Raw genomic sequence first — 41,846 nt, forward strand, 5'->3', positions numbered from 1 at the left:
GCATAGTGCTGGGCGGCAGTGATCCGCTCGGTCGATTGCAGCAGCAGATAGCCCTTGAGCCGATCCAGCCAGGGGGTCAGCGAGCGATTCTCCCGTTGAAACAGCAGGTCTTCACAGAGGGCGGTAGCCAGTTGCCACTCCCGCAGCAGAATGGGGGCGGCCAGCGTGCGGGTCAGGTTGCTTAACTTCACCAACTGGCCGAGCACCGCGGTGAGCTGCTGGGTCATGAAGGGGAGGGGCAGATAGAGTGAGAAGTAGAGATCCGAGGGGAGAAACTCCTGCTCGCTCTGATCAGCATCGAGCAGCAGCAATACACAACCGGGTTGCAGCAGGCTGAGATAGTGCGCTTCGTGCAGCAGCCGGGCTCCGTCAAGATCCTGCTGCTTGTCCTGCTGACAGATGATGGCATCGAAGGCGTGCTGTTGCAGCAGGGCCAGCAGGCCACTGCGCTCGTGGTTTGGATGGCTGTGGTAGTGGATCCGGTCGGCGGGTACCCCCTGTTCGGTCAGTTCCCGGGTGATGGCGCTACGGAGCAGGGGATCCTCTTCGAGCAGCAGTATCGTCATGCAGGTACTTCCTGTGAGCAAACCATTAGGTTGATTATGGTAGACCCAAGAGGAACATAGGCACAGCACTCGCTGAGTGAAAAGCTGACAGTAGCCAGCAGGGTGCTGGAAGGCGCACTATGGGCTGTTATTTCAATCGGTTATGCCACCTCTCAGGGCGGCAACCTGTTATTGCAGAGGGCGGACCTGCGTCCCGAAGGGGCAGTCGCTCTGGCGGATCAGCCGCGACCCCTTGCCCTGTTCCCCCAGCCAGCTCAATTCCAGTTTGCCGAGGCGGCCCAGATGGCGCAGCTCGAACTCGTAGCGCTGGCAGAGGTTGTCCTGGGGCAGGCTCGCCATCCCCGCTGGCAGTCGGTATTGATAGCGCAGGATTGGCCCATCCTCCAGTTTGCTGGCCACCGGCACCAGCCCCTCTGGGGTGGGCTGCGGCGCCCCGAGTGCGCGGCGCAAACTGAGCGGTGCATCGATCGCCTTTTGATAGTGCAGGCCGTTCATCGCCGCCAGCTCCTCTTCCAGTCGTTGCAACTCCCCTTCCAATCCATTGAGCGCGGCCCCCAGCTGCTGGTGGGTCGTTGACGAGGCGCAGCCACCCAACAACAGGGTGGCAAGCAGCAGGGCGGCTCTGATGGGGGGCACGGCATCTCCTTGGCAATGACGATGAAGCGTGAAGGTCAGGTCGGCTGGCCCTGACTATAGCAGGGGATTGCTGGGGGGCGTCCCCTGCAGCAGTTGGGCCAGACGGGCCAGCCCCTCGCCGACCCGGGCGTCGGTGGCGGGTTGACTCAGGCTCAGGCGCACCCCCTGCGGAGCGGCAAACTGACCGGCGGCGAAGTGTTCCCCGCTCGCCACGCCAACGTCAAGGGCATCGGCGGCGGCAGCAAACTGCTGGCTGCGCCAGGGTTCAGGCAGCGGCAGCCAGGCGTGCATGCTGCCCGGCTGCCAGCGGGCGGCGGGCAGCAGGTGGCGCAGCAGTTCGCCACGGCGCTTGAGGATCTCCCGCTGCTGCTCGACCAGCGGCATGATCTGGCGCTGACTGACCATTTTGCAGGCGAGCTCGATCAGCAGCGGGCTCACCATCCAGCTCGACAGTCGCATGGTCTGGGCGAAGGCGCTGCGCAGGGTGGAGGGCGTGAGTACGAAGCCGACCCGCAGGCCGCCGCAGGCGATCTTGGCCAGACTGCCCAGATAGATGACCCGCTCCGGCGCCAGATTGACCAGAGGGATCACCGGTTGCTGGGGCAGCAGGCCGTTGACGTCATCCTCGATGATCAGCAGATCGTGGCGACGGGCGATGGCGACGATGGCCTCCCGCCGCGCCAGACTCATGATGGCGGTGGTGGGGTTTTGCAGGGTTGGCGTGAGGTAGAGCAGCTTGGCCCGGCGGGTGCGGCAGGCGGCGTCCAGCGCTTCGGGCAGCAGCCCCTCCTCGTCCATCGCCAGTCCCACCACCTGATTCTTCAGTTGGCGAGCGTTGCCCAGCATGCCGGGGTAGCTCAGCCCTTCGCACAGGATGGTTTCCCCCACGCAATTGGTAGCCAGCAGCGCCAGCATGATGCCGTGCTGGGCGCCGTGGCTGAACAGCAGGCGATCCTCACCGCAGGCCACCCCTTGCTCCGCCAGCCAATTGACGAACTGCTGGCGCTGATCCGGTCGTCCCGCCTCCTTGTCGTAGCCGAGCAGGGCGTTGAGATCCCCGTCCGCCACTTCCCCCAGCATGGGGCGAATGATGGCCGCCCGATCCAGCTGTACCGGCAGGTTCTGCCACAGCTCGATGCGATGCCCCTCCTCCTGGCGGATCACCCACTCATTGGCGGGATCCGTGTTCGCTCCCTTGACCCAGGTGCCGTGGCCCACCCGGGCGGCAAGCAGGCCGCGCCGCTCCGCCTCGCTGTAGGCGCGGGTGACGGTGCCGACGGTGACACCCAGACGATCCGCCAGGGATCGGTGGGTGGGCAATCGGGTCTGCGGTGGCAGCTCGCCATTCACGATCCCTTGTTCGATCGCTTTGACCAGCTTGAGGTAGAGGGGGCCATCGAAGGCCGCAAGGTCGGGTGTCCAGATTGTCATGGTGACAATAAATCCATTGATCAAAAATTGTTGTCAATATAGCGTGAATTTCAACCTGACAACAACCAAATAGCACACATTGTATCGATACAATGTGGCGAGTAAGGAGTCACAATATGACGATGGAGTGGTATGTCACCCTGTTCGGTTTTGCCGTACTCACCTGCGGTACGCCGGGGCCCAACAACCTGATGTTGACGGCCTCCGGCGCCAACTTCGGGGTGCGTCGCACTCTGCCACATCTGCTCGGGGTGGGGCTGGGGCAGCCGGTGTTGCAACTGGTGCTGGCGCTGGGGCTTTATCCGCTGTTCGAGCGCTGGCCCCTGCTACGGCTCGGTTTGCAGATCTTCGGCAGCCTCTATCTGCTTTGGCTGGCGTGGCGTATCGCGGTGGCTGGGGCGCCGGGGGATCCGGCCCGGCGCGCCCGTCCGCTGACCATGCTGGAGGGGCTGGGCTTTCAGTTCCTCAACCCCAAGGCGTGGATGATGGGGATCTCCGCCATCAGTCTGTTCAGCCTGCCCGGCGCCAGTTACTGGTCGAGTCAGCTGGCGGTGATGGTCATGTTTGTGCTGGTGGCCCTGCCGGTCTGCTTTGTCTGGGTACTGTTCGGCCATCAGCTGAGCAACTGGATCAGCTCGGGTCGGGGCTGGCGGCGACTCAACGGTTTTCTCGGTCTGCTGACGGCGCTCTGCGTGGTGATGCTCTGGTATTGAGCCGTGTTGCGCTGATGGGGGAGGTGGCCGAGAAAGAGGCATTTCTGACTTGTCGCCAAGGGGTTGGCTCTGCATATTAGAAGGCTTTCCCCATAACGGGGGCGTTGTATCGACAAGAGGTTGAGATGGATCTGAGCTGGTTACTGCCCCTGGCGGGGTTTGCTCTGGTTACCTGCGGCACGCCGGGGCCCAACAATATGTTGCTCACCAGCGCCGGCGCGGCGCAGGGGTTTCGCCGCACGATTCCCCTGCTGGTGGGGGTGGTGGGGGGGATCAATCTGATGATCCTCGCTACCGCGCTGGGACTTGGCGTGGTGTTCGAGAAGGTGCCGCTGCTGCACGATGGCCTCAAGCTTATCGGCTCGGCTTATCTGCTCTGGCTGGCGTGGAAGGTGGCGACCGCCAGCGGCCCGGCCGAGGGCAACCGGCCGCTCATTCCCGCTCATCAGGGGGCCATGCTGCAACTGCTCAACCCCAAGGCATGGATGATGGCGCTCTCCGCCATCAGCGGTTTCACCCTGGCGGGGGAGGCTTACTGGCCCTCCGCGCTCTGGGTATTGGTGATCTTCTTTATTACCGGCCTCTACACCGGGGCGTTCTGGGTGCTTTTTGGTGCCCAGGTGCGGCAAATCATTCGCACCGCCCGGGGTTGGCGGCGTTTCAATCTGGGCATGGGGCTGGCGACGGCCGCCTGTGTCGGGATGATCTGGATTTAGTCCGGGGTTGACCCGTGCCTTTACCGGCTGTCTTGTTGGCCCTGCGGGGCCTTTTTTATCTCGCCCGCGTGACCTTGCCTGCAAGGTAGCGTGGTTCTGCCCTCCCTTGGGATTAAAGGAGTTCCTATGAAATGTATCGGTCTGCTGGGTGGCATGAGCTGGGAGTCCACCGTCAGTTACTATCAGGCGCTCAACCGTGGGGTGCGCGCACAGCTAGGTGGTTTGCACTCGGCGCGGGTGCTGCTCAACAGTGTCGACTTTGCCGCTATCGAGCGGCTGCAGCATGCCGGTGACTGGCCCGCTACCGCCCGCCTGTTGGCGGCGGAGGCGCGCAAGTTGCAGGATGGCGGCGCCGATTTCTTGCTGATCGGCACCAACACCATGCACAAGGTGGCCCCCGAGATAGAGGCGGCCATCGATATCCCGCTGCTCCATATCGCCGATGCCACCGCGGCCAAATTGCGGGCGGACGGGATAACCCGGGTCGGCCTGCTCGGCACTCGCTTCACCATGGAGCAGGATTTTTACAAGGGGCGCTTGCAGGAGCGCTTCGGGTTGGCGGTGCTGGTACCTGATGAGGCCGGGCGGGAGCGGGTACACAGGATCATTTATGACGAGCTCTGTCTGGGGGAGATCCGTGAATCATCGCGGGCCGAGTATCTGGCTATTATCGAGGGGCTGGCGGCCGCTGGCGCCGAGGCGGTGATCCTCGGCTGTACCGAGATTGCCCTGCTGGTGGGCGATGCCCGGGCGGCGGTGCCGCTCTACGACACCACTGCCATCCATGCCGAAGCGGCGGTCGCGCTGGCACTGGCAGCTGATTAATAAACTGGTCAGATCTCACTATTCATGCTTGTCTCATACCCCTTGCCATAAAAGCGTGTAAAATTGCGCCCTGAATTTTCCCCGGCCAACGCGGGTTGGCTGCGGTTTCCTAGCATGCAAGGCTGACATTGTGACTGAAGTAGATAGATTCGCGGACATTCGCCCCTACCGCGATGAAGAAGTGCCGGCAGCCATCGAACGGCTGATCCAGGATGATGAATTTATCGGCGCCATCGCCAAGTATCGTTTCGGTTCCCTGATGAGCTGGCTGGGTTGGGCCATCCGCCCGATGATCCGCCTGTTCCTGCGCCGCAAATGGTCAAAAGTGACCACTGTGCATCAGGTCCAGATGGGGGTCACCCGGTACATGTCCCGCATGATCGCCACCTCCACCAAGGGGGTGACCTTCTCCGGGATCGAGCATCTGAAGAAAGAGCAGGGCTATCTGTTTGTCTCCAACCACAGAGACATCGCCATGGATCCGGCGTTCGTCAACTGGGGGCTGCACACCCACGGTTTCGATACCGTGCGCATCGCCATTGGTGACAACCTGCTGCGCAAACCCTGCGCCACCGAGCTGATGAAGCTCAACAAGAGCTTTATCGTCAAACGCTCCGCCAAGGGGCCGCGGGAGATGATGAAGGCGCTCGGCGAGCTGTCTGCCTATATTGGCAACTCGGTCCACGAAGGTCACTCCATCTGGATTGCCCAGAAGGAAGGGCGCGCCAAGAATGGCGATGACAAGACCGATCCCGCCATCCTCAAGATGTTCTACGTCGACGGCAAGAAGCAGAAGATCGACTTCGTCGACTACATGCGCAGCCTCAATATCGTGCCGGTCAGCATCAGCTACGAGCTGGACCCGACCGACAAGGCGAAGGCGCGCGAGCTCTACGAGAAGTCGGTCAACGGCAGCTATGAGAAGGGCGAGTTCGAGGATATCGAGAGTATCGTCGCCGGTATCGTCGGCATGAAGGGGCGGGTACATGTCTCCTTCGGCGCGCCGATCACCGAGGGCTTCAGCGATCCGGACGAACTGGCCGCGCTGATCGACAAGGCGATCTGGAGCAGCTACCACCTCTTCCCCAGCAACTATCTGGCGGCAGATGTCTCCGGCAAGGCCAATACCATCGAGCAGGCGGCCTTCCTGACCCGTCAGTCAGAGGTGCCGGAAGAGCACAAGGCGATCTGGCGGGCCATGTACGCCAAACCGGTGGAAAATGCCCAAAAGGCTTGAATGAAACCGGTTGTTAAACGGTTTTGCGAAAAAAACGGGCGCTGATGCGCCCGTTTTTGCGTCTGGTCAAAGTCGAGGGGGAAAGGGTGGTGAATAATATGGTTTCAGCTGGTACGATCACTATGAAAATGGGATTATGTCTCTTGGCAAGGTGCTGACGAGTGTGTAACAGTGCCCATATAGCTGAACATGAGCAAAAGCTCTAAACCGGTTTGCACGGATTGCAGACGGCATTATCGAAGGACCTGTCACAGGTCCTTTTTCATTGGCTGGCAAAGATGCCGCCCAGATATACCTAACAGGAAACAGACGCCATGATCACCGGTAGCCTGAACACCCTGCAGCGGACGCCGCTGCCCGCCCCGCTGGCCCGCATTATGGCCGAGGTGCTGAAGAGCGTGGCGCACTGGGGTGACGCTCCGCTCGGCAAGACCGAGATCGATGGCATCAACCTGTTCTGTTTGGTGAGCGAGGATCTGACCGAGCCAGCCGCGGATCGCCGTGGCGAATTCCATGAGCAGTATCTCGATATCCAGTTGCTGCTGCGCGGTGAAGAGTGGATAGGTGTGGGCCCCCACGACTACGTGAGCGACGGCGCCGACCATCCCCATCCCGACCTCTGGTTTGTCGATGACGAGCAGACCACTTATCTGGCGCTGCAACCGGGCGATTTCGTCATCTTCTGGCCGGGCGAGCTGCACCGCCCGCTCTGTACCTTCAACCAGCCCGCCAAGGTGAAGAAGCTGGTGGTCAAGGTACACAAGGATCTGCTGGCTATCGCCTGAGCACTCCCATTGAGGCGAGCCCTGCGCAGCTGATGCGTTGAGGCTCGCAAGCATTGAAACCAGTGATACGCACCACAGGTTGCGATGACTCTTTCAAGAGCAAGAATTGAAACCAGTGATACGCACCACAGGTTGCGATGACTCTTTCAAGAGCAAGAATTGAAAAATTGGACGCACCCTCCTGCGACCATAAGCCCCCGGCAGGGGAATCCCATCCTCTTTTGGATGACACGACACTGTCGGCATAAAGCCGAAGCACAGGAAGATGTAGAAAATGAGCAAGTTGGTATTGATCCTTAACTGCGGTAGCTCTTCCCTGAAATTTGCCGTAATGGACGCCGAAACAGGTGAGGACATGCTGTCCGGCCTGGCCGAATGCTTCAATCTGGATGATGCACGTATCAAATGGAAACTCCACGGGGTCAAGGGCGAAGCCATGCTGGGAGCGGGTGCCGCTCACCAGGAGGCCCTCGACCATATCGTGGGTCACATCCTGCCGCAGGATCCGACTCTTGCCGAGCAACTGGTGGCCATCGGTCACCGAATCGTACACGGTGGCGAGCAGTTCTCCCGCTCCGTGCGCATTGATGACGGCGTGATCGCCGGTATCGAAGCCGCCATTCCGTTCGCCCCGCTGCACAACCCGGCCCACCTCATCGGTATTCGCGCCGCGCTGAAAGTGTTCCCGCAGCTGTCCGAGAAGAACGTGGCCGTGTTCGACACCGCCTTCCACCAGACTCTGCCGCAAGAGGCATACCTCTATGCGCTGCCGCACAAGCTCTACCGCGAACACGGCATCCGTCGTTACGGTGCCCACGGTACTTCTCACCGCTACATCGCGGAAGAAGCCGCAAAAGAGCTGGGCAAGCCGTTGAATGAACTGAACATCATCAACTGCCACCTGGGTAACGGTGCCTCTGTCTGCGCCATCAAGAACGGCGAATCCGTTGACACCTCCATGGGTCTGACTCCTCTGGAAGGTCTGGCGATGGGTACCCGCTCCGGTGATATCGATCCGGCCGTGGTCTTCTTCATGCACGACCAGCTCGGTTACAGCGTTGAGCAGATCAACCACACCCTGACCCGTGAGTCCGGTCTGTTGGGGATGACCGAAGCGAGCAGCGATTGCCGCTACGTCACCACCAACTACGCCACCGACGCCGGTGCCAAGCGTGCGCTGGATGTCTTCACCTACCGTGTGGCCAAGTATGTCGGCGCCTACGCCGCTGCGATGGACGGTCGTCTGGACGCCGTGGTCTTTACCGGCGGTATCGGTGAGAACGCCGCCATGGTGCGCGAGATGGTGCTGAACCGTCTCGCCCTGTTCGGCTTCAAGGTGGACAAAGAGGCCAACAACGCCGCAGTACTGGGTGGCGAAGGTCGCATCACCACCGCCGACAGCCGTTGCGCCATGGTGATCCCGACCAACGAAGAGCTGGTCATCGCCCGCGATGCCCTGAGCCTGGTCTGCTAAGTCAGCCTCGCTTTGAAACAACGCCCGGCCTGTGCCGGGCGTTGTCATTTCTGGCGTACGCCGATTTGACATGGGGGAGGGGAGCGGTACCCTGACCACCACTGTTTTTGCAGCCAGCGGGCTGCCCGGTTCGGGAGAGAGCAATGAAAGAGGCGTTTTTTAACTGGTTGTCTGGCCTTGGGGTGGAAGTGACCAACCTGATGGCGCTGGTGATCGCGCTGGGTTTTATCGTCATCACCTCGTTGCTGCTGCACATGGCGCTGCACCGGGTGTTGCTGGTCCGGCTGGTGGGGATCCTCGGCAAGGCCAAGCAGGTGTGGCTGCCGCCCCAGCTGCAACAGCGCCTCTTCAACCGGCTCGCTTTCGTGTTGCAGGGGGCCGTGCTGCTCGGTCAGGCGGAGATCTGGCTGCCCCGCCAATCGGATAGCCTCAAGCTTATCGAGATGGTGGCCCAGCTCTGGATTTTGCTGTTCCTGCTGTTGGCCTTCTTCGCCCTGCTCGACTGTCTGTTGTCGGTGAGCCGTTACACCCGCCTTGGTCGGGATTTGCCCCTGCGCGGCATCTTCCAGGGGGCCAAGCTGGTAGGCAGCATTCTGGTGGGCATCCTGATGATCGCCCTGCTGCTCGGCAAGTCGCCGCTGTTCCTGTTCAGCGGTCTGGGTGCCATGACCGCAGTGCTGATGCTGGTGTTCAAGGACCCTATCCTCGGGCTGGTGGCGGGGATCCAGCTCTCCGCCAACCGGATGCTGAGCGTCGGTGACTGGCTGCAGATGGACAAGTACGGCGCCGATGGTGAGGTGACCGACATCGGCCTTACTACGGTCAAGGTGTCGAACTGGGACAAGACCATTACCACCATTCCCACCTATGCCCTGATCTCCGACTCTTTCAAGAACTGGCAGGGGATGACCGAGTCGGGCGGCCGCCGCATCAAGCGCAGCGTCAATATCGACATGACCAGCGTGCGTTTTCTGACGGCCGAGGAGCAGTTGCAGCTCAAGCAGGCCCAACTGCTGGCACCCTATCTGAGCCGCAAGGAGCAGGAGCTGAGTGCCTACAATCAGCAGCTGAGCGATGCCCTGAGCTGCCCCATCAACGGCCGTCACCTCACCAACCTCGGCACCCTGCGCGCCTATCTGGATGCTTACCTGCGTGCCCACCCCGGCATTCGCAAAGACATGACCCTGATGGTGCGCCAGCTGGCACCCACGTCAGACGGTTTGCCGCTGGAAATTTACTGCTTTACCGCGACCACCGCATGGGCCGATTACGAAGGGATCCAGGCCGATATTTTCGACCATATCTTCGCCATCATTGAGCAATTTCATCTGCGGTTGCATCAATCTCCCACAGGTTACGATATGCGTGCCTGGCAACGGGGATAAACAGGGAAACCGGGCGGGTCGGGGACGCGGAAAAAACCGCATATTAATCATCGACCCGTCGCCACTTGTCAGTTGAAATTTGCCGTGCAGAGGAGAAAAATGGCGGCCTTCTCTTCGCGCCCCTGATCCCCTCTTGATCAGCTGCCAGCCCAGAGACGTCACTTCAAGTCATCATCATGGGAAAGTTATGAAGCTCCTTCGCAATAGTGTGGCAACACTCTGCTACAGCCTGCTGCTGACCGCTGCGCCGGTTTTCGCTGTTGAATATGCTCTGCCTGCGGCCAACAGCCGTCTGGTAGGGGAAAATCTGGAATACGTGGTTCCGGCCGAAGAGAACGGCCAGCCGCTGGAGGCCATTGCGGCCAAATTCCAGCTGGGGCTCACCAACATGACCGAAGCCAACCCCGATGCGGATCCCCTGCTGGTACAGACCGGCGAGAAGCTGGTGATCCCCCAGCAACTGATCCTGCCGGATGCACCCCGTGAAGGGATCGTGCTGAACGTGGCCGAGATGCGCCTCTACTACTACCCCAAGGGTAAAAAAGTGGTGGAAGTGCTGCCCATCGGCATCGGCCAGCTCGGCACCGATACTCCGGAAAACTGGGTGACCAGCGTGCAGCGCAAGAAAGCGGGCCCGACCTGGACCCCGACCGCCAAGATGCATGCCGAATATGCCGCCCGTGGCGAGAGCCTGCCTGCGGTATGGCCGGCCGGCCCTGACAACCCCATGGGTCTGTTTGCCCTCTACATCGGCAAGATGTATGCCATCCACGGTACCAACGCCAACTTCGGCATCGGCCTGCGGGTGAGCCACGGCTGTGTGCGCCTGCGCAACGATGACATCGCCTATCTGTTCAAGCAGGTACCGGTCGGTACCCGCGTCCAGTTCGTCAACCAGCCGATCAAGGCCTCTCTCGAGCCCAACGGCGTCCGCTATCTGGAAGTGCACCAGCCGCTGTCGCGCAGCGAAGAGGAGTTCAACTCCAAGCTGCCGGCACCGCTGCCGATGACCCCGGCGGTGACCCGCTTCATTGCCCACGCCGACAGCGACTCCCAACTGGTGAAGCAGGCGCTGGAGCAGCGCAACGGCATGCCGATGGCGATCAACCGCTAACGGCAAATTCCCGTCACGACAAAGGGCGAACAGCATGCTGTTCGCCCTTTGTGTTTCTGCTGCGCTGACTCAGCTTCGCAGCAGATTTGCCTGCAGCTCGCTGCCGAGCTGATCGAGCAGCTGATAGCGCGCCTTGTAGCTGGCCCGCTTGCGTGAGGGGATCTCCTCCAGCGTCTTGCGGGGCACTTCCAGCGGCAGGCTCATCCAGAGTTCATCTTGCACGCAGCCCTGATGCTCCTGCCACAAGCCGTCGAGGTCGAACTTGACCCGATCGGCGGTGCGCTTGCTGCTCTGGTAGACGTGGCTTTGGGTACGGATCCCGAGTAGGCTCTTGCACGCCAACCCCCGGGCCAGCTCGGCGGCCATATAGACCAGCAGGGACATGGGGCGCAGCCCGCCGCACGCCTTGGTGACCTGCTTGATCTCCTCGCTCTGCCCCTTGCCGCCCTGCAGCGAACAGATCTCGAGGGTCGGGTTCGGCGCGGGGCGCAGATTGAGAGCCATGTAATAGAGCGCCGCGTCACCCAGCTTGAGGGTAAGGCTCATCTCCCCCTCTTTGCCCATGTGGGTTTGGTAATCCAGTTGCAGGGTGAGGGGGGCCGTCAGCTTGTCGCTCTGCCACTGGGCCAGCAGCAGGCCGCGCCCGCTGTAGATTGCCAGTTGTTGCGCCTTGGGCAGCTGACGTGCCAGCTGCTGGTAGTGGCCGCTGATAAGCCCGGCTCGCAGGCGCTTGCGGAGCCCCTTGTGGCGATAGGGGTGGATCGGCTTTTCCAGAATATCGGGGAAGCGGCTGATCGCCTGCGCCAGCAGCGGTTGCTCCTGCTGCTGGCGATAGAGGGCGCGGGCGCCAGGATTGAGCCAGAGACGCCCCACATACTTGGCCCGTCGGATGAGATGACCCGACTCCTCCACCGGATGAAGGCGGCGGGCGAGGGTTCGCAGGTGTGACAGATGAGATGACATGGTGCCGACCTCTGACTGGTGTGATGAGACAGGGCGGGGAGTGTAGGAGCGGGGCGCTGGCTTGTAAAAAAATGGATAGTAACAAAATGTGAAAACATAACGCTCAGTAGCGGCTGGCGCTGCGAGATGACCGTCACGGCCACGGCAGGAAATCTGGCGCCATCCTCTTGATGCGGCAGATGATTTGATGCGCAAAGGTTTTTATTGTGTTTTGTGTTTGTTAAAAGTGGTTGAGCTGGCGCGAACGGCTGATTAAGCTAGGCCGGTTTTTTAGGGATGAGCCCGTCACCAGAGCGGGCAGAAAATGACACAAAACGGAGTTTTGCATGACAGCTAGCACCCCCATGTTAATCACCTTCCTGGTGTATATCCTCGGAATGGTGTTGATCGGCTTCGTCGCCTATCGCGCCACCCGCAACTTTGATGACTACATTCTGGGCGGCCGCCGAATGGGGAGCTGGGTGACCGCTCTCTCTGCCGGCGCCTCCGACATGAGCGGCTGGCTGCTGATGGGCCTGCCCGGCGCCGTCTTCGTCAGCGGCATCTCCGAGAGCTGGATCGCCATCGGTCTGGTCATCGGCGCCTACCTCAACTGGCGCTGGGTAGCGGGTCGCCTGCGGGTGCATACCGAGAAGAACCGCAACGCCCTGACCCTGCCGGACTATTTCACCTATCGCTTTGAAGATCACAGCAAGGTGCTGCGCATCCTCTCGGCGCTGGTGATCCTGCTCTTCTTCACCATCTATTGCGCCTCCGGCGTGGTGGCCGGTGCCCGTCTGTTCGAGAGCACCTTCGGCATGGATTACAACACCGCCCTCTGGGTCGGTGCCGCCGCCACCATTACCTACACCTTCTTCGGCGGCTTCCTCGCGGTGAGTTGGACCGACACTGTGCAGGCAACCCTGATGATCTTCGCCCTGATCCTGACCCCGGTCTTCGTCATCATCGCCGTCGGCGGGGTGGACAGCGCCATGATCGAGGTGGCCGCCAAGAGCGCTACCAACCTCGACATGTTCAAAAATCTGGATGTGATCGCCATTGTCTCGCTGATGGCCTGGGGCCTTGGTTACTTCGGTCAGCCCCACATTCTGGCCCGTTTCATGGCGGCGGATTCCCACCACTCCATGGCCAATGCCCGCCGTATCAGCATGACCTGGATGGTGTTCTGCCTCGCTGGTGCGGTGGCCATCGGCTTCTTCGGTCTGGCCTACTTCGCCCGCTTCCCGGAAGTGGCGGCTGGGGTGACCGGCAACCCGGAACGGGTCTTTATCGAGCTTTCCAAAATCCTGTTCAACCCCTGGATCGCCGGTGTGCTGCTCTCCGCCATTCTGGCGGCGGTGATGAGCACTCTAAGTTGTCAATTACTGGTCTGCTCCAGCGCCATCACAGAGGATCTCTACAAACCCTTCCTGCGCAAGAACGCTTCCCAGCGTGAGCTGGTGTGGGTGGGTCGCCTGATGGTGCTGCTGATCGCGGTGATTGCCATCGCCGTTGCCATGAATCCGGAAAACCGGGTGCTGGGGCTGGTGAGCTACGCCTGGGCCGGTTTCGGTGCCGCCTTTGGTCCCGTGGTGCTGCTCTCGGTGCTGTGGCCGCGGATGACCCGCAACGGCGCGCTGGCCGGCATGCTGGTCGGTGCTATCACCGTCATCGTCTGGAAGCAGTTCGGCTGGCTGGGGCTGTATGAGATCATTCCGGGCTTCCTGTTCGCACTGCTGGCCATTGTGGTGGGCAGTCTGCTGGGCGAGGCGCCCTCAAAAGCGATGCTGGAGCGTTTCCGCGATGCCGAGGAGGAGTACAACACTCCGGCCGAGAGCGCGGGAGAGCCGGTCGCGGTGAACTGATCCCCCTTACCGCTTTCTGCTTGAGAGCCCCGCCCCCGGACAAGGAGCGCCCTGGTTGGCTATCCTTGCACCGGTTTGGCGGGGCTTTGTGCTATCTGATTCACTCTTGGGCACTTTTTTATGTTCGGCCAGTGGCTCCCGGGTGCTCGCTTTCTTTTGTCTTGGCACCGAATATGGGACACTAGGCCGCCTGAAGGAGACCTAGTGCATGCGGCTATTCACCCTGATCCTGATCCTCCTGCTGGGGGGACTGCAATATGACCTCTGGCTGGGGAAGAACGGGCTATCCGATTACCAGAACCTGTCGGAGGCCATCTCGCAACAACAGCGGGACAACCAGACTCTCAAGGATCGTAACGACCTCATTTACCGCGAGATAGATGATCTCACCTCTGGCCTCGAGGCCATCGAGGAGTTGTCGCGCAACGATCTGGGTTACATCAAGCAGGGGGAGACCTTCTACCGGATCATCCCCAAAGAGAAAGACAAAGAGACAGCGCCGGACGATGAGCCCTACGATGACTGATGCCAGCCGGGTATCCGGCCTGACGGCGATCGTCCCTGCCGCCGGTATCGGCAGCCGAATGGGGGCCGATTGCCCCAAGCAGTACCTGCAACTGGCGGGTAAAACCATTCTCGAACATACCCTGGAGCGGCTGCTCTCCCACCCGGCCATCGCCCAGGTGATCGTGGCGCTGGCGCCCCATGACCGCTGGTTCGAGGCCCTGTCCGTTGCGGCCGACCCGCGCATTGTGCGGGTCGAGGGAGGCGCCGAGCGCGCCTTTTCCGTCCTCAATGGCCTCCATGTGGCGCAAGGGGAGTGGGTGCTGGTGCACGATGCGGCCCGTCCCTGCCTGACTCACGGCGATCTCGATGCGCTGATTGTCGCGGCCATGGGCTGTGGCGGCGCCATTCTCGGCAGTCGGGTGCGCGATACCATGAAGCGCTCCGATGGGGAGGGCAATATCATCGCCACCGTCGAGCGCGAGCAGCTCTGGCATGCCCTGACGCCGCAGATGTTCCCGACCCGTGCCCTGAAGCGGGCGCTGGAAGAGGGGCTGCTGCTGGGCGCCACCATCACCGACGAGGCCTCCGCCATGGAGCGGGCCGGATTCACGGTGCGGATGGTGGAGGGGCGCGCCGACAATATCAAAGTGACCCGGCCGGAAGACTTGTCGCTGGCGGGGCTGTTTTTAAGCCAGCAGGCATAAGCCCCTCAGTCAGAACAGACCGTTCAGAGCAGAGTGTCTCGAACAAACAGGCCCGAACAAGGAGTTAGCATGATCCGGATTGGACATGGTGTGGACGTACACAAAATTGATGGGGTTGGTTTCAGCATGTTGGGAGGTTGCCGCTGATGATGCGCATTGGTCATGGTTTTGATGTTCATAAATTTGGTGGTGTTGGCCCCTGCATGCTGGGTGGCGTGCCGGTTCCCTACGAGCAGGGGCTGGTTGCCCACTCTGACGGCGATGTGGTGCTGCACGCGGTGAGCGATGCCCTGCTGGGGGCCATCGGTGCCGGTGACATCGGTCGCCACTTCCCCGATACCGCTGCCGAGTTCAAGGGGATCGACAGTCGCATCCTGCTGCGGGATGTCTTTGCCCGGGTACAGAAGGCGGGTTATGCCATCGGCAACCTGGATGTGACCATCATCGCCCAAGCCCCCAAAATGGCGCCCCATATCGACGCCATGTGCGCCGTGCTGGCCGCCGATCTGCAATGTGATTTGAACCGGGTGAACGTCAAGGCGACCACCACCGAACAGCTTGGGTTTACGGGGCGCAAGGAAGGAATCGCCACCGAAGCCGTCGTCCTACTGGTGAAACAATAATGCTGGAACAACTTGCCTATCTGCACGGGGCGCCCACTGCCCGCGGTATCCTCAAGGCCGAGGCCGCCGACTTCGTGGTCAATGAAGATCTCGGGTTTGAGCCTTGCGGTGAAGGGGAGCACATCTTCGTCCGGGTGCGCAAAACCGGCGAAAACACCGCCTGGGTAGCGGGTCTGCTGGCCGATGCGGCCGGAGTCAACCGCAATGCGGTGACCTGGGCGGGCCTGAAAGATCGTCACGCGGTGACCGAGCAGTGGTTCGGCATTCACCTGCCGGGCAAGGCCGAGCCGGACTTGTCGGTCATCGAGAGCGACAGCATCCAGCTCCTGCAAGCCAGGCGTCACAACCGCAAATTGCGGGTCGGCTACCTCAAGGGCAACCATTTCACCCTGCGTCTCACCGGTCTGGAACAGGCCGACGGGCTGGAAGCGCGCCTGCAGGCCATCGCCACTCAGGGCGTACCCAATTACTATGGTGAGCAGCGTTTTGGCCGCGATGGCAACAACCTGGAAGCGGCCAAGGCGATGTTTGCCGGCAAGCGGATCAAGGATCGCAACAAGCGCTCTCTCTACCTCTCTGCCGCCCGCAGCATGCTGTTCAACGCCATTGTCAGCGCTCGTATCGAGCAGGGGCTGGCCCATCAGCTGCTGGCCGGTGATTGCGTGATGCTCAAGGGCAGCCACTCCATCTTCAGTGAAGAGGTGCTGACCCCCGAGCTGGAAGCGCGTCTCGCCTCCGGCGATGTGCAGCTCACCGCGCCCCAGTGGGGCCGTGGCCGTCTGGCCAGTCAGGGTGCCGCTGCCGAGTTCGAACAGGGCGTGCTGGCCCCTTACAGCGATTGGTGTGACGGGCTGGAGAAAGCCGGGCTGGATCAGGACAGGCGTCCCCTGCTGCTCAAGCCGGAGCAGATGAGCTGGCAGCTGGACGGCGAGGCGCTGACCCTCTCCTTCTTCCTGCCGGCGGGCGCGTTTGCCACCAGCGTGGTGCGCGAATTAATGCAGGCCGAAGAGGCCGATCACGGTTTCAGGAATCAGACCGATGCGAATTCTGGTCAGTAATGATGATGGTGTGCATGCCGAGGGCATTCGTGCCCTCAGCGAGGCGCTGCGTGCCTGCGGCGAGGTCATTGTGGTGGCGCCGGATCGCAACCGCAGCGGCGCGAGTCACTCCCTGACGCTGGAAGTACCGCTGCGGGTTACCCGCATTGCAGAAAACGGCTTTAATGGGTGCGAGAGCTATGCGGTGAAGGGGACGCCGACCGACTGCGTGCATCTGGCGGTCAACGAGCTGGTGCGTCCTGAACCCGACATGGTGGTGGCCGGCATCAACCACGGCGCCAACCTGGGGGATGATGTCATCTACTCGGGGACGGTCGCCGCGGCCACCGAGGGGCGCCATCTTGGCTACCCCTCCATCGCCATCTCGCTGGTAGGCAAGACCCACTTCGCCACGGCGGCCCACTATGCGGCCCTGCTGGTGAAGGGGCTGATGAAACACCCCCTGCCTGCCGATCAGATCCTCAACGTCAACGTGCCGGACTTGCCCCTCGAGCAGATCAAGGGGATCAAGACCACCCGCCTTGGCAACCGCCACCGGGCGGAGTCGGTGATCTGCACCGAGGATCCCCGTGGCCAGCCCATCTACTGGATCGGCCCCCCCGGTAGCCAGCAGGATGCCGGTGACGGTACCGATTTTGCTGCCATCGAGCAGGGCTATGTCTCGATTACCCCCCTGACCATCGATATGACTGCCTATGACAGTCTCGCCGGTCTGGGGGCTTGGTTAGATCTGCAGGGATGAGGGTGGTGTGATAGTACAGCGCCTGTTAAATCAGCTCATTGCGCAGGATATTCGCGATTTTCGCGTGCTGGCGACCATCGCGAAAGTGCCGCGCCAGCTGTTCGTGGACGAGGCCATGGCGCACAAGGCGTGGGACAACACCGCCCTGCCCATTGGCCACGGCCAGACCATTTCGCAGCCCTATATGGTGGCGCGAATGACCGAGTTGCTGATGCAAAACAATCCGGCCCATGTGCTGGAGATTGGCACTGGCTCGGGCTACCAGACGGCGATCCTCGCCCATCTGGTGGAGCATGTTTATACCGTGGAGCGGATCAAGTCGCTGCAGTTCCAGGCCAGACGCCGACTACGCCAGCTCGATCTGCACAATGTCTCGGCCAAGCACGGCAACGGCTGGCTGGGGTGGCCCAACAAGGGGCCTTATGACGCCATTCTGGTGACGGCCGCGGCGAGCGAGATCCCGACGGCACTGACCGATCAGCTGGCCGAAGGGGGCCGACTGGTGTTGCCCGTGGGTGATAGCCAGCAAACCCTGCAACTGATCGAACGATCCGGATCCCAGCTGACCAGCCGTATTCTGGAGCCGGTACGTTTTGTTCCCCTGATTGACGGAGATGTTGAGTGAAGTTGTTTTCCCGTTTGTACGTACTGGTGATGCAGTGGGCTCGCCACAAGCATGCGCCCTGGTATCTCTCCATCACCGCTTTCATCGAGTCGGTATTCTGGCCGATCCCGGTGGATGTGATGCTGGCGCCGATGGCGCTCGCCAAGCCCCACAAGGCGTGGCACTACGCCACGCTGGCTACCGTCTTCTCTGTGCTGGGTGCCCTGTTTGGCTATGCCCTTGGCTATGCCCTGTGGGATCCGGTCGTGCTGCCACTGGTGGAGTCTGTGGGCTATCAGGACAAGATCGAAATCGCTCGCAACTGGTTTGAGCAGTGGGGGATCTGGGTCATTTTCATTGCCAGCTTCACCCCTATCCCCTACAAGGTGTTTACCGTGACGGCAGGGTTGTTGCAAATGGCTCTGCTGCCCTTCATCATCACCTCCCTCATCGGTCGTGGCATGCGCTTTTTCCTGGTTGCGGGCCTGATGCGCTGGGGTGGCGAGAAGATGGAACGCAAACTGATGCACTACGTAGATGTGCTCGGTTGGCTCTGTATTGGTCTGGCCGTGGTGGCCTATTTCTGGTTTAGTCGTTAAGGATCCATTATGCGTTCGCGTATTTGGCAAGGAAGCAGTGTCGTGGTGTTGTCATGGCTGCTGCTTGCCTGCTCCTCCAGTAAAAATACAGCTCCGGTAGATGGTGTTGATGAGGGGCAGTTTGTCTCGACCATTCCGGCTCGCCAAAGCGGTGCCCAGGTCAGCGCCCCCATTCAGGGCGGCAGCTATGTGGTGAAACGGGGCGATACTCTCTACTCCATCGCCTTCAACTCCGGCAACGACGTGCCGTCGCTGGCCAGCCTCAACAACATCAGCCCGCCCTACAACATCTATCCGGGGCAGCGACTGCGGCTCGATGGTTCCAGCGCCAGTGTTGGCAGCAGCCGCAGTGCCGGTACCTATGAGGTGCGCCGCGGCGATACCCTGAGCAGCATCGGCCGCCAGTTCGGCATGACGCCGCAGGCGCTGGCCCAGAGCAACAACCTGAGCGCCCCCTATGCGCTGCAACCGGGTCAGGTGCTCAATGTCCAGACCGCAGGCGGCGGTTCGACCCAGATGGTGGCTGCGACTCGTCCGGCAACCGTGACGCCGGTGGCCGTGAGCCGTCCGAGCAGCGGTCCGCGTCCGTTGGCCGAGCCGAGTGGATCTGGTCAGACCACGCCGTTCATCTCTCAGAAATCCGTTGCTCCGGCAGCACCGAAGGAATACGCTCAATCCAAAGAACAAAAAACAAACAACTCCCAGTCGAGACTTGCTTGGCACTGGCCCGCAAAAGGCCGGATTGTCGAGGGGTTCTCTGTTGCAGAACAGGGTAACAAGGGGATCGACATAGCCGGCCAGAAGGGGCAACCCGTCTACGCCGCCAGCAGCGGTAAAGTGGTATACGCTGGCAGTGCTTTAAGGGGGTACGGCAAGCTGATTATCCTCAAGCATGATGATGACTATCTCTCCGCTTACGCACACAACGACGAGTTGCGGGTGAAGGAAGGTGACAGCGTCAAGGGGGGCTCGGTCATTGCCAACATGGGTAGCACGGACGCGCCGGATGTGCGATTGCATTTCGAGATCCGGTACAGAGGCAAGTCGATCAATCCGATGAGCTATTTGCCAAAGCGTTAACCCCAGAGAGACCGTCTTACTCTGGTAACGTCAGGGAGACACACCATGAGCCAAGAACAACTGGTAATGCAGGATGCAGAGTTAGAGTTTGACGCTGAACCCGAATCTCACGAGGTAGAAGAGTTGCAGGAGGTAGCCGCCGAGGCGGACGAGACTATCTCCGATGAGTTGCTGGCACCTGAGCTGAACAAGGTGATGGATGCCACGCAACTCTATCTGGGGGAGATTGGCTTCTCCCCGCTGCTCACTGCCGAAGAGGAAGTCTACTACGCCCGTCGTGCCTTGCGGGGTGACAAAGCCGCCCGCAAGCGCATGATCGAGTCCAACCTGCGACTGGTGGTGAAAATCGCCCGCCGTTACAACAACCGTGGCCTGGTGCTGCTGGATCTCATCGAAGAGGGCAACCTCGGTCTTATCCGCGCGGTCGAGAAGTTCGACCCCGAGCGCGGCTTCCGTTTCTCTACCTATGCCACCTGGTGGATCCGCCAGACCATCGAGCGGGCCATCATGAACCAGACCCGTACCATCCGTCTGCCCATTCATGTGGTCAAGGAGTTAAACGTTTACCTGCGCACCGCGCGCGAACTCTCTCACCGTCTCGATCATGAACCGACCGCCGAGGATATCGCCTTCGCGCTGGATCGTTCGGTGGACGATGTGAATCGCATGCTCAAGCTCAACGAGAAGATCACCTCGGTGGACACCCCCATTGGTGGCGATCGCGACAAGGCGTTGCTGGATGTGCTCTCCGACGAGCGCGGCATGGGGCCTGAGCTGGAGTCACAGGAAGATGATATGCGTAGCAGCATTGTCCACTGGCTGGAGGAGCTCAATCCCAAGCAGCGGGAAGTGCTGGCCCGTCGTTTCGGTCTGCTGGGCTACGAGCCCGCTACCCTCGAGGATGTGGGGGCCGAGATTGGCCTGACCCGCGAGCGGGTACGCCAGATCCAGGTGGAGGGGCTGCGCCGTCTGCGGGAGATCCTGCTGAGCCAGGGGCTCTCCATCGAGGCGCTATTTCGTACCAATTAAGCATCCGCACCAATTAAGTCCGCACCGACGGAATACGGCATCAGCCAGATAGCACGAGGGGAGCAACAGCTCCCCTCGTTTTTTATTGCCTGTGGTCTGGCGATACCGATGCGGTTAGACCAGCTCGGCCAGCATGGTGTCGGTGTAGGGCACCAGCGCTTCACCCTTCTTCACCTTGGCGAGATAGTCCGGGTTGGCGATAAGGGGGCGGCCGATGGCCACCAGATCGAAGCGGTTAGCCTCGATGGCCGCAGCGGCGCGCTCGGCGTCGTAGTTGCCTACCCCGACCAGATTGCCATTGTAGTGGGCGCGCAGATAGTCGGAGGCGCGGCCACCCAGATAATCGAAGGTGAGGTTGTCATCGAAGATGCCGAGGTGGATATAGGCCAGCGGGCGATCGTTGAGCTTGCCCAGCAGATAGTCGAACACGGCGCGATCTTCCGGGCTGCCCGCCAGATGGACATAGGCACCCGGGGAGAGGCGAATACCAACCCGATCACCACCGATACGTGCGCTGATGGCATCGACCACTTCCAGCGCGAAGCGGCTCATCTTTTCCGGGCTGCCACCGTAGTTGTCGCTGCGCAGGTTGGTGGAGTGGTGCAGGAACTGGTCGATCAGGTAGCCGTTGGCACCGTGGATCTCTACCCCGTCAAAGCCCGCCTCGATGGCGTTGGCACCGGCTTGGGCGTAATCCTGCACCAGCTGGGCGATTTCCGCCTCGGTCAGGGCGCGCGGCACCTGATAGGTCAGCTCGCGCATGCGGGGCACAGTGCCCTCGTGCGCCACGGCAGAAGGGGCCAGCACTTCAGCCTGATGGAAGAAGGGGTGGGAGAGGCGGCCGACGTGCCACAGTTGGGCGAAGATCTTGCCGCCTTTGGCGTGCACGGCGCTGGTCACTTTTTTCCAGCCATCGATCTGCGCCTGGGTGAAGAGGCCCGGGGTATTGGGGTAGCCCTGCGCGTCGGGGCGGATGATGACGGCCTCGGAAACAATCAGGCCGATGTCGGCGCGGCGGCCGTAATAGGCAGCCATCTGCTCGGTCGGCACCAGATCTGGGCCTGCCATGCAGCGGGTGAGCGGGGCCATCATGAAACGGTTGGCCAGGGTCAGAGTGTCATTGAGTCGATACGGCTGAAACAGGGTATTCATGATAGGTTGTCCTGAACGGGTTATTCTTGAACGTGCATTCAAGACGTTTTTTGCGTCTGGTGCAAGCTTTTTTTGAATGCGCGTTCAAGAAGGTTGGCCCGAGCGGGCGGCTGGGGTAAACTTGCCGCCTTTTCCAGCCACTCTTTATCGGCGGGCCCTGTTGCCCCTTGCCGGTGAACCATTTCCCACGGGAGGAACCATGCGCATAGCCGAGTTTGATCGGGACGAGGTACTGCGAAATGCCATGGAAGCGTTTCGCACCAAGGGATATGCCAAGACCACCATGCAGGAGCTGGTGGCCGCCACCGGCCTCCATCCGGGCAGCATCTACGGCGCTTTTGGCAACAAGCGCGGCCTGCTGCTGGCGGCGGTGGATCACTATGTCGAGGGTAAACGCACCCTGCGCCGCTCATTGCTCGACAACCCGAGCCCGCTGGCGGGCCTTGCTGCCTATCTCGACCGGATTGTGGGGGAGGCGCTCTGCGGCTCCTGTCTGGTGACCCGCACCATGATGGAGCTGAGCGAGCAGGATGAGGAGCTGACCCAGCGGGTCAAGGGGATCTATGGCGAGCTGGAGCAGGATCTGGCCGAGTTGCTGACACAGGCGCAGGCCAAGGGTGAACTGGCCCCGGATAGCAATATCCACACCCTCACTGCCCTGCTGCTGATCAACCTGCAAGGGCTGGTCACTTTCGCCCAGTGCCGCCCCGATCGCCCCCTGCTCGACGACGTAGTCGCCCAGCTGATGCGGGCCTTGCGGGCGTAACGCGATACTGCAGAAACAACAGTGGCGCCCTCGGGAGCCACTGTTGTTTCTGGTCTCAGCCCTTGCCGGGCTTTTCCATCAACCTTTGTTGCCAGACGCTGCGGCCTCACCTCGGCCCTACCAGCTCCTTCATCAAATCTTTTAGCCATACCAGCGCCGGTTGCTGCGCGTGCACGGGGTGCCAGACGCAGTTGAGATGATAATCCGGTACGTCTTCGGGCAGCGGCAGGCTTTTCAGCGGCCAATGGGTGGCGAGCAGCTCGGCCACCATGCTGGGCAGCACCAAAAGGTGATCGCTCTGGCTGACGATGGCGGCGGCGGACATGTAACTCTGGCTGTTGACCGAGATGGTGCGGCTAAAGCCCTGACTCTTCAGATAGCGGTCTAGGCTCGCCTCCGAGGTGCCAAGGGGCGAGTGGAACACATGGGGCATGGCTATGAGCTGCGGCAGGGTGATGCGCTCCTGCCACTGGGAGGGGTCATCCTCGGCGCCGGCGGGGGCCGATTTGGCAATCGGCAGATCGGCACGCACCAGCCCGGCCAGCGGCTCGGTGAGCCAGGTCTCTTTGCCCAGATACCCCGGCACCTGCATGTACTCGTCAAAGCCCAGCACCAGATCGATCTCGCCGCTCGCCAGCTCGGCTTCGGGCAGAGTGTCGCGCAGGATGCGGATCTCGATGGTGACCCCGGGCGCCAGCCGTCTGAGCCGCTTGATCAGCGGCGGGATCAGCACGCACTCTACGTAATCTGTGGTGCAGAGCACGAAGCGCCGCTTCGACTGGCTCGGCTCGAACTCTTCTTCCTCGGTGAGCTGCTGCTCCAGCAGCCGCAGCGCCTGCTGCACCCCGAGATGCAGCCGCTGGGCGCGCGGGGTCGGCAGCATCCCCTGCGGGGTGCGCACCAAAAGCGGGTCGCCGAGAAAGGTGCGCAGCCGGTTAAGGGAGTGGCTCATGGCGGGCTGGCTGATAAAGAGCGCTTCGGCGGCGCGGGTGACGCTGCCTTGCGTCATCAGGGCGTCAAAAGCGAGCAGCAGATTGAGGTCGAGCTGATGCAATTTCATGGGGGGGATTATTCGCCGTGTTTATGGGACAATCCATCCTATTCATTTGATGGATGGGGGCGCAACGTCTTAATCTGCGACCCACTCTTATTTTTCCGGGTTCCCGCGCCGCATCGGGCGTAAACGGGGGCCTCAATCCATGCAAGGAGCCTTGCGATGAGCATCAAGACCATTAACTCCACGCCGGCCGCCGACGGCTTCACCATGCCCGCCGAGTGGGCACACCAGCAGGCCGTCTGGATGATCTGGCCGTTTCGCCCGGACAACTGGCGCGTAGCCGGTCGCTTCGCGCAAGAGACCTTCGCCAAGGTGGCCGATGCCATCGGTGGCGCCACCCCGGTCTTTATGGGGGTGCCAGCCCGGTTTATGGAGCAGGCCCGCGCCATCATGCCCGCCCACGTAACTCTGGTCGAGATGAACAGCGATGACTGCTGGGCTCGCGATACCGGCCCGACCATCGTCACCAACGCTGCCGGCGAGTGCCGTGGGGTGGACTGGGGCTTCAACGCCTGGGGCGGTCACAAGGGCGGTCTCTACTACCCGTGGAATCAGGATGAAGAGGTCGCTGCCCAGATGCTGGCCCAGCACGGCATGGCTCGCTACGACGCGCCGCTGATTCTGGAAGGGGGCTCCATCCATGTCGATGGCGAAGGCACCTGCCTGACCACCGCCGAGTGCCTGCTCAACGAAAACCGCAACCCGCACCTGACCAAAGCGCAGATCGAAGCTCACCTGCGCGACTATCTCGGCGTCACCAGCTTTATCTGGCTGGACGAAGGCGTCTATATGGACGAAACCGACGGCCACATCGACAACATGTGCTGCTTCGTGCGTCCGGGTGAAGTTGCGCTGCACTGGACTGATGATCAGAACGATCCCCAGTACGCCCGCTCCGTGGCCGCCCTCAAGGTGCTGGAAGCGGCAGTCGATGCCAAGGGGCGCAAGCTGAAAGTGTGGAAGCTGCCCCAGCCGGGCCCGCTGTTCTGCACCGAAGAGGAGTCTGCCGGTGTCGAGAGTGGTACCGGTGTGCCGCGCGAGGCAGAAGGCCGTCTGGCCGGTTCCTATGTGAACTTCCTCATCACCAACGATCGCATCGTCTATCCGCTGCTGGATGCCGCCACCGATGGCGAAGCCCAGCGCATTCTGGAAGAGATCTTCCCCGATCACACCGTGGTCGGCGTGCCGGCTCGCGAGATCCTGCTGGGCGGTGGCAATATTCACTGCATTACCCAGCAGATCCCTTCCGGCAAATAAGAACCGGTTCCGGTGAGTATTCAAAACCCCACTCAGTGGGGTTTTATCTCTTGATGGTGTGATGGTCGCAGGCGCTGATGCGGCGATCATCATGACAAACAGTCACCCTTTTACAGGAGATCCTAAATGATCGAAGTGACCGAGGTTTCCATTGCCGAGCTGCGTGCCGCGCTCGAATCAGGCCGCACTACTGCGGTCGAACTGGTCAAGGCCTATCTGGCCCGTATCGAGGCCTATAACGGCCCCGAGACTGCCACCAAACTCAATGCCGTGGTGGTCGCCAATCCCGATGCGCTGAAAGAAGCCGAGGCTTCCGATGCCCGCCGTGCCCGTGGCGAGACCCTGAGCCCGCTCGACGGCATCCCCTACACCGCCAAAGACAGCTATCTGGTCAAGGGGCTGACCGCCGCTTCCGGCAGCCCGGCCTTCAAGGATCTGGTGGCCCAGCGCGATGCCTTTACCGTTGAGCGGCTGCGCGCCGCCGGTGCCATCTGCCTTGGCAAAACCAATATGCCGCCGATGGCCAATGGCGGCATGCAGCGCGGCGTCTATGGCCGTGCCGAGAGCCCCTACAACGCCGACTACCTGACCGCGCCGTTTGCCTCCGGCTCCTCCAACGGTGCCGGTACTGCCACCGCTGCCAGCTTCTCCGCCTTTGGTTTGGCCGAAGAGACCTGGTCGAGCGGCCGTGGCCCGGCTTCCAACAACGGCCTGTGTGCCTACACCCCGTCCCGTGGCGTCATCTCGGTGCGCGGCAACTGGCCGCTGACTCCGACCATGGATGTGGTGGTGCCTTATGCCCGCACCATGAACGATCTGCTGGAAGTGCTCGATGTAGTGGTCGCCGACGATGCCGACACCCGTGGCGATCTGTGGCGTCTGCAGCCCTGGGTACAGCTGCCCAAGGCCTCCGAGGTGCGTCCGGCCTCCTATCTGGATCTGGCTTCCAAGGCCGATGCCCTCAAGGGCAAGCGCCTCGGCGTGCCGCGCATGTTTATCAACAAGGATGAACTGGCCGGCACCAGCGAAAATCCCGGTATCGGCGGCCCGACCGGTCAGCGCATCCATACCCGCGAGACCGTGATTGCGCTGTGGGAGCAGGCCCGTCAGGCGCTGGAGGCCGCTGGCGCCGAAGTCATCGAAGTGGACTTCCCGCTGGTATCCAACTGCGAAGGGGATCGACCCGGCGCGCCGACCGTGTTCAATCGCGGCATCGTGAGCCCGGAGTTTCTCAACGACGAGCTGTGGGAGCTCTCCGGCTGGGCGTTCGACGACTTCCTGCGCGCCAACGGTGATCCCAAGCTCAACAAGCTGGCCGATGTCGATGGGCCGAAGATCTTCCCCCACGATCCGGGCACCCTGCCGAATCGCGAGGGCGATCTGGCGGCGGGCATGGACGAGTACGTCAATATGGCCAAGCGCGGCATCAAGCGCTTTGACGAGATCCCCACAGTGCCGGACGGCCTGCGCGGTCTGGAGAAGACTCGCAAGCTGGACCTGGAGGACTGGATGGACGGGCTTAAGCTCGACGCCGTGCTGTTCCCGACCGTTGCCGACGTCGCCCCGGCTGATGCGGATGTGAATCCGGCCTCCGCCGATATCGCCTGGAGCAACGGCATCTGGGTTGCCAACGGCAACCTCGCCATTCGCCACCTCGGCGTGCCGACCGTCACCGTCCCCATGGGTGTGATGGCCGATATCGGTATGCCGGTGGGCCTGACCTTCGCCGGTCGCGCCTATGACGATAACAACCTGCTGCGCTTTGCCTCGGCCTTCGAGTCCACCGGCAGCAAGCGTATGGTGCCGCCACGCACGCCACCGTTGGCTTGATCGCTACAGCTGGCCTGATTGTTGTTAGGTCAGGCCCAAAGAGAGAGGGAGGCATCATGCCCCCCTCTTTTTTTCGTCCATGTTCCGGCTTTGGCCATCACACCCGGATGTTCTGGCCCGCACCCATTTCGCTTTTTGTCACAGGCGGGGTCTGCTCATCCTGGGACAAGCTGGCCTCCCACTCGTGCGCCTTCTCCAGCAGATCGGCGAGGCTCTCCCTGATCTGCTGCGGACGATAGCTCCCCAGCGCTATCCGGGAGAAAAACGATACCCGCTCGGTGCCGGGATAGATGCCGACTCCGTAGCCATGACGCAAGGGGGCGAGGGCATGCTCGCCAAAACGCAGGAACAATTCGCGAGACAGGCGCTCGGGAAGATCGCTCGCCGTGGTCACCGAGAGCACCAGCGCCATTTCGTCGGGCTGAGCCACGATATTGACCACAAAGGGGGCGCTCGCTTCCTCTGCTGTTCGCTGGATCTCGAACGTGCAGACGCCGTTTTCATCGAAGGCCAGCGGTTCGACCGACAGCTCGGCCACGATTTTCTGATAGATATCCAACACAACACTCCAGTCCGGTTGCCCTGTCGTCTTCGAAGGGGCAGGGCAAGATCATAAAGAGACGGCCCGCCACCGAGCGGGCCGGGCCGTCATCCATATTTATGGCAAGGGTTACACCTTGATATTGAGTGCTCGGCCCTCTTCCAGCTCGAACATCCGGACATCGCTCACCGGATTGTCGTTAAAGCGCACGCTTTTCTTCATCTTGGCGGCGACGTTCTCCCCGTCCGATGAGCCAGTGCGCTCTTCGACCAGCGGTGAGGTCTTGTTGGCGCGGGTGTTTGCCTTGGTCAGGGCGTCCAGCTCGGCGTTGGCTCTTTGCTCAAACAGCTGGACGAAGCTGCGATTGAATTCGGCATTGACCTTGGCGTTGAACGCCTCCGATTCATGGCCCAGCGTATTCAACGCCGAACTGAGTGCCTCACCCGAGAGTGACTCGTGCAGGGCGAACGTCCGCTCGATCACCCGACTGCTCAGCATGCTGAAGATGGCATCTTTACCGTTGATAAAGCTGGAGAAGTGCTGCTGGACAAAGCTCAGGGAGTCCTTATCCAGCGTCTCCAGACCGAGGCGCTTCTTGTTGGCATCTGTGATATCGGCCATGGTCGCTGTCTTGGGGTCGCTACCCGGCTTCAGATATTGGGCCTCGTTCTTGAACTCGCTGACGGGCTGATTAAAGGCTTGCTGCACAATCTTCTTGGTTTGGCCAAGTTCGGTCAGCTGCCGCTGCACCTCGGACTGAATTTGAGTGGCCCGGGTGGTGAGCGCACTCTCCCCCTTGGTGGTGGCGCGGCTAAAGAAATCGACCACCGCATTTTTGATGCGGCCCAGCGTGCTTAAATGGGCCAGGTCCCGTTGTACGGAGACATCCCCACTCTTGCCGATATGAATGGTGTACTCCTTGCCTTCACCCAGATGAAGGGCAAGCTTCTGATTGCTGCCGGGATTGACGCTGGCGGCTGCAGGCTGTCGATAGCCTTCAACATCACCGGGGTAGCTCCATGAATAGCCATGACCTTGGTTCCTTATCTCACTAACAAGCGATACATCTGGCCTGCATCATACCCGTCAGTGAAAACGCAGTTTATTAGCCATGGTTGCACTATTTTAGTTTGGGGTTGGCCTGCACTGGCGTGTGTGAGAGGAGTTCGGCGTTGAGTCCACCGGCAGCAAGCGTATGGTGCCGCCACAGACGCCGCCGTTGGGGTGATTGGTTACTGAGGCTAAATAACCCATGTGTCTAGTGATAATAAAAAAACCACTCGCAATGCGGGTGGTTTTTATTTTAGATATTAGATTCAATTAATCGAATGCCTACATGGAAGTTAAAGCTATATTTGGTCAGTTATGCTCACTGCAACTATCTAAAAGACCATCAATAATCTGTTTATCTATATCGACAACAAACTCGTAAATGACGCCTATCAAATTGGTGATATCCTCTTGTGAGATATATACATTATCGCCATGTCGACTTTTCCCATTGCGATGAACAATATCATGTCTAGTTTGGGAGTAAGACCCAATAGTTTTAGCTTGTCATCAGGTATTTTGCAGTCAAGGACTTTCTCAAAAAGGTGTTTTATGTTTTTTATATCATGGAAAGATATTTGACGGTCAAGATAAAAAAGTATCTTTCTGTCTAGTTCGTCAAGGTACTTGAAAATGTCATTTCCTTTTATCTCAAGGTTTTTAAATGAGTGATAAGATTCAACAAATCTACGTTTTATTGCATGTCTGTTTAGAACATGGCGTTTCATTGTATCAGTAAGATATGCCTCCATAGCTGTTATCACACTAGAGAAAATCATTCTTTGTAATACAGGTGTAGCTTTGTTAAGTTCAATAGATTGAATTTCATCTATTGATTTTTTAAAAATTTTAAAAAATGTCGTCTCACCAGACTGTACTTGTTCTATATCATCAAAATCATCGACCCACCCACCATTTACTATGTCGGTTATATCCAGTTCACACAAATCATCGTCTTTACACATATCAAGTAAAAGGATTGCATAAGATTCCATTTGCATGCATGGGAATATTGCCCCTGAAAATCCATGATGATAGTGATTAGGAATGCCATGCAGCGGTGAAAGCATGAAAGATAGCAATGGTTTATTGGGAATGTTCACATCAACTTCATCGTCAAAATTATCAAATGATAAATCAGTTTTATCTAAGGCTTCTGGGAAATGTTTAATCCATTGTTCAAGAGTCGTACTTCGTAATACTTCTATTTTTTTAGGTATGACACTGGCCATATGTACATCATATTGTTCATTATGAATTGCTGCTACCTAGCTGTAATAATCTAAACTTTCTTTCATCTCCTTTATCCAAAGCTCACGAGTTTCATTGAAATCGTGTTCAAGGGATTTTCGGTCATATCCAGCAAGTTGAAGACGTCGTCGAATTGTTGATACAGGAGCTCGATATCCAATAAAGTCACGTTCTTCATCAGCTTGCGCTATTTCCCGAGCTCGATCTGATTTAGTGAAATACCATTCGTCATAAGTATTCTTCCATTCAACTAGAATATGTCCATTTATTTTAATGTCTGCATAACTACCCATGCTATAGCCCTTTATCAAAATTTGATAATTACTCTACAAACTCGTAGAGTATGTTTTCCCTAACTTTAAATAATGATATGGTAAATTTGTACCTATTTCATTAGATGTTTAGGTTCGAATAGGGCCGTAGGTTCGAATAGCGAAGCGTATTCGGACGTTCGCGAATTGGAGGTCGCTGCTGTTTTTCCCTGACTTCACTCAGACTTCACACAACCTCATTTTCCCCTCACAAATCCCCCGTATCTTCTGCCCACTGCTTAAAAGGCCCGGCTTGCCACAGGGGTGGCGAGGGGGCGGTTGGTTCGAGGGAGCAAGATGATGAAAGGTTGGATGAAGTGCGGGTTGGCCGGAGCCGTGGTGCTGATGGCGAGTTTCTGGGGTGGCAGCGTGCGGGCGGCGGGGATCGAACTCAAACAGGTGAGCGGCCCTGTCTATGTGGTGGAGGACAACTACTACGTCAAAGAGAACTCCATGGTCTATTTCGGGGCCAAGGGGGTGACTGTGGTGGGGGCGACCTGGACGCCGGATACCGCCCGCGAGCTGCACAAGCTGATCAAACGGGTCAGCAGCAAGCCGGTGCTGGAGGTGATCAACACCAACTACCACACCGATCGGGCGGGTGGTAACGCCTACTGGAAGTCCATCGGGGCCAAGGTGGTGGCGACGCGCCAGACCCGGGATCTGATGAAGAGCGACTGGGCCGAGATTGTCGCCTTTACCCGCAAGGGGCTGCCGGAGTACCCGGATCTGCCGCTGGTGCTGCCAAACGTGGTGCACGATGGCGACTTCACCCTGCAAGAGGGCAAGGTGCGCGCCTTCTACGCGGGCCCGGCCCATACGCCGGACGGCATCTTTGTCTACTTCCCCGACGAGCAGGTGCTCTATGGCAACTGCATCCTCAAGGAGAAGCTGGGCAACCTGAGCTTTGCCGATGTGAAGGCCTATCCGCAGACACTTGAGCGGCTGAAAGCGATGAAGCTGCCGCTCAAGACGGTGATTGGTGGTCACGACTCGCCGCTGCACGGCCCCGAGCTGATTGATCACTATGAAGAGTTGATCAAGGCGGCGCCGCAGTCATAAGGGTTGCGCGACAGACAGCCTGCAAGCCTTGCCATTGCAGCAATCAGCAGCCATAACGGCGCACCACAAAACGCCCGCTTTCAGGAAATAAGCGGGTGTTTTGCATTGGCGGCTTTTTTGGTGGCTGTGAGTGCGTGGCATTAACGCTGTTCAAGGGAGGGAGGCTTTCATAAGATGGCCCTCTCTCTTTTCCCTGAAAGTTATCCATTTTCGTTATGCAATACGCCTCTCTCGCGCGCCTCAAGCAGGCCTTTATCACCGGGATGTGGGCCTCGCTGGTCAGCATCGTTATCGGCTTCGCCTTCAAGGTGTGGCTGGCGCAGTGGGTCGCCAAGGGAGAGCTGGCGCTGTTCAACAGCGTGGTGGATTTGATCTCCCTCTCTTTTATCCTGATGACAGGTTTTCGCTCCTCCATGGTGGTGAGCTACTCCCAGACCAAGAACGATCGGGACATCATCAATATCTTCCGCTACTTCCTCATCGGCATCGTGCTGCTCACCTGGGGGGCGGTGATCCCCTATATCAAGCACGGGCTCCATATCCGGGTGGAGTATCTGCAACTGGTGGGGGTCATCTTCGGGCTGGGGCTCAAGGTCTACTTCACCAACCTGGTGGCCATGTACCGGATGTATGCGCTCTCCAACCGGGTCACCTGGCTGGAGCCGCTGGCCAATGGCCTGCTGTTTATGGCCTGTTATTTCGGGCTGGGGATGGATGCGCTCCCTTCGCTCTTCTACGGGCTGACTTTCTCGTCGCTCGCCATCGCCGGTTCTATGTATGTTTCGCGCCGCCGGGCCATCGCCACCAAGCCGCTGGCCAAGGTGGCGCTCGGCCCCGAGATGGTGAGCTATGTGAAGAAGAGCTTTACCGCCTCGCTGGAGGCGGGGGCCAGCATCCTGATGATTTACATCACTGTGCTGCTCACCATCCGCCACTTCAGCATCGACGAGCTGGGGGATTTTCAGGTGGTGGTGCGTCCCATCTTCACCTACATGACCACCCTGTTTGTCTTCCCCATCTACCGCTTTGTGCTGCCTGAGCTGGCGGTCAATCTGCGCAACGGCGATCATCGCCAGATAAGGCTTATTCGCCGCTGGATCTTCCGCCTCTCCGCCATCGTCAGTCTGGCGTTCTTTGGTTTGATGCTGCTGGCGGGCAAGCCGCTGGTGTTGCTGTTCTTCCCCGCTGACTACGTGGGGGCGGTGCCTGTGCTGTTCCACTTCTCCATCTTCTTTATCTTTATGATGCTCAACGGCTATCAGCTCGCCTATATCAAGGCTCACGGTCACTTTACCCAGAGCCTGCTGATCCGGTTGGCGGGCATAGTGGCGCTGGTCGCCGCCTACTATCTGGTGGCCGAGTTCACCGCCAACGTGGTGGCGATTATCGTGGCGCTGGGCCTCGGTTATATGGTGATGTTTATTCTCTCGACCCTGGCGGAGCGGCAGATCTTGCGATCCCTGCCACTGGTGCTGGCGACCCGTTAGGGGGTTACTCGCCAAGAGCTGGCCCCTGTCAGATAACAAAAAACGCCCGTGCGGGCGTTTTTTTATTGGCGGTGCAGGGGAGGTTTAACGCTTGCCCTTGCCACCCTTGTTGCCAGCGAGCGCCTGCTTTCTGGCGCGCTGCTTCTGGGCCGCCTTGCTGTTGCGGCGCGGCTCGGGCTCAAAGCGGGTGAGATCCGGCTCAAAGCCCGGGAACCACTGCTGGGGCAAACGAGTGTCGAGTACCGCTTCCACCTTCTCCAGCAGCGGCGCATCTTCCGGGCTGAACAGGGTAATGGCGAGCCCCTTGTTGCCGGCGCGGCCGGTGCGACCGATACGGTGGACGTAATCCTCTGCCACAAACGGGAACTCGAGGTTAATCACATAGTTGAGATCCGTGATATCGAGGCCGCGGGCCGCCACGTCGGTGGCGACCAGCGCTTGCAGGGTGCCGGCGCGAAACTCCAGCAGCACCTTCTCCCGTGCGCTTTGCGACAGATCGCCGTGGAAGGCCAGCGCATTGATGTCCGATTTGCCAAGCTGCTGGGCCAGCTTGTCAGCACCTTGGCGGGTGCGGCTGAAGATAAGTGCCGGTGCCCACCCTTTCACTTTCAGCATGTGTTCGACCAGCGCCAGCTTGCGATCGCTGTCCACCGTGTAGACCCGCTGCTCCACCTCAGCCGCCGTGGTGTTGCGCGGCGCCACCTCAATCAGCTCGGGGTCGCGCAGCAGTACCTTGCAGAGGGCAAACAGGTTGTCGTCGCAGGTGGCGGAGAAGAGCAGGGTCTGGCGATCCGCCGGGATCTGTTTGAGCAGCGCCTTGATCTCGTCCATAAAGCCCATGTCGAGCATGCGATCCGCCTCGTCAAACACCAGATGGCGCAGGCTATCCAGGCTCAAGGCCCCCTGACGCAGATGGTCGAGCAGGCGGCCCGGGGTGGCGATCAGGATATCCAGCCCGGCTTGAAGCGCCTCGACCTGCGCCGCGATGCTCACCCCGCCATAGACCTGCGTGCTGGTGAGGCCGGTGCCCTGACCGTAGCGCGCCACGCTCTCGGCGACCTGCACCGCCAGCTCGCGGGTCGGCACCAGCACCAGCGCGCGGATCGGGCGGGGCTCTGCTTGTGGCTGTTGTAGCAACTGCTCCAGCAGCGGCAGCACAAAGGCGGCGGTCTTGCCGGTGCCGGTCTGGGCGCCTGCCATCAGATCCCGTCCCGCCAGAATGACGGGGATGGCACGAGCCTGAATGGGGGTCGGTGCGGTATAGCCCAGTTCGCTCAGGGTCTGCTGCAAGCGGGGGGAGAGGGCCAGTTTGGCAAAGGAGGCTGTGGACATAGGGGCACCAGTCGGGGTTATCGCGGCCTGCGGCCACGATGCAGTGAGTGATCGTGGCCGCGATGGTAACAGAAGCTGGGGGAGCGGCAGAAGGCGGCTATGCCTCTGCGTCGTCCGGCAACGGGCGGATCAGCCGGATCTTTTTGCCCTCGTAGCAGGCGATGTTGTGCTTGCCGTGCTGTTTGACGTGATAGAGCAGCTCATCGGCGAGATGCACTGCCTCGGTGACGGTGAGGTAGTCGCGAATGCGGATCACCCCGGCGGAGAAGGTGATGGGGGTGGGCAGCTCGGGGATCCCCAATGGGCGATCCAGCAGGCGGCCAGCGGAGTGGATCATCATCTCGTCATCCTCCATCCCCTTGAACAGCACGATAAACTCCTCGCCGCCCCAACGGATGGCGCTGTCCACCTTGCGGATATTGCTTCTGAGATGGCGGGCAAAGGCGACCAGTGCCAGATCCCCGACGCCATGGCCATAGGTGTCGTTGATCGATTTGAAGTTGTCGATATCGAGGATCATCAGGTAGTCGTGCTCGTGGAGCAGACTCTGGCAGAGCACATCCCTGCGTGGCAGTCGGGTCAGGTGGTCGGTGTGCGCCAGGGTGCGCAGCCGCAGGTAGATCTGCTTCCAGGCCACCATGCCCAGCAACAGCACGATGAGATAGACCTTGAAGGCTGCACTTTGCAGGGCCAGCTTGACGAAATCGAACCAGCTGTAGGACCACTTCAGATAGAGATCATCCCCCGCCTTGGTGCGCATAAAGGGTTTGCTCAGGCAGAGATGCCTCGGGCGGCAGGGCTCGGCGGCTTCAAACGATATGTTGGTGCGGGTCGGGTTGATGGTGTCGAAGGGGCGCAGCACATCGTTAAATGCTTCATCGACGGCGATATCGATACCGAGCAGCCCGTATTTGTAACCGCCGCGCCCCGACTGATGAATGAAGGGGAAGTACATCACTATGGTGTTGCGCATGCTGAAGCTGTCGATTTCGATATCGGAGACAAAGGCTTCATCGGCGCTGCACAAGGGTCGTCCGGGGGCAAAGCTGGCGCAACCGAAGTAGTGATACCAGGCGGGCAGTGTCATCAGATCCACCTTGATCGGCGCCAGTCTGGTGGGCAGCACATTGTTGTCGGCCACCATGCCGATCAGCCGGTAGTCATTCCAGATGGTGTAGATGTTGATCACCTCCGGATAGGAGAGGGCATAGCGGAAGGTGTTGAGGATATTGGCTGCCGGGTATTGCAGCGGAATATCGGCAAAGCGGTATTTGCTTTTGAGGTCATACCCGTAGAGATAGTCGCTGCCGACGCTATTCGGGGGCGGTGGCTGATCGAGCAGATGGTGCTGTGCCAGATAGCTGGTGATGTTCTCCACCTTGAGGATCTTGGCTCGCTGGTAGAAGACCTCGAACACGTTCTTCTGTCTGGCGGTGATGAGATCCATGTCGTGCTGGATAGTGAGATAGGTGTAGTAGAAGACAGTGCCCAGCCCGGTCAGGGCGAGCAGGGCCAATCCGGCCACTTTGACGATGAACTGGCGAGCAAACGCCGGTGGCCAGCGCAAGGCTGGGAGGTTACCTGAAAATAAGGTCATAGGTGTCTGGTTAGAGTACCGATAGGGGCGCGGGCGCCATACGGGCAAAGTATACGCGAAGGAAATCCCGACAGGATCCACCGACAAACCTTGCCAGAAGCTGAAGCCCTCACCACTTATTTATCCCTACTCCACGATCAGCACGCTCTCGCTGGCCAGATGGTGCAGCCACTCCCTGACGATCAGCAGCACGGCGGCAAAGTACTCGTCACGGGGTAGCTGGTTGGCGGCGAGAGGATCCCCTTCCGCCATCGCGGCCAGCTGGCCAAAGGCTTGCTCCACCAGATCCCGGTCGAGCTGGTTGTCCCCCAGCACTTCGGCCAGCGACGGCTGGCTGCGCAGGGTCAGCTGCAAGCCGGGCGGGATCTGTGGGGCGATGCGCATCAGCTCATCTTCCACCACCATGATGGCCCGCTCCAGTTCGAGCGGGGTGGGTGGCGCGTGGCGAAACGGTCCGGGCTGGATGGCGTGGGTGCCAAAGGCCAGCGGGTAGTGTGACGGGGCCGCATCTGGCTGGCTCAGCCAGAGCTGACTGCTCTGTTCACCAATCTCCAGCAGCAGGGTCATCATCTCCGGTACGGGTTGTGTCATGGTGCTGAGCTCCTGTATTGTAAACGTTTTTCTGTTCTGCCTTTGATACCCCCGCCGCCGACGTTTGGCGAGCACAATTTCTGCGAGTCGTCCCTCACTTTGTTGCAAACCCCTTGCAAAAAAATCCATTGGTGGCAGTCTGGATGTCTAAATGGCTGTCGCCGTTTCGTTATCCTCAGATGATTCAGGAGTTCAGATATGGATATTCGTACCGCTCCCCGCGCCATTGCGCTCGCCCTCATGCTGGCAAGCGGCATCGCCGCCGCCAACGAAGCGCTGGTGATCCAGACCGATTTCGGCCTCAAAGATGGCGCCGTGTCGGCCATGAAGGGGGTTGCCTTCGGGGTGGATCGTACCCTGCCGCTCTATGACCTGACCCACGAGATCCCGGCTTACAACATTTGGGAAGCCTCCTACCGCCTCTACCAGACCCTGCAGTATTGGCCCAAGGGCACAGTGTTTGTCAGCGTGGTTGATCCCGGTGTCGGCACCGAGCGCAAGTCAGTGGTCCTCAAGACCAGGAGCGGCCACTACATCGTGACCCCGGACAACGGCACCCTGACCCTGGTGGCCGAACACTTCGGCATCGAGGCGGTACGCCAGATTGACGAGAAGCTCAACCGCCTCAAGGGCTCCGAGAAGTCCTACACCTTCCATGGCCGCGATGTGTACGCCTATACCGGCGCACGGCTCGCCTCCGGCGCCATCAGCTATGAGCAGGTCGGCCCGCTGCTGCCCGCCGAAGTGGTGAAGATCCCCTATCAGCCTGCGGTCGCCGAGAAGGATGGCACCCTCAAGGGCACCATCCCGATCCTCGATGTGCAGTACGGCAACGTCTGGACCAATATCGACGATGCCCTGCTGACCAAGGCGGGGATCAACAAGGGGGATAACGCCTGCATCAAGATCCGCGAAGGGGATGTGGTCAAATATGACGGCAAGGCCCCTTACGTCAGCAGCTTCGGCGATGTGCCGGAAGGTCAGCCGCTGGTCTACCTCAACAGCCTGCTGCAGGTGTCGGTGGCGCTGAACATGGACAGCTTCGCCGCCAAGCATCAGGTGCAATCCGGCGCCAACTGGCATATCAGCCTGAAGAAGTGCTCCTGAAGATTGTCGGGCTTTCGACAAGCGGGTTTGAAGCAAGAGAGGGCAGCCAAAGAGGCTGCCCTCTCTCATTGGGAGGTAAGGCGTGCTGATAAGAAGTTGTTGTCAAAAAGCATATTAATTGAATGCAATTGATAATGATTGGTATTTGGTTAGATAATCGCGCACTTGTCTGACCACTCAACCATACCGAATGAAAACCAGCCTTTTACTGCTCAGCCTGCTGGCTCTGACCGCATGCAATGACAATCACAGCAATACGTCGGTGACCCCCTCACCCGAGGTGACCCCGCCGGTCGTCAAGCCGACCGAGCCGCCCATCACTTCGCCAATAGTACCGCCGGAAACCCATACCCGGGTTCCTCTGACCATTGAGGTCAATGTGGCCGATCGGTTGGGGGCGGGAGCACAGCTTGAGGTGAGACAGGTCGCCACCGGGATCCGCGTGCAGCAGGCCATCGAACCGGGCCAGCTTGTCAGCATCACTTTGCCAGCAGGTCTGCAACTGGATCAGCCGCTGGAGCTGCTCGGTAGCGACGAGGGCTATCTGCTGCGCGCGGTATCGGTGCGGGTGGCGGATCTCTCGGCCGGGATCACTCTGGCGCGCCGCAACAGCGTGCCGCGGCTGGGGTTGAACGAGGAGGAGACGGCGCTCTTCCTGCTGGCGGATCAGAGCGGGGATGGTTCCCTCAATCAGGCCGAGTGGGGCAGGGCAGAGGAGATCCGCCTGCAACAACAGGCTGTTATTCAGGATTACGCAGCCTTCCTGCTGGCCCAGCGCCAGCCGGGCGCCGTGCTCGACTATGCCGACAGCTGGCAGATGCTGTTGGCCCTGCGCGATGACAAGCAGGCGCGCAGCTGGTATCAGCGCAGCAACAGTGCCCAGATCCAGTCCGCCCGCACCCAGCTCTATCCCGCCAACCCCAGCCAGCCGGACGAGCCGGAGACAGCGGAGCTGCTGCGTCTCGATGAGCAGGGGCTGCTGGTGGTGCGTGGCCCCTGGCAGTGCCTGCACGATGTGCGCCCAGTCGGCGGGGTCAAGGGCAGCCAGTACTGGCTGTATGGCAGTGACACCAGTGTGTTGAAGGTTGCCAGCCAGCCACAACTGGCTGCGGGGCTGACCGCTTGCGGCCGCAGCGACTGGCGCCTGCCGACCCTCACCGAGTTCGAACGGCTGCTGAGCAGTGACAAGTCGGCATGGCGCTATCCCAATACCTTTGCTGTTGGCCTGCCCGCCCAGATCTGGCTGCAGGATGGTGCGGGTCAACCCCGTCTCTATCAACTGGCGACCCGAACCTGGCTGGATGAGGGAGAAGGCAGTCTGCTCTGGTATGCGCTGGCACCCTATCCGGTGCGCCCCTCCGTGGTGCGCGACAGCAGCAAGCCGGACATGGCGGTTCTGCGCGCCCAATATAGCGGTTCATCGGCCCAATGGCCTGCCGCCCGGGTGGATGAAGGGGTGGAATGGCAGGAGCTGGGGCCGCTGCCGGCGGTTCCCTTCCCGGCCGACAACCCCTATAGCCGGGCCAAGGTGGTGCTGGGTCAGCAGCTCTTTTTCGACAAGCAGCTTTCCAAGGGGCGGGACATCAGCTGTGCCAGTTGCCACGATCCGCAAAAGGGGTGGAGCGACGGCCTGAGCGTGTCGGTCGGTCATCTGGGCCAGAAGGGCAATCGTAACGCTCCTTCCATCCTCAACAGCGCCTTCAGCTCGACCCAATTCTGGGATGGGCGGGTCGCCACGCTGGAGGAGCAGTCGCTTCACCCGATCCAGAACCCCATCGAAATGGCGCTGAGTCATGACGAGCTGCTGGCCCGTTTGCAGGCCAGCCCCGACTATCAGGCTGCTTTTGCCACCGCCTTTGGCGATCAGGGGATCACGCTGGAGCGGATCGCCAAGGCGATCGCTACCTTCGAGCGCACCATCATCAGCCGAGACAGCGATTTTGAGCGCTTCGTCAAAGGGGATAGTCAGGCACTCAGTGACAAAGCGCTGTGGGGGATGCACCTCTACCGCACCGATGGCCGCTGCATGAACTGCCACTCCGGCCCGCTGCTGAGTCAGCACGGGTTCGAGAGTGTGGGGCTCACCTATTACGGTCGTGGCAAGCTGGAAGATCGCGGGCGCTTCCTGCAGACCCGCAACAAGGCAGATATCGGTCGCTTCAAGACCCCCAGCTTGCGGGACGTCGCCTTTACCGGCCCCTATATGCACAACGGCATCTTCCCGATCCTGGCCCAACGTATCGGCGGCTCGGTGCAGGGGGTGGTAGCCATGTACAACTTTGGCGTGACCAAGTGGAGCAGCGGGGTCGGCTTCCCGACCGGTGCGGATCAATATGATCCCTTCTTCCCCAAAGCCTCCGATCACCTGCATGCTCTTGGCCTCAGCAATGACGAGCTGGATGCCATCGGCGAGTTTTTGCGCAGTGCCTCGGCCGAGCCGCGCCGCACCCCGGCCACTGTTGCCGAGCTGGGGGTGAGTGAGGCGGATGACCCGGCTCCGGTGGGCGCTGTGATCACCAGCTTGGCCGTGCTGCCTGCCCAGCCTCAGCTGGAAGTGGGGCGGACGCTTCCTCTGCAACTGCAGTGGCAACTGAGCGATGGCTCTCTCGGCCCGCTCGATGCGCCTGTTGAGTGGCGCAGCGAACAGCCGGAGTTCGCTACCGTGAGTCCGCAGGGCGAGGTGCGCGGTGTGGCGGTCGGTACGGCACGACTGGTGGCGACCACGGCTCGTCACACGTTGACCGTGACGGTGCAGGTGGTGGATGCCCAGCCCGATTTTGCCCGGGGCTGTCGTCAACCCGAGCTGGTGGCGAGCAAGCTTGCCTTTGTCTGCCAGCTGACCAGGGACGAGGCGGATCGTCTGTCCATCTCCTATGACGGTGTGAGCAGTGACAGCGATGGTGACTACAATCCCTTCCCGCTGGAGTATGTGACCATGGGTCAAGCGCGGGCGCGGGATTACTGCCAGCAGCTGGTGGCGAGCGGCCACGATGACTGGCGTCTGCCGACCCGGGCCGAGCTGGAGGTGCTGTTTGCCGCTTACAACAAGGATGGCGCGACGGATCAGTTGCTTCAGCAGCAGGGGTGGCCGCTCTACAACCGCTACTGGAGCAGCGATGCGACTGCCAATGATGATGGTGAGCTGCCGCTGCTCGACCTGAGCACCGGCGACCTGTTGTGGGATCTGGCAGACGAGGCTCATGCCGCCACCTGCGTCAGGGCCATCTAGCCTTCATAGATAGTCAGATGAAAAACGGGCGCTTTGGCGCCCGTTTTGTTCTCTGGTAATAAAAGAAAGGGATCAGAACTCGTTGGAGAGCGCCTTGTACCCTTTGACCAGATCGATATTGGTGTGGGCCACGTCCTCGGAGAATTCGGCGGCATCTACCGAAACCCGCGGGAAATCGAGGGATCAGAACTCGTTGGAGAGCGCTTTGTACCCTTTGACCAGATCGATATTGGTATGGGCCACGTCCTCGGAGAACTCGGCGGCATCTACCGAGACCCGCGGGATATGGGTCAGATCGCTCTGCTGGTTGATGCGGGTGGTGGAGGGGACGTAGAACTCCGGCGGCAGATCGCAGCCATCGATCACCGAGTTGTGACGTACCACGGCACCGTCACCGATATGGCAGTTGAACAGCACGCTGTTGAAGCCGATAAAGACGCGGTTTCCCACTTCGCATGGCCCGTGGACGATGGAGCGGTGGGCGATGGAGGTGTACTCGCCGATGGTGACGGCGGCACCGGATTTGGAGTGGATCACCACGCCATCCTGAATATTGGAGTTGGCGCCGATGACGATGGGTTCCATCTCGCCGTTGGCATCCACTTCGTCGGCGCGGATCACCGCATAGGGGCCGACAAAGACATTCTCTTTGATGATCACCTTGCCGCAGATGATGGCGGTCTTGTCGATATAGGCGGATTCGTCGATGACAGGCAGATGGCCGGAGGGATTCTTGCGGATCATGTTACATCCTGTGGTTGCCAAGAGGGATTATCTGGTGGTGGACGAGGAGCCTACCGGTCGGTCAGCTTACCCCTGCTCGCCCTCTGGTGAAACCCCTGACTGGTCTGACCCTTGTTGTATGCCGTTTCGGCATGGCTGTTTCCGGTCGCCAGAATATGGGAGCATGGCTGTTATCCCGAGTCGCGTTAGGTGGACATATAAAGATGAAGAAGATGATTGCCCTGTTGGCGGGAGGTTTGTTGCTCTCCTCGGCCGTGCAGGCCAAAGGGGAGGCGGGGGCGTTTGACTATTACGCCATGGCGCTCTCCTGGTCGCCCGAGCATTGTGCCGTCAAACCGGCCGATCGGGACCAGTGTTCCCGCAAGCTGGGGTTTGTGCTGCACGGTCTTTGGCCCCAGTACGATCGCGGTTACCCCAGCAACTGCACCCGCGAACGGCTAGATCCCGATATGGAGAGCGAGTTTGCCGACCTCTACCCCAGCCGTTTCCTCTATCGCCATGAGTGGGAGAAGCACGGTACCTGCTCCGGCTTGAGCCAGCAGGCCTTCCATCAGCTGGCTAGCGATCTGCGCCAGAAGGTGAAGATCCCGGCGGCCTATCAATCCCCGGAAGAGCCGCTGCGCAAAACCAGCTTCCAGCTCAAGGCCGATCTGGCGAGCGCCAACCAGTGGCTGGCCCCCGACAACATCACGGTGGCCTGCGCCGATGGTGGCCGCTTCCTGCGGGAGATCTACATCTGCGTCAATCAAGAGGGGACGGATGCGGTCACCTGTTCCGCCGAGATGCAAAAGCGCGAGCGCCGCTCCTGCGGTCAGCCGGACTTCCTGCTGCGCAGCGTGCGTTAAGC

General features: G+C 60.2%; 38 protein-coding genes and 1 pseudogene (1 of these 39 only partly in view). 26 read left to right on the forward strand and 13 right to left on the reverse strand.

What is annotated here, in order from left to right:
• The 3 genes from ACTG2T_RS13530 to ACTG2T_RS13540 form a co-directional block, all read right to left on the reverse strand.
• Positions 1-566, reverse strand: the start of a protein-coding gene (locus ACTG2T_RS13530; RefSeq protein WP_330125357.1) for a hypothetical protein. Its footprint begins 1,096 nt before the window's first position; the window shows 566 of its 1,662 coding nt (coding positions 1-566); the start codon lies at positions 564-566; its stop codon lies beyond the left edge, outside the window.
• Between the two features lie 168 nt (positions 567-734).
• Positions 735-1,202: a hypothetical protein gene (locus ACTG2T_RS13535; protein ID WP_330125358.1), complete on the reverse strand. Its 468-nt coding sequence runs from the start codon at positions 1,200-1,202 to the stop codon at positions 735-737.
• Between the two features lie 54 nt (positions 1,203-1,256).
• Positions 1,257-2,633, reverse strand: coding sequence for an aminotransferase-like domain-containing protein (locus ACTG2T_RS13540; protein WP_330125359.1), 1,377 nt, complete (start codon positions 2,631-2,633; stop codon positions 1,257-1,259).
• A gap of 116 nt (positions 2,634-2,749) precedes the next feature.
• Here ACTG2T_RS13540 and ACTG2T_RS13545 point away from each other — a divergent pair, with 116 nt between their 5' ends.
• From ACTG2T_RS13545 to ACTG2T_RS13580, 8 genes are all read left to right on the forward strand, one after another.
• Positions 2,750-3,346, forward strand: coding sequence for a LysE family translocator (locus tag ACTG2T_RS13545; RefSeq protein WP_204385090.1), 597 nt, complete (start codon positions 2,750-2,752; stop codon positions 3,344-3,346).
• A 125-nt stretch (positions 3,347-3,471) separates the two neighbouring features.
• Positions 3,472-4,062 (forward strand): LysE family translocator, encoded by a 591-nt coding sequence (locus ACTG2T_RS13550; protein WP_330125360.1) that lies wholly within the window; start codon positions 3,472-3,474, stop codon positions 4,060-4,062.
• Between the two features lie 126 nt (positions 4,063-4,188).
• Entirely contained in the window at positions 4,189-4,887 is a 699-nt protein-coding gene (locus ACTG2T_RS13555; RefSeq protein ID WP_202005962.1) for an aspartate/glutamate racemase family protein, read from the forward strand.
• A gap of 130 nt (positions 4,888-5,017) precedes the next feature.
• Entirely contained in the window at positions 5,018-6,124 is a 1,107-nt protein-coding gene (locus ACTG2T_RS13560; protein WP_042084524.1) for a 1-acyl-sn-glycerol-3-phosphate acyltransferase, read from the forward strand.
• Between the two features lie 314 nt (positions 6,125-6,438).
• Entirely contained in the window at positions 6,439-6,909 is a 471-nt protein-coding gene (locus ACTG2T_RS13565) for a YhcH/YjgK/YiaL family protein (protein ID WP_330125361.1), read from the forward strand.
• A 274-nt stretch (positions 6,910-7,183) separates the two neighbouring features.
• Positions 7,184-8,383: an acetate kinase gene (locus ACTG2T_RS13570; protein ID WP_005354534.1), complete on the forward strand. Its 1,200-nt coding sequence runs from the start codon at positions 7,184-7,186 to the stop codon at positions 8,381-8,383.
• Between the two features lie 143 nt (positions 8,384-8,526).
• Complete coding sequence (locus ACTG2T_RS13575) at positions 8,527-9,768, forward strand: mechanosensitive ion channel family protein (RefSeq protein ID WP_040068363.1); 1,242 nt, start codon at positions 8,527-8,529, stop codon at positions 9,766-9,768.
• A gap of 187 nt (positions 9,769-9,955) precedes the next feature.
• Complete coding sequence (locus ACTG2T_RS13580) at positions 9,956-10,882, forward strand: L,D-transpeptidase family protein (protein WP_005354531.1); 927 nt, start codon at positions 9,956-9,958, stop codon at positions 10,880-10,882.
• 69 nt (positions 10,883-10,951) lie between these two features.
• On the opposite strand, the gene ACTG2T_RS13585 is transcribed toward ACTG2T_RS13580, so the two are convergent.
• The gene (locus ACTG2T_RS13585; RefSeq protein ID WP_043821627.1) at positions 10,952-11,845 is read right to left on the reverse strand and encodes a VirK/YbjX family protein; all 894 of its coding nucleotides are present in this window, start codon (positions 11,843-11,845) and stop codon (positions 10,952-10,954) included.
• A gap of 326 nt (positions 11,846-12,171) precedes the next feature.
• On the opposite strand from ACTG2T_RS13585, the gene putP reads away from it, so the two are divergent.
• From putP to rpoS, 10 genes are all read left to right on the forward strand, one after another.
• The gene (putP, locus tag ACTG2T_RS13590) at positions 12,172-13,689 is read left to right on the forward strand and encodes a sodium/proline symporter PutP (RefSeq protein ID WP_005354514.1); all 1,518 of its coding nucleotides are present in this window, start codon (positions 12,172-12,174) and stop codon (positions 13,687-13,689) included.
• 208 nt (positions 13,690-13,897) lie between these two features.
• Complete coding sequence (gene ftsB / locus ACTG2T_RS13595; RefSeq protein ID WP_005335520.1) at positions 13,898-14,215, forward strand: cell division protein FtsB; 318 nt, start codon at positions 13,898-13,900, stop codon at positions 14,213-14,215.
• Entirely contained in the window at positions 14,208-14,900 is a 693-nt protein-coding gene (gene ispD, locus ACTG2T_RS13600; RefSeq protein ID WP_330125362.1) for a 2-C-methyl-D-erythritol 4-phosphate cytidylyltransferase, read from the forward strand. The genes ftsB and ispD overlap by 8 nt, the downstream gene beginning before the upstream one ends.
• Before the next feature lie 146 nt (positions 14,901-15,046).
• Positions 15,047-15,523 (forward strand): 2-C-methyl-D-erythritol 2,4-cyclodiphosphate synthase, encoded by a 477-nt coding sequence (gene ispF, locus ACTG2T_RS13605; protein WP_005335518.1) that lies wholly within the window; start codon positions 15,047-15,049, stop codon positions 15,521-15,523.
• Positions 15,523-16,581, forward strand: coding sequence for a tRNA pseudouridine(13) synthase TruD (gene truD, locus ACTG2T_RS13610; RefSeq protein ID WP_330125363.1), 1,059 nt, complete (start codon positions 15,523-15,525; stop codon positions 16,579-16,581). The genes ispF and truD overlap by 1 nt, the downstream gene beginning before the upstream one ends.
• Entirely contained in the window at positions 16,562-17,323 is a 762-nt protein-coding gene (gene surE / locus ACTG2T_RS13615; protein WP_040068372.1) for a 5'/3'-nucleotidase SurE, read from the forward strand. Before truD ends, surE begins: the two co-directional genes overlap by 20 nt.
• Positions 17,324-17,330: 7 nt before the next feature.
• Complete coding sequence (locus tag ACTG2T_RS13620; RefSeq protein WP_005335507.1) at positions 17,331-17,948, forward strand: protein-L-isoaspartate(D-aspartate) O-methyltransferase; 618 nt, start codon at positions 17,331-17,333, stop codon at positions 17,946-17,948.
• Positions 17,945-18,526, forward strand: coding sequence for a YqaA family protein (locus tag ACTG2T_RS13625; protein WP_005354505.1), 582 nt, complete (start codon positions 17,945-17,947; stop codon positions 18,524-18,526). The genes ACTG2T_RS13620 and ACTG2T_RS13625 overlap by 4 nt, the downstream gene beginning before the upstream one ends.
• A gap of 9 nt (positions 18,527-18,535) precedes the next feature.
• On the forward strand, positions 18,536-19,606 hold the full coding sequence (locus ACTG2T_RS13630; RefSeq protein WP_330125364.1) for a LysM peptidoglycan-binding domain-containing protein: 1,071 nt from the start codon (positions 18,536-18,538) through the stop codon (positions 19,604-19,606).
• 45 nt (positions 19,607-19,651) lie between these two features.
• On the forward strand, positions 19,652-20,635 hold the full coding sequence (rpoS, locus tag ACTG2T_RS13635; protein ID WP_005335504.1) for an RNA polymerase sigma factor RpoS: 984 nt from the start codon (positions 19,652-19,654) through the stop codon (positions 20,633-20,635).
• Positions 20,636-20,749: 114 nt separating this feature from the next.
• Here rpoS and ACTG2T_RS13640 read toward each other — a convergent pair whose 3' ends face one another.
• A complete protein-coding gene (locus tag ACTG2T_RS13640; RefSeq protein ID WP_330125365.1) occupies positions 20,750-21,787 on the reverse strand; it encodes an alkene reductase in 1,038 nt (345 codons plus the stop codon).
• Between the two features lie 199 nt (positions 21,788-21,986).
• Between ACTG2T_RS13640 and ACTG2T_RS13645 the strand changes: the two genes are divergently transcribed.
• Positions 21,987-22,553, forward strand: a complete 567-nt coding sequence (locus tag ACTG2T_RS13645) for a TetR/AcrR family transcriptional regulator (RefSeq protein WP_330125366.1) — start codon at positions 21,987-21,989, stop codon at positions 22,551-22,553.
• 106 nt (positions 22,554-22,659) lie between these two features.
• Here the strand turns inward: ACTG2T_RS13645 and ACTG2T_RS13650 are convergent, their stop codons facing one another.
• Complete coding sequence (locus tag ACTG2T_RS13650; RefSeq protein WP_330125367.1) at positions 22,660-23,613, reverse strand: LysR family transcriptional regulator; 954 nt, start codon at positions 23,611-23,613, stop codon at positions 22,660-22,662.
• 156 nt (positions 23,614-23,769) lie between these two features.
• Here ACTG2T_RS13650 and aguA point away from each other — a divergent pair, with 156 nt between their 5' ends.
• Complete coding sequence (aguA, locus tag ACTG2T_RS13655; protein ID WP_330125368.1) at positions 23,770-24,867, forward strand: agmatine deiminase; 1,098 nt, start codon at positions 23,770-23,772, stop codon at positions 24,865-24,867.
• Between the two features lie 126 nt (positions 24,868-24,993).
• A complete protein-coding gene (locus ACTG2T_RS13660) occupies positions 24,994-26,697 on the forward strand; it encodes an amidase (RefSeq protein WP_330125369.1) in 1,704 nt (567 codons plus the stop codon).
• Between the two features lie 97 nt (positions 26,698-26,794).
• Here ACTG2T_RS13660 and ACTG2T_RS13665 read toward each other — a convergent pair whose 3' ends face one another.
• The 3 genes and pseudogenes from ACTG2T_RS13665 to ACTG2T_RS13675 form a co-directional block, all read right to left on the reverse strand.
• A complete protein-coding gene (locus tag ACTG2T_RS13665) occupies positions 26,795-27,259 on the reverse strand; it encodes a CesT family type III secretion system chaperone (RefSeq protein ID WP_439973792.1) in 465 nt (154 codons plus the stop codon).
• A 108-nt stretch (positions 27,260-27,367) separates the two neighbouring features.
• Positions 27,368-28,066 carry a hypothetical protein gene (locus ACTG2T_RS13670; protein WP_439973793.1) on the reverse strand — a complete coding sequence of 233 codons (699 nt, stop codon included), beginning with the start codon at positions 28,064-28,066 and terminating at the stop codon, positions 27,368-27,370.
• A gap of 614 nt (positions 28,067-28,680) precedes the next feature.
• Positions 28,681-29,832, reverse strand: a pseudogene (locus ACTG2T_RS13675) (HEPN/Toprim-associated domain-containing protein).
• A gap of 315 nt (positions 29,833-30,147) precedes the next feature.
• On the opposite strand from ACTG2T_RS13675, the gene cphA reads away from it, so the two are divergent.
• Complete coding sequence (gene cphA / locus ACTG2T_RS13680) at positions 30,148-30,912, forward strand: CphA family subclass B2 metallo-beta-lactamase (protein WP_330125372.1); 765 nt, start codon at positions 30,148-30,150, stop codon at positions 30,910-30,912.
• A gap of 215 nt (positions 30,913-31,127) precedes the next feature.
• On the forward strand, positions 31,128-32,399 hold the full coding sequence (locus ACTG2T_RS13685) for a hypothetical protein (protein ID WP_330125373.1): 1,272 nt from the start codon (positions 31,128-31,130) through the stop codon (positions 32,397-32,399).
• 84 nt (positions 32,400-32,483) lie between these two features.
• Here the strand turns inward: ACTG2T_RS13685 and ACTG2T_RS13690 are convergent, their stop codons facing one another.
• From ACTG2T_RS13690 to ACTG2T_RS13700, 3 genes are all read right to left on the reverse strand, one after another.
• Positions 32,484-33,731 (reverse strand): DEAD/DEAH box helicase, encoded by a 1,248-nt coding sequence (locus ACTG2T_RS13690; RefSeq protein WP_330125374.1) that lies wholly within the window; start codon positions 33,729-33,731, stop codon positions 32,484-32,486.
• 97 nt (positions 33,732-33,828) lie between these two features.
• Positions 33,829-35,298 carry a GGDEF domain-containing protein gene (locus tag ACTG2T_RS13695; RefSeq protein WP_164537903.1) on the reverse strand — a complete coding sequence of 490 codons (1,470 nt, stop codon included), beginning with the start codon at positions 35,296-35,298 and terminating at the stop codon, positions 33,829-33,831.
• Between the two features lie 156 nt (positions 35,299-35,454).
• Complete coding sequence (locus tag ACTG2T_RS13700; RefSeq protein ID WP_106844343.1) at positions 35,455-35,919, reverse strand: hypothetical protein; 465 nt, start codon at positions 35,917-35,919, stop codon at positions 35,455-35,457.
• A gap of 198 nt (positions 35,920-36,117) precedes the next feature.
• Here ACTG2T_RS13700 and ACTG2T_RS13705 point away from each other — a divergent pair, with 198 nt between their 5' ends.
• Positions 36,118-37,026, forward strand: coding sequence for an SAM hydrolase/SAM-dependent halogenase family protein (locus ACTG2T_RS13705; RefSeq protein ID WP_019446189.1), 909 nt, complete (start codon positions 36,118-36,120; stop codon positions 37,024-37,026).
• Positions 37,027-37,216: 190 nt separating this feature from the next.
• A complete protein-coding gene (locus tag ACTG2T_RS13710) occupies positions 37,217-40,255 on the forward strand; it encodes a cytochrome c peroxidase (protein ID WP_330125375.1) in 3,039 nt (1,012 codons plus the stop codon).
• Between the two features lie 183 nt (positions 40,256-40,438).
• Here the strand turns inward: ACTG2T_RS13710 and ACTG2T_RS13715 are convergent, their stop codons facing one another.
• Positions 40,439-40,999, reverse strand: coding sequence for a gamma carbonic anhydrase family protein (locus tag ACTG2T_RS13715; protein WP_005343397.1), 561 nt, complete (start codon positions 40,997-40,999; stop codon positions 40,439-40,441).
• 203 nt (positions 41,000-41,202) lie between these two features.
• On the opposite strand from ACTG2T_RS13715, the gene ACTG2T_RS13720 reads away from it, so the two are divergent.
• Complete coding sequence (locus ACTG2T_RS13720; RefSeq protein WP_330125376.1) at positions 41,203-41,844, forward strand: ribonuclease T2 family protein; 642 nt, start codon at positions 41,203-41,205, stop codon at positions 41,842-41,844.
• Positions 41,845-41,846 lie beyond the last annotated feature (2 nt).

Source organism: Aeromonas sp. 75A, assembly GCF_051919425.1.
Taxonomy (GTDB): domain Bacteria; phylum Pseudomonadota; class Gammaproteobacteria; order Enterobacterales; family Aeromonadaceae; genus Aeromonas; species Aeromonas veronii.

Bases quoted from the DNA above. Each gene is read 5' to 3' on its own strand.
- ACTG2T_RS13580 (WP_005354531.1), top strand. From the start codon at position 9,956: ATGAAGCTCCTTCGCAATAGTGTGGCAACACTCTGCTACAGCCTGCTG.
- ACTG2T_RS13545 (WP_204385090.1), top strand. From the start codon at position 2,750: ATGACGATGGAGTGGTATGTCACCCTGTTCGGTTTTGCCGTACTCACC.
- ACTG2T_RS13645 (WP_330125366.1), top strand. From the start codon at position 21,987: ATGCGCATAGCCGAGTTTGATCGGGACGAGGTACTGCGAAATGCCATG.
- aguA (WP_330125368.1), top strand. From the start codon at position 23,770: ATGAGCATCAAGACCATTAACTCCACGCCGGCCGCCGACGGCTTCACC.
- ispF (WP_005335518.1), top strand. From the start codon at position 15,047: ATGATGCGCATTGGTCATGGTTTTGATGTTCATAAATTTGGTGGTGTT.
- surE (WP_040068372.1), top strand. From the start codon at position 16,562: ATGCGAATTCTGGTCAGTAATGATGATGGTGTGCATGCCGAGGGCATT.
- ACTG2T_RS13690 (WP_330125374.1), bottom strand. From the start codon at position 33,731: ATGTCCACAGCCTCCTTTGCCAAACTGGCCCTCTCCCCCCGCTTGCAG.
- ACTG2T_RS13555 (WP_202005962.1), top strand. From the start codon at position 4,189: ATGAAATGTATCGGTCTGCTGGGTGGCATGAGCTGGGAGTCCACCGTC.
- ACTG2T_RS13710 (WP_330125375.1), top strand. From the start codon at position 37,217: ATGAAAACCAGCCTTTTACTGCTCAGCCTGCTGGCTCTGACCGCATGC.
- ACTG2T_RS13660 (WP_330125369.1), top strand. From the start codon at position 24,994: ATGATCGAAGTGACCGAGGTTTCCATTGCCGAGCTGCGTGCCGCGCTC.
- ACTG2T_RS13570 (WP_005354534.1), top strand. From the start codon at position 7,184: ATGAGCAAGTTGGTATTGATCCTTAACTGCGGTAGCTCTTCCCTGAAA.
- ACTG2T_RS13685 (WP_330125373.1), top strand. From the start codon at position 31,128: ATGCAATACGCCTCTCTCGCGCGCCTCAAGCAGGCCTTTATCACCGGG.
- rpoS (WP_005335504.1), top strand. From the start codon at position 19,652: ATGAGCCAAGAACAACTGGTAATGCAGGATGCAGAGTTAGAGTTTGAC.
- truD (WP_330125363.1), top strand. From the start codon at position 15,523: ATGCTGGAACAACTTGCCTATCTGCACGGGGCGCCCACTGCCCGCGGT.
- ACTG2T_RS13640 (WP_330125365.1), bottom strand. From the start codon at position 21,787: ATGAATACCCTGTTTCAGCCGTATCGACTCAATGACACTCTGACCCTG.
- ACTG2T_RS13540 (WP_330125359.1), bottom strand. From the start codon at position 2,633: ATGACAATCTGGACACCCGACCTTGCGGCCTTCGATGGCCCCCTCTAC.
- ACTG2T_RS13700 (WP_106844343.1), bottom strand. From the start codon at position 35,919: ATGACACAACCCGTACCGGAGATGATGACCCTGCTGCTGGAGATTGGT.
- putP (WP_005354514.1), top strand. From the start codon at position 12,172: ATGACAGCTAGCACCCCCATGTTAATCACCTTCCTGGTGTATATCCTC.
- ACTG2T_RS13650 (WP_330125367.1), bottom strand. From the start codon at position 23,613: ATGAAATTGCATCAGCTCGACCTCAATCTGCTGCTCGCTTTTGACGCC.
- ACTG2T_RS13565 (WP_330125361.1), top strand. From the start codon at position 6,439: ATGATCACCGGTAGCCTGAACACCCTGCAGCGGACGCCGCTGCCCGCC.
- ACTG2T_RS13705 (WP_019446189.1), top strand. From the start codon at position 36,118: ATGGATATTCGTACCGCTCCCCGCGCCATTGCGCTCGCCCTCATGCTG.
- ACTG2T_RS13575 (WP_040068363.1), top strand. From the start codon at position 8,527: ATGAAAGAGGCGTTTTTTAACTGGTTGTCTGGCCTTGGGGTGGAAGTG.
- ACTG2T_RS13715 (WP_005343397.1), bottom strand. From the start codon at position 40,999: ATGATCCGCAAGAATCCCTCCGGCCATCTGCCTGTCATCGACGAATCC.
- ACTG2T_RS13720 (WP_330125376.1), top strand. From the start codon at position 41,203: ATGAAGAAGATGATTGCCCTGTTGGCGGGAGGTTTGTTGCTCTCCTCG.
- ACTG2T_RS13585 (WP_043821627.1), bottom strand. From the start codon at position 11,845: ATGTCATCTCATCTGTCACACCTGCGAACCCTCGCCCGCCGCCTTCAT.
- cphA (WP_330125372.1), top strand. From the start codon at position 30,148: ATGATGAAAGGTTGGATGAAGTGCGGGTTGGCCGGAGCCGTGGTGCTG.
- ftsB (WP_005335520.1), top strand. From the start codon at position 13,898: ATGCGGCTATTCACCCTGATCCTGATCCTCCTGCTGGGGGGACTGCAA.
- ispD (WP_330125362.1), top strand. From the start codon at position 14,208: ATGACTGATGCCAGCCGGGTATCCGGCCTGACGGCGATCGTCCCTGCC.
- ACTG2T_RS13630 (WP_330125364.1), top strand. From the start codon at position 18,536: ATGCGTTCGCGTATTTGGCAAGGAAGCAGTGTCGTGGTGTTGTCATGG.
- ACTG2T_RS13550 (WP_330125360.1), top strand. From the start codon at position 3,472: ATGGATCTGAGCTGGTTACTGCCCCTGGCGGGGTTTGCTCTGGTTACC.